Source organism: Rhizobium croatiense, from assembly GCF_019793465.1.
GTDB classification, from domain to species: Bacteria; Pseudomonadota; Alphaproteobacteria; order Rhizobiales; family Rhizobiaceae; genus Rhizobium; species Rhizobium croatiense.
This window is the reverse complement of the sequence record NZ_JAILYJ010000023.1, coordinates 1-56145: the sequence shown is the minus strand read 5'-3', so window position 1 is coordinate 56145 and position 56145 is coordinate 1. Positions and strand designations below refer to the sequence as shown.

The window sequence follows — 56145 nt, the reverse complement described above, 5'->3', positions numbered from 1 at the left end:
CAGGAAGCGCAAGAAGCAGCGAGGCTTTCGCAGGCCCGCGAAGATGCCGAAGCCGGCTATATCGCCGCCTACAAGGGGGGGAAGTCGGTCATCGAGGTCAGCAATCTGGCGCCGGTGCTGAAAGCCAAGGGCCTGGTAGTCGATATTTGAGACGCCGCACGGATCGGCTCTTGATAAGCCTGGGCCGGCTTTCCAGCTGCGCGAACGCCCGCGACTGGAGTATCTCAGATATTCTCAGGCGTCACGATTTCAAAGGTAATGGTCCGCTGAATCGTGGCACCCGACGCACCCTGCGTGATCGTCTCGATCATCGTCTCGACCAGAGCCGCGGAAGTCTGCTCCAGCGGATGACAGAGGGCGGCGGTAATCATCCCCTCTGACAGGCCTTTTCGCGTCTCCGGGCCAATGTCCCGGCAGACGAGGCGGATGCTTCGGCGCCGCTCCTGCGGCACTTCCCTCAGCGCCCGCAAGACCCCGGAAATGCCGCCGCCGACAATCAGAATGCCGGTGAGGTCATCCGTCGTCGCCAAGAGTTCCTTGACCATCCGATAGGCCTCGTTCGGTTCCTCATGCGTGGGGCGGCTGTCCTCGATGGTCAGATGCGGCGCGTGTTCGCGCATATAGGAGCGGAAGCTTGCATCGGAGACGTCCTGACATTGGTAACGATGGTTGCCGATGAAGACGGCAATGCGCCCCGGCCCATGGCTCATGTTCGAGATCAGCCATGCCGCCGTTCGCCCCATTTTCCAATTGTCGGCCCCGACATAAGCGGCCCGCTCGCGGGCGGATTGGTCGGTAATATAGGCGATGACCGGCTTGCCCTTCTCGTGCAGCTCGCGGATGGCCTGGGCGATCACCGGATGATCGGCGGCGACGACGGCAACGGCGTCGCAATTTGCACCGAGCGCCTTGAGTCGGCCGGCAATATTTTCCGGCGTCAGCAGATCCACAAAGTCGACCAGGGGATCGATGACCTCATCGCGCCTGGCGCGGCATGCCTCGACGATCTTCTTGCCGAAGAGCTGGTAGAGCTCACGGCTGGATTGCTGCAGCAGAAAGCCAAGCCGGTATTTCGGCACCGTCTTGCGCAGCCGGTCCTCGATTGCGCCGGCGCCGTAAAAGCCGATCCGCTCCGCGGCCGCCTGGACGCGCTGCACGGTCGTGCCTTTGACGGAGGCAGTACCGGCCAGAATCCGATTGACGGTCGCAATTGAGACATCGGCCTCCTTGGCAAGGTCGGAGATGGTCGGCCGCCGCATGATTATTCCTCTCCCTCGCCAGAACGATCGTATCATTATGAGTGATACGCCGTGATACTTTATGCATGTTTAGTATGATTTCATATTTCGAGAATTTCAAGCGGTGATATGTTTCTCTTCACGGTCCGCCAGGGAGGCGGGCCAAGGAGGAGATTGAGATGACTAAATTTCGCCGCCTTGCGGCAACCGTGTCGGCTGTCGCGATCATGACCTGCACTGCCACGGCCGTTATGGCCGCCAACATCTTCGTCGTCGGCGGCAAACCGGACGATCCGTTCTGGTCGATCGTCAAGCGCGGCGCCGAGGATGCCGGCAAGGTCGTTGAGGCACAGGGCGGCAAGGTCGTCTGGCTCGGGCCTCAGAATTACGACAATCTCGGCGTCGATGCGGCCGAACTGATCCGTCAGGCCATCGACCAGGGCGCCGATGCGATCGTCGGTCCGGACTGGGTGCCGGAAGCCATGGATCCAGCCTTCAAAGCGGTCGTCGACAAGAAAATTCCGCTGGTCATCTATAATGCCGGCGGCATCGAAGCCGCCGATCGCCTCGGTGCCATGAACTATGTCGGCTCCAACGACTATCTCTCCGGCAAGGCCGCGGGCAGCTACTTCGCCAAGCACGACCTGAAGAACGCCGTCTGCCTCAACACGCTGCCGGGTGCGGCAAACATCGAAGCCTTCTGCAAAGGCATGACCGATGGCGTGACGGAAGGTGGCGGCGTCGGTTCGGCGCTGCCGCTGCCGGCGACGTCATTCGGTTCGGCCACCGCCGTGGCGCAGGCGCTCAAGGCGCATCTGCTGCAGCATCCGGAGATCAAGGCCGTCTTCGCGATCGGCAACGTCGATACGAACTCCGCAGTCAACGGCGTGACACAGGCCGGCAAAGCGGGACAGGTGAAGGTCTGCGGCATGAACATGGATGAAACGGTTCTGAACAACATCAAGAGCGGCAGCCAGCTTTGCGCGATCGACCAGCAGGGTTACCTGCAGGGCTATCTGGCCGTCTCGATCCTGAACGGCAACGTTAATTACGGGCTCACCGTCCCAACCCGGGAGATCCTGACCGGCCCCGGCGTCATCGACGCTTCGAACGTCGACGCCACCTTGGCAGGCGTGAAGGCCGGCGCCCGCTAGGGGGATCGGCCGGACGTGGTGAAGCTGCCTGCCCCTCACGCGGGCGGCTTCCATTCTTTCAGAAGCGCCGGCCGTTATCGGTCATGCGGCTTTATTGGTGGTGTCAAATGAACGCGAGAAACGATGTCCTCGCCCCGTCGGTTCCTTCGGGCGGCCATGCCAAAGCGACCATCGGTCAGCTTTCCCGGCGCCCTGAAGCGGGGTCGCTGCTGGGCTTGATTGCGGTGTTCGTCTTCTTCGCCCTGCTGGGCGGCAAGGTCTTCCTGTCCGCTGCGGGCTATGCGAGCTGGCTCAACGTCGCCGCCGAGATCGGCATCGTCGCGCTGCCGATCGGGCTCCTGATGATCGCAGGCGAAATGGACCTGTCGATCGGCGCGGTGATCCCGGCATCATCACTGACGGTGGCGATCATATCAGGCCATTACGGCCTTCCCGAAATCGTCGGGATTTCCGCCGGCCTCAGCGTCGGGCTCCTCGTCGGCTTTTTCAACGGTTACCTCGTCAACCGCACCCGTATCCCGTCCTTGATCGTCACCATCGGTTCGATGTTCGCCGTCATGGGGCTGACGCTGGGCTTCACCGTGCTGATCGCCGGCAGCACCGGCGTATCGCTGGTGCCAAGCCCGGCCGTCAAAGCGATCCTCGGCGATTTCATCGGCGGCATGTTCCAGGTGACGATCTTCTGGTGGATCCTGTTTGCGGCGGCGTTCTTCTGCCTGCTGCATATCTCGCCCGTGGGCAACTGGATCTTCGCTCTCGGCGGCGACAAGGTCTCGGCGCGCAACGCCGGCATTCCGACGGAAAAGCTCACCATCGCCCTCTATATGCTGTCGGGCTTTTCCGCCGCCTTCGTCGGCGTCAGCCAGGTGCTTGTCTACCAAAGCGCGCAGGTGCTCGGCGGGCAATCCTTCATCTTCAATTCGATCATGTGCGTGGTCATCGGCGGCGTGCTTCTGACCGGAGGCGCCGGATCGGTGGTGGGCATCGTCTTCGGCACGCTCACCTTCGCGATCGTCAATCAGGGCATCTATTTCACCGGCATAGACCCGAACCTCGGCAGCGTCATCATCGGCGCGCTCCTGCTGCTCGCCGTGATGATGAACGACAAGTTCCGGCTGATGGCGATGTCCTATGCGGCGAAAAAGAAGAAGTGAGGGCGAAGAGATGACCGGCTTTTCCATTGGACAGTTTGTACGCCGCCCGGAATTCGGCGCCGTGTTGAGCTTCGTGGCAGTAATCGCTTTCTATGTCGCCTTCGGCGGCGTCAGCCTCGGCGCGCTCTTCGGCGCGGCAAGCTGGGTCAATTTCGCCGCCAATCTCGGCATCGTCGCCCTGCCTGTCGGCCTTCTGATGATTGCTGGCGAGCTCGATATCTCGATCGGCGCGATGATCCCGGCGGGCTCGATGACGATCGCCATCCTCTCGGGCTATTACGAGCTGCCGATCGTCGTCGGCATGCTCGGCGTGCTCGCCATCGGCCTTGTCGTCGGGCTGGTCAACGGTTTGCTGGCGGTGCGCACCAGCGTGCCTTCGCTGATCATCACCCTCGGCACGCTGGTTGCCGTGCAGGGGCTTGTACTTGCGGGATCCGTCATCCTGACCGGGGCCGCTTCGGTTCCGCTCAATGCGCCGGGCTGGGCCAAGGCGGTGTTCGGCGATCTCATCCAAGGCAAATTCCAGGTGATCATCCTGTGGTGGCTGGCGCTGACTTTGGTCTTTGGTTTCGTGCTGCACGCGACGCGTTACGGCAACTGGATCGTCGCCATGGGCGGAGACGAGGTCAGCGCGCGCAATGCCGGCATTCCGACCGACCGGCTGCGGATCGTTCTCTTCGTTCTCTCGAGCACGGCCGCCTCTTTCGTCGGAATGTGCGGCGCCATCCTGTTCAATTCCGCGCAGGTCTCGGGCGGCATGAACTACATCTTCAATACGATCGTCTCGATCGTGGTGGGCGGCGTGCTGCTCACGGGCGGCTTCGGTTCGGTCGCCGGGATCTTTCTCGGCGCGCTGACCTTCGCCGTCGTCAGCCAGGGCATCTACTTCACCTATATCGACCGCAATTGGTCCAACCTGATTATCGGGGTGATGCTGATGGCCGCCGTTCTAATGAACAACACGTTCCGGCAGATGGCGTTAAGCTTCGTGCCGAAGAAAAAGAAGTGAGCGTCAACCATGTCCGACAATATTCCGATCCTTGAACTCCAGAATGTCGACAAGAGCTTCGGCCCGATCGACGTGCTGCACGACATCTCGCTCAAGGTCCGTGCGGGCGAGGTGCTCTGCCTGCTCGGTGATAACGGCGCCGGCAAATCGACACTGATCAAGACGCTTGCGGGTGTCCACAAGCCGACGCGCGGCGCCATTCTGATGGATGGCCATCCGGTCGAATTCAGCGGACCGCGATGCGCAGGAAAAAGGCATCTCGGCAGTACATCAATTCGGCGGCACATTTCCGCTGATGTCGATCGGCCGCTCCTTCTTCGTCGGCGTCGAGCCGACCAAGGGCGGGGTCCTTTCAAGGTCTATGACCGCAGGAAGGCCAATGAGATTGCCGTGAAAGCCGTGCAGGATTTCGGCATCACCCGGATTGATGATGGCGACCGCCTTGTCGGCGGGCTTTCGGGCGGCGAACGTCAGTCGCTCGCCATTGCCCGGGCCGTGCATTTCGGCGCGCGCGTGCTGATCCTTGACGAACCGACGGCCGCTCTCGGCGTGAAGCAGGCAGCGCATGTGCTGCGGATCGTCAACGAAGCCAAGCGGCGGGGTCTGGCGGTGATCTTCATCACCCACCAGGTCATGCATGCGATGGCGGTGGGTGACCACTTCGCCGTTCTCATCCGCGGCGCGATCGCCGCCGATTTCCGTCGGGGCGAGAAGACCCGCGAGGAGATTACCGACCTGATGGCCGGCGGGGAAACCATGGCGGATCTCGAAGCCCAGATCGATACTTACATTGCAAGCCATGAGAGCCATTCACCGCCGGCTGAGTAACCGCTGACGGCACCCAAACGACACGCCCCAAACACACAGTGTCCGGCAGCGACAAACAGGTCGCCGCCGGGGAAGGAAAATCATGCCTGGAATCCGGAGGTCAAAATGAAGATCGCAATCGACCCGTTCATGCATCGGCATCTCTCACTCGAGGCGTTGCCGGGGAAGGTCAAGGAACTCGGCTACGACTGGATCGAGCTCTCGCCACGCGGAGATTTCCTCGAATGGTTCAAGGCGCCGCGCGTCTTTCCCGAGCGGATCAAATCATTGAAGCGCTCGCTGAAGGAGGCGGATGTCGGGATCGCCTCGCTGCTGCCGATGTACCGCTGGGCGTCCAATGATGAGACCGAACGCAAGGCCGCCGTCAAGCACTGGAAACGCGCCATCGAGATCGCGGTCGAGCTGGAAGTCGACACGATGAATTCCGAGTTCGGCCGCGGCCCGCATCCCGACAAGGGGTCCTGCTATTGCTGCCACACCGGCTCGATGATCGAGGCCTGCGAAGATGCCTGGTGGCGCTCGATGGAGGAACTGGTGCCGATCTTCGAGCGCGAGGGCATCCAGCTCAATGTCGAACCGCATCCGGAAGACTGGTGCGAAACGCTGCAGCCGGCGCTCGACATCATCCGCACGGTCAATTCGAAGAGCGTCAAGTTCCTCTATTGCGCCCCGCACACCTTCTATTTCGGCGACGACACCAAGGCGATGCTGCGTGAGGCCAAGGACGTGCTGGCACATGTCCATGTCGGCGACACCTTCAACCACAAGGCCTCATCCGGCCTTCGTTATATCCTCAACCCGCCCGGCACCAATGCCCGGGTGCACCAGCACCTCAATATCGGTCAGGGCGAGGTTCCGTGGGACGAGTTCTTCGGCACGCTCGCCGAGATCGGCTTCGACGGCATCATGACCGCCTGCGTCTTCGCCTGGGAGGACAAGGCAGATCAGAGCGGCACCTTCATGCGCGCGGAAATGCAGCGTTACATCGATAAGCACTGGGGGGCGAAATGACCCTTCAGGTTGGTGTCATCGGCACGGGGATGATCGGTCAGGATCATATCCGCCGCCTGACGAACGTCGTTTCCGGTGTCGAAATCGTCGGCGTCACCGACATCGACCAGGCCCGTGCCGCCGCTGCCGCCCCTGCGGGGGCGGAGGTGTTCGCCACCCCTTCGGCACTTATCTCTTCGGAAAAAGTCCAGGCCGTGATCATCTCTTCCTGGGGGCCGGCGCATGAGGAGCAGCTGCTCGCCTGCATTGCCGCCGGCAAGCCGGTGTTCTGCGAAAAGCCGCTGGTGACCTCCGAGGCAGCCGCGCTCCGCGTGATGGAGGCGGAAGTGGCCTTCGGCAGGCGGCTCGTCCAGGTGGGTTTCATGCGCCGTTTCGATGCCGATTATCGCCGCCTGAAAGCGGTCATCGACGGCGGCAAACTGGGCGCACCGCTGATGTTTCATTCCGTACATCGCAATGCCTCGGTTCCCGAAGGGCTCTACACCTCCGAGATGCCGCTGAACGACACGCTGGTCCATGACGCCGATATCTCCCGCTGGCTCCTGTCGGATGAAGTCACCGGCGTGGAGGTGCGTGTGCCGCGCCGCTCCTCGCGCGGCGAGGAATTGCGCGACCCGGTTTTCGTCCTCCTGCACATGGCCTCGGGTGCGCTTGTCGACGTCGAGATTTCGGTAAACATCGCCTATGGCTATGACATCCGCGGCGAGATCAGCTGCGAGGCGGGCGTCGCCGCGCTGCCGAACCGCCCGGCGACCGTGATCTCGGATTCGAGCGGCATTCGCCAGGCGATCCCCGAGGATTGGCGCGAGCGCTTCATCGAAGCTTACGACCAGGAATTCCGCGAATGGATCGTCGATGCCTCCAAGGGAACGGCCGGCGGTCCTTCCACCTGGGATGGTTACGCGGCCACGCTGGTGGCCGATGCCGCTCTCAGAGCAGTGACCAGCGGCGGCCTCGAACCCGTCAACATGACACCGAAACCCAAGCTTTACGCACCACCGACCGCCATGGCGGCGGAATGACGCAGCAGGCCACTTCAGGAGCAATGATCAGATGATCAACGGAGAAAGATCCATCGAGCGCCCCTTGCGCTGGGGCATGGTCGGCGGCGGCCGCACCGGGCAGGTGGGCTACAAGCACAGAACCGGCGCCCAGCGGGACGGCACCTACCGGCTCGTCTGCGGCGCCTTCGACCTCGAGGCCGAGCGCGGACGCGACTTCGGCACGAAGATCGGCGTCGCCGCCGACAGATGCTACGGCGACTACAAGCAACTGATCGCCGGGGAGGCCGCGCGCGAGGACGGCGTTGAAGTCGTCTCGATCGCCACGCCTAATTTCACTCATTACGAGATCACCAAGGCGTGCCTGGAAGCCGGGCTGCACGTGATCTGCGAAAAGCCGCTGTTCTTCACCGTCGCCGAATGCGACGAGATCGCCAAGCTCGCCGAAGAGAAGGGCCTGATCGTCGGCGTCACCTATGGTTTCACCGGCCATCCGCTGGTCCATCAGATGGCGGCAATGATCAAAAAGGGCATGCTCGGCGAGATCCGCATCGTCGACATGCAATATACCCACGGCTTCAATTCGGGCGACGATGTCGGCGCCGGCGAGGCGGTGAAATGGCGCACCAATCCGAAGACAGCGGGCCCGACCTTCGTTCTCGGCGATATCGGCACCCACCTCTATTATCTCTCCGAAGTGGTGCTGCCGCATCTGAAAATCGAAAAACTGCTCTGCGACCGCAAGGCCTTCATACCGACCCGCGCGCCGCTCGAAGACCATGCGACCGTTCTCATGCATTACGACAACGGCGCCCGCGGCCGTCTCTGGGTGTCGTCGGTCAATGCCGGAAACATGGGTTCGCAGCGCTACCGTTTCGTCGGCTCCAAGGCTTCCATCGAATGGTCGGATGCCCAGCCTGACCAGCTGATTTACGAAGTCCAGGGCGAGCCGAACCGAACCCTGCACCACGGCATGCCCTACCTCGAAGAGGAAAGCCTCGCGGCCGACCGCATGGGCGCGCTGCACACCGAGGGTCTCGGCGACAGCTGGGCGAACATCTACCTCTGGATCGCCCAGGCGATCGACGCAAAGAGCCGCGGCGATGAAGCTTTCCTCAGGAGCCACCATTATCCCGGCATCGAGGCCGGCACCGAAGGCGTGCGCTGGCTGGAAAACTGCGTCCGCTCGGCGGATGCGGGCGCCGCCTGGATCGACTTCAAATAGCTCCCTCCGGGGGCGCGCCGGGATCTCCTCCACCCCTCTCACAGTGCGCGCCCTCATTTTTCATAAGGAAGATCGAGACGATGAAACTCTCCATTTGCACCGACGTGATGGGCAACCTGTCATTTACCGACATGCTCGACAAATGCGTCAAACTCGGCGTCGAGGGCATCGAAATGACCGGCGGCGGCTGGTCGCGCGCGCCGCATTTCCGCGCTGATGAACTGCTTGAAGACAAGGGGCTTCTGAAAACCAAGCTTAGGGAAATCGAAGCGCGTGGCCTTGAAATCGCGGCGCTGAACTGCTCGGCAAACCCGCTTGATCCCGGCGACATGGGCAAGCGCCACCGCAAGGAAATGGAACAGACGATCCGTCTTGCCGGCGAAATCGGCGTCAAGACCATCGTCACCATGTCCGGCCTTCCGGAAGCCGCCCCCGGCGACAGCGTGCCGAACTGGCTCGTCTACACCAAGAGCTGGCCCGACGAGATGCCGGAACGTGACCGTTACCAGTGGGAAGACCGCGCCTTCCCGCTCTGGCACGATCTGGTCAAGCTCGCGAGAGAAGTCGGCGTCGAGAAATACGCGCTCGAAAACTTCTCGGCGATGCTCGTCTGGAACCCGGAAACCCTGTTCCGTCTGCGCAACGAGGTCGGGCCGTCCGTCGGCATGAACCTCGATCCGAGCCATCTCTTCTGGAAGGGCGCCGATCCGATTGCTTCGGCCCGGGCGCTCGGTAACGCCATCCATCATTGCCACGGCAAGGACACCCGCATCGAGCGTGGTCTCGCCGACGTCAATGGCCTGCTGGAACTCAAGGACGTCACCGACGTCGCCAACCGCACCTGGAACTATGTCGCCGTCGGCGCAGGGCATGATCTGCAATGGTGGAAGGAGTTCTTCTCGGTCGTGCGGATGGTCGGCTATAACGGCTGGGTCAGCCTCGAGATGGAAGACTTCACCATGTCGACCGACGCCGGCATCCAGTCCTCCATCGACGCGCTACAGGCGACGATCAGCCGATGAGCCGCCGTACAAGTTCATCATTGCGATTGAACTTCACCCCGGGACGCGGAGCGAGATTCTCGCCCGCGCCCCTGAGGTGCAGGCCGCGACGCGTGCAGGGCCCGGTTGCCTCTCCTACAATTTCTTCACGTGCACGGACGACCCGGACCGACTGGTCGTTGTGGAGACTTGGAAGGACGAGGCAGCCCACGCCTCCCACATGGAACAGGATCACACGAAGCGCTTCATCGCCTTCCATGAACAATTTCACCGGTCTTTGACCTTTGAGACCATCAACACCGGGACCTGAATGGCCAATCCGATCACCATAACCACCGCACCGTGCTGCTGGGGCGTCGACGACGTTAAAAACCCACATCTTCCCGGATGGCAAAAGGTGCTGGATGAAGCGCAGGCCGCAGGCTTTGGCGGACTGGAGCTCGGGCCATACGGCTACCTGCCGCTCGATCTCGATGTCGTCGCGGATGCGCTGAACAAGCGGGATCTCAGGATCGTCGCCGGCACGATTTTTGACGATCTCGTTTCGCCCGGCAACAGAGACAATCTCCTGCGCCAGACCGATGAGATCTGCGCATTGGTCGTGCAGCTTCCGAAGCCCAAGACCCATCCGGGGCAGCGCTTCGCGGCTCCCTACTTGACCGTCATGGACTGGGGACACGACGAGCGCGACTACGCGGCCGGACATTCCGACGGCGCGCCTCGCCTCGATGACGTGGCTTGGGGTGGGATGATCGACAATATCCGTGCGATCGCTGCTCTTGCCCGCGACAAGTATGGCATCCGGGCAACCATCCATCCGCACGCCGGCGGTTATATCGAGTTCGCCGATGAACTTGAGAGGATCGTCAACGATATCCCTGCCGAGCTGGCCGGTCTTTGCCTCGACACAGGTCACATGGCCTATTCCGGCATGGATCCGGTCGAGACCCTGCGCCGCTACTGGGATCGTGTCGATTACATCCACTTCAAGGACATCGATGCCAAGTTCTTTCAGGAGGTCATGGGCGAACGCATCCGCTTCTTCGATGCCTGCGCAAAAGGCGTGATGTGTCCGATCGGACGTGGATCCATCGACTATGCCGCGGTTCGCAGCCTTCTGACCGAGCTCGGCTACGCCGGCTACATCACCGTCGAACAGGAACGCGATCCCCGCAACACCGGCAGCATTCTCGATGATCTGGCGGCCAGCCGAGACTTCCTGCACCGCATGGGCTTCAGGGGAGGGAAGGCCAGCGCAGCGTGACGAGTCAACGCTCACGCCCACCGCATCTTTCCCTATGACCGCCCAACGCGCTTCACCGATGCGGTTCCCGGAACCGACGCAGGCGGCCATTGGTGGGACGTTGCCGTTCCTGCGGTCGGAGGCCCGGAGCGGCTCGAACGGGCGCGCGCACGCTACAACGAGAATGCCGCCCATCAACGCGTGTTCGATTGAAAAAGGCTGGCCCTCGAAGATCGGCCTGGACACTATTATGGACAGATGTTCTATGAAGTGGACAGATTTGACCGGAGCGGGCCATGCAACTTTCCATGTGGACTTACCCCTGGGATATCCAGGACCAAGGGCTCGATAGGATTGCCGCCGAGTTTCGCAACCGGGCAGGCCTCAACACGATCAGCATGGCGACCTCCTATCATGCAGGCCGCTTCCTCCAGCCGCGCAGCCCGCGGCAAAAGGCCTATTTTCCCGAGGACGGCACGGTCTACTTCCGGCCGGACGAAAGCCTGTGGCAGGACAAGGCGATCCGGCCGCTGATGGCGGGGAATGTGACCGAGCGCGGCGACATGCTGGAGGCGCTGACCCAGGACCGTGACGTGACGGGTCTCAAGGTCTCCTGCTGGACGGTCTGCCTCCACAATAGCCGTCTCGGCATGCTGCATCCCGATCATGTGACGCGCAACGCCTTCGGCAATGCCAACTATTACAATCTCTGCCCTTCCAGCCCGGCGGCGCGCGCCTATGCCGTCACCCTCGTGCGCGATATCACCATGAACTACCGGCCGGATATGGTCGAACTCGAAAGCCCGAACTTCATGGGCTTCGCGCATGAATACCATCATGAGAAGGACGGCGTCGGCCTGAATGCAGAAGACGATTTCCTGCTGTCGCTCTGCTTCTGCGACCATTGCATGACGCGCGCGGCAAGGGCCGGCGTGCCGGTCGAAGGCGCGCGCCGAACGGTTGCGCGTTTCATCGCCGAACTCTGCGAACGTGATGTGCCGGAACGGCAGTTCCCGAAATTTCCGGCGGCCGGCATCGATGCCTTCGGCGACCACCCCGATCTTCATGCCTATCTCGCTTGGCGCAGCGAACCGGTGACCAGCCTGATCGGCGAGATCAAGGCGGCGGCCGATCCGGCGAGCCGGATCGTGCTGATCGACCTGAAGGACGGCTGGCTTGGCGGCGTCGATCCCTCAGCCGTCGGCAAGCTCTGCGACGGGGCGATCCTCTGCTGCTACGACATGGAGCCGAATGCGATCGGCGATGTCATCCGCACCGGTCGGGCGGCACTTGGATCGGAAAAATTCCTCGGCGTCGGCCTGCGCGTCTTCTATCCCGAGGTCGGTGAAGCCGCGATCCTGGCGGCCCGCGCCAAGGCCGCCGTCGATGCCGGCGCCGACGGCGTGAACTTCTACAATTACGGCCTCATCCCGGCAAAGCGTCTCGACTGGGTCAAGGCGGCGGTCGCCGCGATCAGCTAAGCGGCAATCGGTTCGGCGACCTGGATCAGACAATCGCCGGCCTGGCTGTCGCAATGCAGCCGGTGGGAAATGACGATGCCGTCCTCGGCAAAGCGCAGCTCTTCCTCCAACTGCCCCAGGCGTTCCAGATCGTGATACCATCCGGCCAGATCGCCGGCCGAAACGGTGGCGCCAAGGACTGCGGCGGGCTCGAACCAGCCTCTACGGTCGGCATAGATGCCCTGGCTGTGCCGGGAGAGCGACAGCAGCTGCAGCGACCCCGGCTCGGCGAGCGGCGTGCGAGAAAGGACCGGACGCCCGACGATGCCGAGCGCCACGAGCAGCCGGTCGATCGCCGCCGCCGTGAAGGCCATCGTCGCGGGCGTCACGGTTCCGCCGCCGCCGAACTCGCCGGAAAGACCGATGATGCCGGCCCTTGCCGCAGCCCCCATCGATGTCGGCGCCGCCAGGCCATTGTCGGCGATGAAGGCATGCGATGCGCCGATCGCCCGCATCAGCGAGACCGACCGCTCGAAGCGCGTGGCGTCGGCCTGCCGCTCGATCAGCGTGCAGGGCAGGTGCGCCATCGACGTGCCGCCTGAATGCAGATCGAAGACGACGTCGTGGCGCGGGAAGAGTTCGTGTTCGAGGAAATGCGCCAGGCGCGCCGTCGGCGGCCCCATGGGATCGCCGGGAAAGGCCCGGTTGAGGTTGCCGCCGTCGAAGGGCGAGCAGCGTTTGGCTGCCATCACCGCCGGCAGGTTCGCCATCGGCAGGATGGTGATGGCGCCGCGGATTTCAGCGGCGTCGAGCAGGCGCATCAGCCGGGCGAGCTGCAGTTCGCCCTCATATTCATCGCCGTGGTTGCCGGCCATCAGCAGCAAAGACGGCCCCTCGCCACTTTTGAGGCGAAGGATCGGAATGCGGATCTGATAGTAGGGCGAACGGTCGATCGAATAGGGAATGGCGAGATGACCGGCCTGGCGGCCCTCGCGCGAAAAGTCGATCGGATTGACGAGACCGCTATGCATGATGTCTCCAGTTCGGGCGCTTGCCCTCGATCAGAGGGCGGCGACCGCGGTCATTTCGACGCGCAGGTCCGGGTCGGCAAGGCGGGCCTCGGTGCAGGCGCGGGCCGGTGGGTTTTCGATGTCGATCCAGCTGTCATAAACGCCGTTCATCGCCTCGAAATCGGTAATCGCCGGCAGGAAGACGTTGACAGCGAGGAGACGCGAGCGATCGGTCCCGGCTTCCTGCAAAAGGGCGTCGATCTTGCCGAGCACATCGCGGGTCTGCTCCTCGATATCAGCCTTGCGATTTTCCGCGACCTGGCCGGCAATATAGACGAGACCGCCATAGCTGACGGCTTGGCTCATACGCGAACCCTTCTGGTAACGCTGGATCATGCAGGTTTTCCTTTTCGTGGTTTTGCAGGGAGAATTCAGCCGAAGCTGGTCAGATAGGCTGCCGTCACCGAATGATCCGGATCGAGGCCATAAAGGATCGCATGCCGGTCAAGGCAGGTGCAGGGATGCGAGATGCCGAACTCGATGACGTCGCCGACCGAGACATCGCTGCCATCGGCAAGTGTTAGGAAGGCGTGCTGATCGTTGAGGCGGAGAACTCTCGCGCCTTCGAGACCGGTGAGGCGCACGCCATTGCGATATAGCGCCAGCGGCAGCGGCAAGTCCTGGTCCATCGCCACGTCGCGCATGCCCATGCCTGCGATCGCAAGCCCTGGCTCCGGCTGCGACAGCACCTCGGCCCAGACCCTGAGCGCCGGACGGAACCCGCCTGCCGCGGACACCGTCTTATTGCCGATGCGCAAGCCGCCGCGTGCATCGAGGCCGGCAAGACCGCGCTCATAGATGCCGTGATCGTGGAAGAAGATCGCGCCGCTGCGCAGCACGAGCCGGCAGGCTGGATCGGCGGCGATGGCGGCTGCAAGCCGCGCCACCACTATGTCGAAAAACACCGAACCGCCTGACGTGACGAGGAGCGGCCGTTTGCTGCCGATACGGGCGCGGACCTTCGGCAGGAAATCGGCCGTCATCGCCATCAGCGCGTCGATGCGAAGTCTGGTCTCCTCCGGATTGGCGGTCGCGGCCGCACCCTCATAGGCAGCGATGCCGCTCATCCGGAAGGCCGGCGTCTCCGCGGCCAGGATCGCGTCGAGAATTGCGGCGGCGGCTTCGACGCTGCGGAGACCGGCGCGGCCGGCGCCGAATTCCACCATCAGACCGAGAGGCGGCAGGTCCGTGCGTTCCAGCCAGGCGGAGGCAAGCGCCTCGACCAGCGCCGTCGAATCCACGAAGACATGGAGCTCCGCCTCGGGATAATGGCCGAGCAGGGCCGCAAGCCGGCGGGCGGCGGCGGCCCCGCCGATCTCGTTGGCGAGGATCAGCCGGCGCTGTCCGGCCTTGAGCAGCACGGCGGCCTGGCGGATGTCGGCAACCGTCGTGCCCCAGGCGCCTGCCGAAAGAAGGGTGTCCGCCAGCGCCGTCGACATTGGGGTCTTGGCGTGCGGCGCGATTTCGGCACTATTGCTCTTCACATAGGCCATCATCAGCTCGACATTGCCGGCGAAGGCCTGCCGGTCGAGCGAGATCAGCGGCAGAGCCATCCTGCCGTCATAGGGCTTCCATCCCTGTGCTCCGATGGCCGCAAGCGGCAACGGCGGATGGCCCGGCGGAAAGCCGCGTATCCGCTCGTCGATCAGGACGTTTTCGATCGTCGCATGTAGGTCAGACATGGGAATCTCTCCCGATCTCGGCCGGATCGGCCAAACCAAGGCGATAAGTATCGTTGGCGGTGGCAAAGAACAAAGCGCGCTGCTCGTCGTAAGAGAGCTCGGCGGCGACCGTGCGGAACACCTGATAAACCTCGTCGAAAGAAGCATGCAGGCCGGCGACCGGGAAGTCGCTCGCAAACATCGCACGTTCAGGGCCGAAACAAGCGAGGCAATGCTCGATCACCGGCCGGAGGCTTTCGAGCGTCCACGCATGGTCATAGGCGACGAGGTCGGAGATCTTCAGGCGCAGGTTCGGCTCTTTGCCGAGTGATCGCAGGCCGCGGCGCCAGAGCGCCATGCCGTCCTCCGTCCGGTCGACGGGGCTGCCGCCGTGGTTGAGCACGAAAAGCATTTCGGGAAAGGCCTGCACGAGATCGAGCGCCTCGGCCATCTGCCAGGGGTAGAGCATCAGGTCGAAGACCAGTCCGAGCCGCGTGGCATGAGCAAGCCCCGCGCGCCAGGCGGGATCGCTGATGCGATCCGGACGAGGCGCAAAACGCTTCGCCGCATCGGGATGCCAGCTCAGAATATCGCGGACGCCGACGACGTTGGGGTTTTGCGCCTCCGCTTCGAGCAGGCGCGCGGCGTCCGGGCCGTCGAGAGGAACGCGCGCGACATAACGGCGCGCCACGCCGGAGCTGCGGTCGAGGCCATCCAGCCAGCGGCTCTCTTCCAGCGGGTAGGCAACCGACCAGCCGGCCTCCACGTGCACCGTCGCAACGACGTTCTGTTGCGCGGCATCGGCGCGATAATCGTCGATGCCGTAATCGCGCAGGATCGGCCCGAGGTTTCCGACCGCCATCTCCTCGCCGGAAGCCCGCGCCTTCTCAAGCCAGGGATGGCGCAGCAGGCTGAGATCCCAGAGATGGTGGTGCGGGTCGATCACCGGCCCGTCATAGCGCTTCGTCATCGGCGCGCCTCGCGGCCGGAAACGAGCAGCAGGGCGAGGATCAGCGTGCCGAACATGATCGAGCGCCAACCGGGCGAGGCGTTGACGACGGTGATCAGCGCCGTCGTGGTGACGAGCAGGATCGCCCCCGGGATGGTGCCGGCATAGGTGCCGCGGCCGCCGAGGATGGAGGTGCCGCCGAGCACGACGGCGGCGATCGAGGTCAGCAGATAGGGATCGCCGATGCCGACATAACCTTGCCGGTTCATGCCCAGCACCAGAATGCCCGCAAGCCCGGCGAAGAAGCCGGACAGAGTATGGACGATCAGCGTATTGCGGGTGACGCTGACGCCGGAAAGCCGGGCGGCGAGCGGGTTTGCCCCGAGTGCGAGGAAACGCGCGCCGATCGGCATGCGGTGGACGAGCAGCAGGACGACGATCGCGACGAAAAGCCACAGAATGATGCCCGAGGGAATGGCGAGCGGCCGCGCCTGGCCGAGCAGGATGACGGCCGGATTGCTGACGGTGACGGCGCTGCCGCCGGCGACGATGACGAGCAGGCCCTGCAGGAAGGTCGCCATGGCAAGCGTCATGATGATCGGCGGCACGCGAAGATAGGCGGCACCGGCACCGTTCATCAGACCGATGCCGGTGGCGATGGCAAGGGCCGCCGCGATGCCGGCAAGGCCGGTCGGGTCCCAGGCGGGCGAGATCAGCGGCAGCAGGATCGCAGTGACTGTGATAACCGCGCCGACCGAAAGATCGATGCCGCCCATCAGGATGACGAGCGTCTGGCCGGCCGCGACGATGCCGATCACCGCGGCGAGTTCAAGGAGGTAGCGCAGATGGCCATAGGCGCCGAAACCGCGCAGCGTGAAGCTTGCGACGATCCAGACGAGCGCGACCAGAAGGAGGGTCAGCAGCGGCGGATTGCGAAACGCGGACCGGATGATGTTCATCGCTTTGCCCTCCATGCGCCGAGAATTTCCGGAACGGCGACCGCCCCGACGATGATCAACCCTTGCGCGACATATTGCGCAACCGGCGGGAAGCCGAGGAAGAACATCACGTTGATCATCACCGAGAGCAGCAGGCTGCCGCAGATCGCGCCGCGCATGGTGCCCTTACCGCCGAGGAAACCGACACCGCCGAGCACGGCCGCGGCGATCGAGTTCAGCGTGAAGGGCGTGCCGATGACGGGATCGCCCGAGCCGGTCTGCGCCGCGACGAAGAGGCCGGCCAGTGCCGACAGCAGACCGGAGAGCGCGAAGGCTGCAACCTTCACCCGTTCGACCGGGACGCCGGAGCGGAATGCGCCGACCGGGTTGTCGCCGGCCGCATAGATGCCGAGGCCGAGCGGCGTTGCGAGAAAGACCTTCCAGAGCATGAGGATCGCGACCAGCAGCAGGAAGGCGACGGGCGTGTGGCCGGCCAGCACCGTCGACAGCCAATCGGGAATGAATCCGCCCGGCCGCGGCAGCAGGATCAGCGCGACGCCGCCGATGATAAAGGAGCCGGCCAGCGTGACGATGATCGCCGGCAGCCTCAGATGCGTCACGATCGCGCCGATGGCGGCGCCGATCGAAAGGCCGGCGAGTGCGACAGCGACAATGCCGCCCGGCACGCCGAGCGCCCCTTGCATCGTCGTCGCCGCGATCACCGCGCCGAGGCTGACGAGCGGGCCGATCGCGAGTGTGATGCCGCCATTCAGCATCAGCAGCGCCTGCGCCATGGTGACGAGCGCGAGCGGGAACCAATTCTGCGTGAACTTGGAAAAGCCGCCGATGGTCAGGATGCCGGGAAAGAGCAGCGCATAGAGGATGAGAAAACCAGCGACGACGAGATAGAGGCCGGCGAGGCCGCGGTTGCGGCGCAGCTGGATCGAACCGTAAAGCCGGGATGACGAAATCGTGCTCATGCCGCCTCTCCCTGCGTCGTAGCCGCAATACCCATGGCCGCACCGACGATCGCGCCTTCACTGATCGCATCCTGCGACAGTGTTGCCGCGACGCGGCCCTCGCGCAGAACCACGACGCGGTCGCAGAGATGGACGAGCTCCGGCGTATCGGAACTGACCAGAATGACGAGCCGCCCCTCGGCGGCGAAGGCGCGCAGCATCAGGTAGATTTCCCGCTTGGTTTCGATGTCGACGCCGCGCGTCGGATCGTTGAGAAGCAGAACGGACGGATCGAGCGGCAGCCATTTGGCAAGCGCCACCTTCTGCTGGTTGCCGCCGGAAAGCGCCTGCACCGGGCGGGCCGTATCGCCCTTGATCGTCAGCCGGCGCGCGAGAGCGGCGACCAGGCCGCTTTCCGCCGGCCGGTCGCGCAGCCCCTTGCGGGCGAGCCGTCCGAGCGAGGGCAGGATGAGATTGGCAGCAATGGAATGCGGCAACACCAGTCCCTCATGTTTGCGGTCGGCAGGCACATAGACGATGCCGGCTGCATTCGCCGCACCGACATCGGCGGGCAGGCCGGGTTTGCCTGATACTTCCGCCCGGCTGGCAGACGCGGGAATCGCGCCGTAGAGGCCGAGCAGCAGGTCTTCCTGCCCTTGTCCCACCAGCCCGCCAATGCCGACGATCTCGCCGGCGCGGGCGGAGAAAGCGACATCCCGCACCATGCCGGCCGAAAAACCTTCGACGCTGATGCACATCGCACCGGGTGCCGCGGCCGGGCGCGGCGGGAACAGGTCGCCGGTCTCGCGGCCGACCATCAGGCGCACCAGACCCTCGCCGTCGATGCCGGACAGCGATTGATCCGCCGTGACGACGCCATCCTTCAGCACGGTGACATGCGAGCAGAGCGCCTGCACCTCGTTGAGGCGATGGGAGATATAAAGAAGCGCCGTGCCGCGCCCTCTCAGAGTCTCGATCAGCCGGGCCAGGATGCCGGCTTCGTGCGCCGAGAGCGACGAGGTCGGCTCGTCCAGGATCAGCACGCGCGGCTTGCGGAACAGCGCCTTGGCGATCTCCACCATCTGACGCCGGCCAAGTGCCAGATCGGCGACCGGCATGTCGAGCGGCTCGGTCAGTCCGACCATGTCGCAGACCTCTCGGACGCCGCGATGCAGCGCTCGATAGTCGATGAGACCGAACCGGCGCGGGAAGGCGCCGGTCCCGATGTTTTCGGCAATCGACAGGCTGGCCGTGAGGCTCAGCTCCTGCTGAACCACGGCGATGCCGGCCGCGCGCGCCGCCGCAGGGCTGAAGCGCCCGACAGACTTGCCGTCAATGAGGATGGACCCGTTGTCCGGCTGGAGGGCGCCGGACAGGAGATTGATCAACGTCGACTTGCCGGCGCCGTTTTCGCCGAGCAGGGCATGAACCCTGCCCGGCAGAAGGGCGATGTCGACGCCCTTCAGAACGGGATTGCCGAAAAATCCCTTGAACACCTGCCGGGCTTCCAGCAGGGGCCTTTCTTCCGTCATGACGGCGTCCCTCAATCCGGATTACTTGGTGGCAAGCAGCTTGTCGAAGAGCGCCTTGTCGTAATCCGAGTAGATATAGCCGTCAGCCGGGAACTTGTCGGCCCGCGCGAGGTAGCTGCCGATCGTGCTGTCGTCGATGACGGGCAGCGGCACCTTGACGAAGGCCGGCACGTCCTTGCCTTGCAGCGCCTGGACGGCGGTATAGACCGAAAGCGCGCCGAGCCAGTTCGGCTGCATCGTCGCCCAGCCCTTCAGGCCCTTCTCCTTCCACAGTTCCAGGAACTGCCGGGCATTTTCGCCTGTCGTCGGCACCTGGTCGCGGCCCTGGCGCTCGAAGGCGAGGACGGAGCCGGCCGACAGCGCGCCGCCGAGCGACAGCACGCCATCGATCTCGGGATTGGCAAAAAGCAGGCTGGTCATCGCTTCCTGTGCCGGCGCGACGTTATATTCGGTGTTGGTCTCGGTGATCACCTGCAGACCCGGATTGGCGTCCAACACCGGCTGGGCGCCCTTGCGACGGTCGTCGCTGACCGAAATGCCGGCCGGGCCGTTCATGATGATGATCTTGCCCTTGCCGCCGAGCTGGCTGACCATCCACTTGGCGGCGGTCGCGCCCCATTCGTCGGAATCGGTGTTGATCTTTGCCGTCACCTTGTCGGTGTTCACAAGGCTGTCGAAATTGACGACGGCGATGCCCTTGTCGCAGGCATCCGATATGACGCGGTCGAGGGCGTTGGAGGAGCCGGCGATCACGACGATGGCGTCGATATTGGCGTCGATCATCGACTGGATATGCTGAATCTGCGTCTGGGCGTTGCCCTGCGCGTCGGTAATCATCAGGTCCTTGACGAGGCCCGCCTTCTTCAGCTCCTCCACTTCGGCGGTGATGGTGCCTTCGGTCTGCTTCATCCAGGTCGGCACCGAATAGATGTTCGCCCAGCCGATCGTATAGGGCGCCTTCCTGTCTCCCTTGATGCAATTGGCGGCGGCCGAGGCCGTGCCGGCCGAAAAGGCAAGCAGGGTGGCTGCGGCCGCAGCGCCGGCGAGAAGACGGCGGCGCAGTGAAACGGAAATGCTTTCTTCAAAATTCTTCATGTCGATCCCCTTTTTGCGGCAGCGCTGGCGGCTTGCCATTTGTTTTTGTCCGCTATATTGTACATATGATCTTTATACCGGACGAGCTGATCTTATGCCGATTTTTTTACCCCGCAAGAGGGGGTGGGAAGATTTCATTCGCGAGGCATGACGGGATCGATTGACAGATGCGGCGGACGGCTTGAAAAGCTTCGCCGGACAGAACAGAGCCCGACAACAACAGGGCCCAACAAGAACGGGATTGACAGCGATGGATGCAGTTCAGGACGAAGCAGCCGGCAAGCGCGCCCGAGGGCTCGACCGCGCCTTCGAGATCCTCGACTTCCTGCGCCAGAAACGGCAGGCCTTGAAGCCGAATGAAATCGCCGCGCAGATCGGCGCGCCGCGCTCATCGGTGTACGAACTCGTCAACCTGCTGCTGAGCAATGGCATCCTCGAATTCACCGGCGGGGAGGGCCGCGTCTATCTCGGCCGCAAGCTTTATTTCCTCGGCGCCGCCTATGAGAACCATTTCGATTTCACCCGCGAATGCGAGGCAGCACTAGAACAGCTTGCCGACGAGACGCGGGAGACGGCGCAGTTCTGCATGCTGGACGGGAACAAATATACGGTCGTGCGCATGCGTGAGGGCGCGAGGCCCTTCCGCATCTCGACCGATATTGGACAATCCGTGCCGATCCCGTGGACCGCGTCGGGCCGCCTGCTCGTCGCGCATCTGTCGGATCAGGACATCCTCAACTTCATTCCGCCGCAGGATTTCCGCCTGCCGGGCGGCGAATGGCTCGAGCCGCAAACCTTCATCGCCGAGGTCCGCCAGGCCGAGCGTGAAGGTCTCTTCACCTTCAACAGCATCGTCGACAGCTTCACCCATTGTTTTGCCGTGCCGGTGCGCGTCGAGGAAGGCCATGCCGCCGCAACGCTCTGCCTCGTCACGCCGCGCGACGACGGCATCGCCAACCGGGGCCGCTACCTCGACTGCCTGAAGAAGGCCGCCGCCGGCCTGGAGCACGCCCCGGCCCGGCCAAGACGCGGCTGACGCCTGGACAAGCCAGGCATTGCCATCCGCCAGCGCGGACGTTGGTGCATAAACCGGTGCCCGGCGTCCGACATGGAAATCGGCTGCCGCTCCGATCGTCGATTTCCAGATTCACGCCGATCCCGCAAAACTATTCACTCCTCCCCCGAAATTACGAAATGAAGTTTCTCTATAAAATTTATGGAGAACGTAGGCTAGCGTCCTGACAGCCAAACTGACCTCGGCCTTGAGCAGACCGGGCCATTGGCGGCAAACCGAGAGGACGCGAAATGACACGAAAAATCAGGCTTGGGGCATTTCTTCCTGGTGGCGGACAGCATGTTGCATCCTGGCGGCACCCCGACCAGCCGGTCGACGGCGCCACCAGTTTCGAGTTTCATAAACAACTTGCGCTGACGGCCGAACGCGGGCTCTTCGACGCCTATTTTCTCGCCGACAACCTGGCTGTCGGTTTCGGCGGTGCACGAGAAGGCGGCAACGCCCGCGTCGCCGGCTTCGAGCCCGTCACATTGTTCTCCGCGCTCGCGCCCCTGACCACCCATCTCGGCTTCATCGCGACGTCCTCAACCACCTACGAGGAGCCTTATACCACCGCCCGGAAATTCGCTTCGCTCGACCTGATTTCGGACGGCCGCGCCGGCTGGAACGTCGTCACCACGACAGGCGACCCGACGGCGCAGAATTTCAACCGCGATACCCAGCTTCCGCATGCCGAGCGCTATCGCCGCGCCGCCGAGCACGTCGACGTCGTCCGCAAACTCTGGGAAAGCTTCGAGGACGACGCGTTCATCCGCGACAAGGAGACCGGCGTATTCTTCGACCCGGCGAAGCTGCACGACACCGACCACCGTGGCGAACATTTCAGCGTGCGCGGCCCGCTCAACGTGTCGCGCTCGCCGCAGGGCCATCCTGTTATCGTGCAGGCCGGGCAGTCCGAAGACGGCCGCGGGCTTGCCGCAGCAACGGCCGAGGTGATCTTCACCGCCCATCAGCACATCGAAACCGCCCAGGAATTCTACCGGGATATTAAGGCACGCGCCCGCGGTCTCGGCCGCAACCCCGATCACATCCTGGTCATGCCCGGCGTTTCCGCCTTCGTCGGCAGAACCGAAGCGGAGGCGCGGGAGAAATACGACCGTCTGACGTCACTGATCGTCGAAGAGGACGGGATCGGCCTCCTCAACGGCCTGACCGGCGGCACGCTCGACCTGCACGGCTACGACCTCGACGGGCCACTGCCGCCGGCGCCGCCGACCGAAGGCATGAAGAGCCGCCAGGCCCTCATCCGCCAGATCGCCGACGAAAACAATTTCACCATCCGCCAGCTCTACCAGTGGATCGCATCCGCGCGCGGCCACTACACCATCGTCGGAACGCCGGAAAAAATCGCCGATACGCTGCAGACATGGTTCGAGAACGAAGCCGCTGACGGCTTCAACATTCTGCCGCCCTGGCTGCCGACGGCGCTCGACGACTTCGTCGACCTGGTCATCCCGGAACTGCAGCGCCGCGGCCTGTTCCGCACGGCCTATGAGGGCAGGACGCTCCGGGAAAATCTCGGCCTGCCGTTCCCGAGCAACCGCCGAGCTGCCGGACGTGCAGCTCTCCAGGCAGCAGAGTGAGGAGCGATCCATGGCTTATGAAATCAATCAGGTCCTCCCAAGAAGCTTCAGCCGCCTGAAGAGCGGCGAAAGCAATACGCCCACTTTCGCGTCGCATGTGCGCGGTGTGCTCGCATCGCTTTTACCGCGCTACGGCCTGCTGATCGGCTTCCTCGCACTCTGGCAGGTGTCGAGCACCAGGGGCTGGATCAATCCCGCCATCTTCCCGCCCTTGAACGTAATCCTGTCGGCTCTCTGGACCAACCTCGCCAACGGCGCGCTGCTCGATGATATCGTCATCAGCCTGCAGCGATCCGGCACCGCTTTCGCCTTTGCCGTCGTGGTCGGCATTCCGCTCGGCCTGTTCATGGGGCAGTTTCGAGCCGTCGAGCAGGCGCTCGATCCGATCCTGCAGCTCTTCCGCCAGACCTCGGCGCTGGCGCTCTATCCGGTCTTCATCCTGCTGCTCGGCCTCGGCGAAACGTCCAAGATCTTCGTGATCTTCTGGGCGACGCTGTTTCCGGTGCTGCTCGCCACGATCGGCGGCGTCAAGGAGGTGGACAGGAAGCTTATCGAGATGGCCCGGACCTATGGCGCCGGACCGCTGACCATCTTCCGCCGCGTCATCCTGCCGGCCTCGGTGCCTGCGATCTTCGTCGGCCTGCGCCTCTCGGCGACGACGGCGCTTCTGCTGCTGATCGCCGCCGAGATGATCGGCGCCAACAAGGGCATCGGCTTCCAGGTCATGAACGCCCAGTACAATTTCCAGATCCCGCTGATGTTTGCGGCGATCCTGCTGCTCGCCTTCCTCGGCCTTGCCGCCAATGCCCTGCTCGTTCTCCTGCAACGCCGCCTCTGCCGCTGGTCGCAGCCGAACGCCTGATTTCTTCCTCCGATTTTTTCTTTTCCGAAAGGACATCCCATGACGTTCCATCCCCGCAATTTTCTCCTGCCGGCCGTGATCGCTCTCGGTCTCGCCACGCCGGCCGCTGCCGCCGACGCAGTGAAACTGCGCTATCTCGCGAGCCAGGGCGGTCTTGCCGCCCATGAACTCGCCGACGCGCTCGGCTATTTCAAAGACACCGGCATCACGTTTGAGAATGTCGGCTACGCCCAGGGCGGGCCGGCCTCTCTCATCGCTCTGGCATCCGGGGACGTGGAGATCGGCAGCGCCGCCACCTCCGCCGTCTTGAATTCGATCATCGGCGGCAATGATTTCGTCGCCGCCTACCCGTCGAACGGCATCAATGACGAGGTGCAGTCGACCTTCTACGTGCTGGAAGACAGCCCGATCAAAAGCATCAAGGATATTGCCGGCAAGAGCATCGCGGTCAACACGCTCGGCGCCCATCTCGATTACACCATCCGCGAAGCCCTGCATTCCGTCGGCCTGCCGAGCGATTCCGCCAATCAGGTCGTCGTTCCCGGGCCGCAGCTCGAGCAGGTGCTGCGCTCCAAGCAGGTCGATATTGCCGCCTTCGGCTACTGGCAGACGACCTTCGAGGGTGCGGCGCTGAAAAACGGCGGCCTGCGCGCGGTCTTCGACGATACCGACGTGCTCGGCGACATCGCCGGCGGCTTCGTGGTCCTGCGCCGCGATTTCATTCAGCAGCATCCCGAGGCCGCGAAGATTTTCGTCGAACAGTCGGCCCGCGCCCTCGACTATGCCCGCGAACATCCCGAGGAAACCAAGAAGATCCTGGCCAAGGCGCTCAGCGAGCGTGGTGAGAACCCTGACATCGCGCAGTATTTCCGCGGCTACGGCGTTCGCGCCGGCGGTCTGCCGGTCGAGCGCGACATCCAGTTCTGGATCGACGTCCTGGTTCGCGAAGGCAAGCTGAAGCAGGGCCAGTTGGCGGCCAAGGACATCATCTTCACCGCCGACGCCAAGCCGGCAAGCAACTGAGGAACTGCAATGAGCCTCGCCCAGGACATTCGCCGCGGAGAGGTGACGATCCGTCACCTCTCCAAATCCTACAAGCTGAACGGCAGCCATCTGCAGGTTCTGAAAGATATCAACCTCCACATCCGCTCCGGTGAAAGCCTCGCCATCGTCGGCGCCAGCGGATCGGGCAAGACGACCCTGCTCCGGGTTCTGGCCGGTCTCGAAGAGTCCGATACCGGTGAGGTGCTCGTCGACGGCAAGGCAATCCGCGGCGTCGGCGCGGAACGCGCCGTCATCTTCCAGGAGCCGCGCCTTCTTCCCTGGCTTGACGTCCTCGGCAACGTCGCCTTCGGGCTGGAGACGAGAGGTCTCGCCCGCGAGCAGGCGAGGGCGCGTGCGCGCCACTACGTCAAGCTCGTCGGCCTGCAGCAATTCGAGTCGGCCTATCCAAGGCAACTCTCCGGCGGCATGGCACAGCGCGTCGGCATCGCCCGGGCGCTTGCCGTTCAGCCGGAAATCCTGCTGCTCGACGAACCGCTCGGCGCGCTCGATGCGATGACCAAGATCGGTATGCAGCAGGAGCTCGCCCGGATCTGGCGCGACGAGGATGTAACGACCATTCTCGTCACGCACGATCTCGAGGAGGCGATTTATCTCGCCGACCGGATCCTGATCCTGCCGCGGGAAAAGGGAGGCGAGCCGCGCCTGATCGACATCGATCTGCCGCGTCCGCGCGACCGCAGCGCGCCGGAATTCGTCCGGCATCGCGAGGAGCTGCTGAACCTGTTCGGGCTGCATTGAAAGCTGTCGGCAGCCTTCTAGGACTACACGGACCATGGGTCGACGAGATCGATCCCGAACCCCTCGAAATCTCTGGTGTTACGCGTGGCGAGAGTGAGATCGTGAGCAACCGCGGTTGCAGCGATCAGTCCGTCCATCGACGACAGGCCGCGGCCGCTCCGCTTCGCGCGGCCCATAAGGTCACCCGAAGCCTAGGCAACCGGCTCATCCACCGGAATAATTCGGCGCTCGGGCAAGCCATTCGCGGCCGCCCGACGTTTCACGGCAAAAGCACCTTGCCGAGACGATGGATATGGGCGGCGCCGATGCCGCAGCAGCCGCCGATGATCGTCGCGCCGGCCTCGGCCCAGGAGCAGGCAAAACGCGAATAGGCGTCGTCGTTCAGATCGTCGCGGGTGTCGTGCAGACCTTCATTGGCGGCCGATGCGCCCTGTTCCCCTTCGAAGGCGTTGGCATAGACGCCGATTTCGATCTGGGCGTCCACCATCCGGAACGTCTCGGCGGCCGTCTCGACCGCTGCTCGCATGACCTCAGGCTTGCTGCAATTGAACAGGAAGGCCGCCGCACCCGATGACACTGCCCAGGACGCCGCCGCCTCGACGCTTTCACAGGAGCGGAGCTTCGGCTCACCGCTTTCGATGTCCGCCTCGTCATCCGCCAATGTGAACGAGATCCAGAACGGTTTGCCCGATGCCGCCACCGCTTTGCGGACAGCCTCGCCCTCGGCGATCAGGCTCAGGGTCTCGCCGAGCCATATATCGACGAAGGGGTCGAGGTTTTCGACCAGCACCTTGAGATAATCCTGCACCCGTTCAGGCCGAAAATTCTGCGGCTCGTAGGAGCCGAAGATCGGCGGCAGCGAACCGGCGACCAGCACCTTGCGACCGGTGACGGAATCGGCCGCCTCGCGTGCTAGGCGACCGGCAAGACGGATCAGCGCCGCACCCTCCTTCTGGAACCGGTCTTCGCCGATATGAAAGGGCACCAGCGCATAGCTGTTCGTCGTAATGATCTCAGAGCCGGCGGCGATGAATTCCTTATGCACCTCGCGGACGATATCCGGCGAATTGATCAGCGCCAGCGCCGACCATTCCGGCTGCTTCAATTCGGCGCCAAGCCGCAGCAACTCGCGGCTCATACCGCCATCGAGAATTCGTGTAGTGCTCATGAAGAGATCTCCATTCAGGCTGTCGCGCCGTTACCGGCGGCGGGCTTTAAAAACAAAGTGAGAAACGTCCGTCCGCCTAACGCCGGACCGGCACTTGCGCTTCGAGACCTCGAAAGACGCAGGCGATGACGGCGGTCAGGGCGAGATAGAAAAGGGTGACGACAAGCAGCGGCTCATAGACCAGCAGCGTGTCCTGGCGAACCTTGTTGGCCACCGCATAGAGATCCATCACCGTCACCGTGAAGGCAAGCGGCGTCGCCTTCAGCTGCATGACGATCTCTCCGGCAATCGTCGGCAGGGCGATGCGGATGGCGCGCGGCAGCCAGATACGGCGGGTCAGCTTCCAGGGCGACAGGCCGAAGGCCCGGCCGGCTTCGAGCTCGCCCTTGGGAACGGCAAGCAGCGCGCCGCGCAAAACCTCCGCCTCGTAAGCCGCATAGTTCAGCGTGAAGCTGACGGCAGCGAAGAAGAAGCCTTCGCGCAGGATCGGCCAGAACAGGCTCTGGCGGATGCCGGGAACCATCGGCAGCAGCGAGCCGACGCCGTAATAGAGAAGCCACAGCTGGATCAGCAGCGGCGTGCCGCGAAAGAAGGTGCAGTAGCCGCGGGCAAGCAGCCGCGTCAGCCTGCCGCCGCTGACCTGCGCGAAGGCGAGACCGATAGCGATGATAAAACCGAATACCACCGAGATGACCAGCAGCGACACCGTCTGCCAGGCGCCGGTCAGAAGAAGCGGCCAGTAGGAAGAGATCCAGGTGAAACTCATGGGGCGCGGCTTTCTTCAGGCAAGGCGCGGCTGTCCCCGCCGCACCCGCCCCTCGATCAGCTTGAAAGCGAGGTTGGAAACGAGCGTGATGGCGAGATAGAGAAGGGCCGAAGCCAGGAAAAACACGAAGTAGTGTTTGGTGCTCGCCCCGGCGAGGCGGGTGGCGAGCGCCAGTTCCTGGTAGCCGACGACTGCGACCAGCGCGCTGTCCTTGGTGACCGACATCCACAGATTGGCCAGCCCCGGCAGCGCGTTCGGCAAAAGCGCCGGCAGCAGGACGCGGCGGAACCGCAGCATCGGTCCCATGCCGAAGGCCTTGGCCGCTTCGATCTGGCCGACCGGAATGGCGAGAATCGCGCCGCGCAGCACCTCCGTCATATAGGCGCCCTGCACGAAGCCGAGCACGGCGACGGCGGCGACGAAGCCGTTGACATTGACCGGCGGCAGTTCGAATACCGCCAGCAGCCGGTTGAGGCCGTCGGTGCCTGCATAATAGAGCCCGACGATCAGGATCAGCTCGGGAACCGCGCGGATGACGGTGGTGTAGAGATCGAGCAGCAGGCGGAGCAGGCGATTGCCGGATAGCTTTCCAAGCGCGCCGCCGGTGCCGAGCAACAGGCCGACCGCAAAGGCGCAGGCCGAGATGGCGACCGTGGAGACTGCACCTGTCAAGAGAACGCGGCCCCATCCCGGAGGATAGGGAGACAGCAGGTCCAGAATGCCTTGTTGCGCGGTCGCCATCTCTTGGACTGCTTACTTCGCGCCGTAGATGTCGAAGTCGAAGTATTTCTTGGTGATCGCGTCATACTGGCCGTTGGCGCGAACCACAGCGATCGCCGCATTCAGCTTGGCTTTCAGCTCCGTATCTTCCTTGCGCAGACCGCCCGAAACGCCGGCTCCGAGAATTTCCTTGTCGTCGGCGACATCTCCCATCTTGGCGCAGCAATCCTTGCCGCCGTCGCTTTTCAGGAACGCGTCGAGCGCGAGCGAATCGCCGAAAACGTAGTCGATACGGCCGGAAGCGAGATCCTGGAAAGCCTCGTCGAGCGTCTGGTAGGTCTTCTCCTCAGCAGCGCCGGCAAAATACTTCTTGTAATACTCAGACTGGATCGTCGACACCTGGATGCCGATGGTCTTGCCCTTCACGTCTTCAGCGGTCGCACCCGGCTTCTGGTCCTTGGGACCGATCAGGGTGCTCGGCGTGTTATAATATTTGTCGGTGAAGTCGATCACCTTCGAGCGTTCCGCCGTGTTCGACATCGACGACCAGATCACGTCGAACTTCTTGCTCTCAAGAGCCGGAATGAGACCATCCCAGGAGATGTCGACGATCGAGCATTTCTCCTTCATCTCTGCGCAGACGGCGTTCATCAGGTCGATTTCCCATCCGTGCCACTCCCCCGAGGCGTCCTTGGCGAAGAACGGCGGATAGGATTCGTTCATGACGCCGAAGCGGACTTCGGCCTGCGCGGCGACGGCAGAAAGCGCAAGTGCCGCGCCGGCAAAAAGCGTGGGGAGCAGTTTCATTCGCAGGATTCTCCTGGTTCGTGTGTTGTCGATGATGACTGGTGTGGATCAATGGGCGCTGAGACGGGTGAACTCCCGGCAGCGGGCGCTGACCGGCGCCCCGAAAACCTGTTCCGGCGGCCCTTCCTCCTCGATCCGTCCCTGATGCAGGAAGAGAACGCGGCTCGAGACATCCCGGGCGAAACGCATTTCATGCGTGACGATCAGCATGGTCCGGCCTTCTTCGGCGAGATCGCGGATGACCTTCAACACCTCGCCGACCAGCTCCGGATCGAGCGCCGAGGTCGGCTCGTCGAACAGCATGACGGCGGGATCGACGCAGAGCGCCCGCGCAATCGCCGCGCGTTGCTGCTGACCGCCGGAGAGAAAGGCGGGATAGACGTCGCGCTTGTCGAACAGCCCGACCTTGTGGAGCAGGGCTTCTGCCTTTTCGATCGCCTCGCGCTTTGAAATGCCCATGACATGCACCGGCGCCTCGATGACGTTTTCCAATACGGTGCGATGAGCCCAGAGATTGAAGCTCTGAAAGACCATGCCGAGCCCGGTCCGCAGCCGCTCGATCTGCCGCCAGCTCTGCGGCTGCAGCCGCCCGCCGCGGCCGACTTTCAGCGCGACGTCCTCGCCGTTGACGGCAATGCGGCCGCGATCCGGCGTTTCCAGGAAATTGATGCATCGAAGGAAGGTGCTCTTGCCGGAGCCCGACGAGCCGATGATCGAAATCACGTCGGACTTGTGGGCCTCGGTCGAGATACCCTTGAGAACCTGTTGCGAGCCGAAGCTTTTATGGAGATCTTCGACGCGAAGAGCAGGAAAGGACTGATCCGACATGCATGGGTCCGGCTGAACTGAGTTTGCAAAGGATAATGATAAAAGAACGCGGTTTTTTCGCGCAATTATCACCTCTTTTGCATATTTTGTGCAAAATAATCTTCCTCACGCATCGAATGCGGCAGAAACTATGAAATGCCATAACTGAATTGGACTGGACAATGGAACAGCTGGATCGTTTTGACCGTGACATTCTCGATATCGTTCAGCGCGACTGCCAGCTGAAGGCCGAAACGATCGCCGAACGGATCGGGCTGTCGGTCTCGGCCGTGCAGCGGCGATTGAAACGGCTGCGCGAAGAGGGGATCATCAAGGCGGAGGTCGCCGTCGTCGATCGGAAGGCGACAGGAACATCGATGGTGTTCATCGTCGGCATGGAAATCGAGCGGGACAATTACGACGCGCTGGCGAAGTTCCGCGTCTGGGCGGAGAAGCAGGATCATATCCAGCAGGTCTATTACGTCACCGGAGCAGTCGATCTGATCGCCATCGTCACCGCCCGAGACGTCGAGCATTATGACGACATCGCCGCCCTGATCATGGCTGACAATCCGCAAATCCGCCGCATGCACACCAATGTCGTGCTGCGCGACGTCAAGCTCGGCCTGTTCGTGCCGCTCGAATAGCTCCGGGACAAGCCGCTGGACTCGCCTTCGGCAAAGGGCATAATTCCGGGCGCAAATTTCGGGAGGAACGATCCTTGACGTTACGACACCAGATCATCGCATTGGCGATCGTCCCGCTCGTCATCTCGATCCTTGCGATCACCGCCTTCATCACCTGGCAATCGGCAAACCTCGCCAAGAACAGCATCGATACGTTCGAGCAGAACATGCTGAAGACCAAGGAAGCCGAGATCCTCAATCTGACCAATCTTGCCCTCTCCGCCATCCAGACGATCTACGACAAGGCGGGGGCCGACGACGAAGCCGCCAAGCAGCAGGTGGCGGCAATCCTGACTTCGCTCGACTACGGCAAGGACGGCTATTTCTTCGTCTATGATTACGACGGCAACAATATCGTCCATCCGCGCCAGAGCTTTCGGCATGGGCAAAATTGGCTCGACCTGACCGATCCCGATGGCGACAAGGTGATTGCCGAGCTGATCGCCACGGCAAAGGCGGGCGGCGGCCTGCACCAGTACAAATGGCAGAAACCTTCGACCGGACAGATCGCCGACAAGCTCTCCTTCGTCGTCAGCCTCGACAAATGGCACTGGGTCGTCGGCACCGGCGTCTACCTGGACGATGTCTTCGCCCAGAGTGCCGCCGCCAACAAGGTGATGCGCGCCAATATCAAGCGAACCTTCGTGATCGTCGCGCTGATCGCCGTGCCGTCGGTGCTCGTTGTTTTCACGACCTGCATGCTGCTGACCTTTCATGAGCGCCGCATGGCCGACAGCCGGCTCAAGGAGCTGACGCAGCGGGTGATCGACACCCAGGAAGAGGAGCGGACACGGCTGGCGCGCGAGCTGCATGACGGCATCTCCCAGACCCTTCTCGGGGTGCGTTATGCGATGGATCTCGCCGGCCGCAAGGTCAGGACCAATGTCGACGAGGCGGCGCTGACCATCGATCGCGGCGTCGACGCGCTGAACGGCGCCATCAAGGAGATCCGGCTGCTCTCGCATGATCTGCGGCCCCGCGTGCTCGACGATCTCGGCCTGACGGCTGCGCTGGAGGCGCTGTGTCATCACTTTGCCGAACGGACGGGAATCGAGACGAAGATCGACGCCTCGGGCTTCGCCGGCACGCTGAAGGCGGAAGCCAGCACCGCCCTTTATCGCGTCGCCCAGGAGGCCTTCAACAATGTCGAGCGGCATTCGGGCGCCTCGAAGCTCTCGGTCAAGCTCTGGAGCGACGGCGGCCGCGCCCGCATGACCATCTCCGACAACGGCACCGGCTTCGATGGCGCCGGCGGCTCGGGCCTCGGCCTGCGCAACATGCAGGAGCGGATGGCGCACTTCCGTGGCCTACTCCTCATCAACAGCAGCGAGGCCGGCACGACACTGACGGCAATGATGCCGAGATCGGCCAATCTGCCCGCCGGCAAGCAGGCGGAAGCCGCATGACGGAACGCCCGAAAATAAGGGTGCTCCTGATCGACAACCATCCGCTGGTGTTGGACGGGCTGAAAGCGGTGCTCGAAACATTCGATCATATCGAGGTCGCCGGCACCGCCGGCCTCGCGCAGACCGGGCTCGATATCGCCCGGCAGATCCAGCCGCAGGTGGTGCTGATGGACATCAACATGCCGAAACTCAGCGGCATCGATGCGATCGAACTGTTCAGAAGCGAACTTCCGCAGACTCGCGTGGTGATGCTCTCCATGCATGACAGTCGCGAGTATATCTCCTCTTCGGTCATGCGCGGTGCCGCCGGTTATGTTCTGAAAGACGTCTCCACAGAGGAGATCGTCGCGGCCATCGAAACCGTCGCGGATGGCGGCACCTATTTCTCCTCCGGCGTCTTCGACGCGCTGATGGGGGAACGGCCGGAGGAAGGGAGCGATCGCTTGACGCCGCGCGAACGCGATACCCTCGGGCTGATCGTTGCCGGCCGGAGCAACCGCGAGATCGCCGAAGTGCTCGGGATAAGCTCTGCCACGGCGGAAACCCATCGCAAGAACCTCAAGAAGAAACTTGGCATCGCCACCACCGCAGGCCTCATACGCTATGCGCTCGACCATGGCATCGTCTCGAAAATCGACGCGAATTCGCGCCTACCCACTTCTGGGTAGAGCCCGGTATTTCGGCTCTGCGCCCATCTTGTGGGGATAAAACCGACGCCCTAGGACTCCATTCGCGGCTTGCCAAGTGCCAAGCCGTTGGGAGGAATTCACATGCGTTACATCAGCTTCCGATTGGCCGGAAAAGCTCGAGCGACCCGAACCGGGTCTGCTGCCGCCGCCGGCTGACAGACCTGCCTTCCACGCCGACAACTGGAACATGGCGACCGCGATTGCGGCGCCTGAAAGGTACTCCGACATGGAAAAACCACGTAGCAAGGCAGCGCTCTGGCTGCTGATCATTCCGTATATCGGTCTGCTCTGGCCGCCATTTTACAATCTCCGCGAGCCGTCGCTTTTCGGCTTTCCCTTCTTCTACTGGTATCAGCTTCTCTGGGTGCCGATCACCGCGACGCTGACCTGGATCGCCTATCGGAGCGTTCGCCATGACGACTGACATCAACGGCACGGCGCTTGCCGTCTTCATCTTCTTTTTCGCCCTCGTCACCGTCATGGGCTTCGTCGCCAGCCGCTGGCGCAAGCCCGAGACGCTCGCCCATATCGATGAATGGGGTCTCGGCGGGCGCAACTTCGGCACCTGGATCACCTGGTTCCTCGTCGGCGGCGATTTCTACACCGCCTATACCGTCATCGCCGTCCCGGCGCTGGTCTATACGGTCGGCGCCTACGGCTTCTTCGCGCTGCCCTATACCATCGTCGTTTATCCCTTCGTCTTCATGGTCATGCCGATCCTGTGGAAACGCGCCAAGGATTTCGGCTATGTGACGGCCGCCGACGTCGTCCACGGCCAATATGGATCGCGCGGTCTCGAACTCGCCGTCGCGGCGACGGGCGTCATCGCCACCATGCCTTACATCGCCCTCCAGCTCGTCGGCATGACAGCGGTCTTGAAGGCGCTCGGACTGCATGGCGAACTGCCGCTGGCGATCGCCTTCATCGTGCTGGCGCTCTACACCTATTCGGCGGGCCTGCGCGCCCCGGCGTTGATCGCCTTCGTCAAGGACATCATGATCTATATCGTGGTGATCGCGGCGGTCGCACTCATCCCATCGAAGCTCGGCGGCTATGCCAATGTCTTCGCCTCGGCCGATGCGGCCTTCCAGGCCAAGGGCTCCGGCAACCTGCTGCTCGGCGGCAATCAGTATGTCGCCTATGCCACGCTCGCTCTCGGTTCGGCGCTCGCGGCCTTCATGTATCCGCATACGCTGACCGGCATCTTTGCCTCCAACAGCGGCAAGACGATCCGCAAGAATGCGATCATGCTGCCCGCCTATACGCTGCTGCTCGGCCTTCTGGCGCTGCTCGGCTATATGGGCCATGCTGCCAACCTGAAGCTCGACAGTGCCAATGACGTCGTTCCGACCCTGTTCAAGACGTTGTTTTCGGGCTGGTTCTCCGGTTTCGCCTTTGCGGCGATCGCCATCGGCGCACTGGTGCCGGCGGCGGTGATGAGCATCGGCGCCGCCAACCTCTTCACCCGCAATTTCTGGAAGGCCTATGTCGACCCCAAGGTCAGCGATGCGGGCGAAGCCAAGGTCGCGAAGGTGACGTCGCTGGTGGTGAAGGTCGGTGCGTTGCTCGTCATCATCTTCCTGCCGACGCAGTTCGCCCTCGACCTGCAGCTGCTCGGCGGCATCTGGATCCTGCAGACGCTTCCAGCCCTGGTCTTCGGCCTCTACACCAACTGGTTCCGTGCGCCCGGGCTGCTTGCCGGCTGGTTCGTCGGCTTCTGCGGCGGCACCTATCTCGTCTGGGATGCCGGCTGGAAGCCGCTGCATCTGATCAGCCTCGGCGGTGAACCCTTCACCGTCTATACCGGGCTGCTGGCGCTTGCGGCAAACATCGCTGTTGCCGTCGTGGTCAACGCCCTCCTTCCGGCCAAGGTCCCGGCCCGGGCGTAAGATAAAAATACGAAGGGCAGCAAACGCTGCCCTTCGCTACCTTATTTTTCAGCAGAACCCTCTGCGGTTTAAAACTCTTCCCAATTGCCAGCCAATGCTGCGTTCCCCTGAGTCGCATTCCCCTGGAACGACTTGGTCACTCTGGCAACCATCTGGCGGGCCGGCGAAGCCACGGGTTGAGCATGCTGCGCCGCGGGAGCCGGCTGCGATATGCGCCTCGATGCCACCGCTCCGCCAATGTTGAACTGGCCCAGGAGCTGGAACAGCGCATCGGCTTCCTTGGCGAGTTTGTGAGCGGCGGCTGTGGCTTCCTCGACCATGGCGGCGTTCTGCTGCGTGCCCTGGTCCATCCTGTTGACGGCGGTATTGATTTCTTTCAGCCCGGTCGCCTGCTCCTGCGAGGCGCCGACGATGGCGCCGACATTGCCGTCGACCTGCTGCACCTGTACCGCAATCTCCTGCAGGGCCTTTCCGGTTTCGCCAACCAGGGCGACGCCGCTTTTCACATGGCCGTTCGAAGCGTTGATCAGTTCCTTGATTTCCTTTGCCGCCTTGGCGGAACGCTGCGCCAATTCGCGCACTTCCTGGGCGACGACGGCAAAGCCCTTGCCGGCTTCACCGGCGCGGGCCGCTTCGACACCGGCGTTCAGCGCCAGTAGGTTGGTCTGGAAGGCGATCTCGTCGATGACGCCGATGATGCTGCCGATCTCGGTGGCCGAGGATTCGATCTTGCCCATGGCATCGACCGCGTCACGGACGACGCTGCCCGAGCGCTCCGCATTGTCCTTGGTCTTGCGAACGAGCTGGCCCGCCTCCTGAGCCCTGTTGCTGGAGTCGGCGACGGTGGTGGTGATCTCTTCCAGGGCAGCGGCGGTCTCCTCGACGGAGGCGGCCTGCTGCTCGGTCCGCTTGGCGAGATCGTCCGAAGCCGAGCGGATCTCCTGTGCGCCGGCAGCAATGGCGCTGGCGTTCTCGGCCACCTTCTGCATGGCGGCGCGGAGCTTTTCGACGGCGGAATTGAAGTCGGCCCTCAGTTTTTCCAGGGTCGGGATGAACGGCGTGCCGATCTGCTGCGTGAGGTCGCCATCGGCCAACGCCTGCAATGCACTGCCAAGCTGGCCAACGGCCCGGTCCGTCTGCTCGGCAAGGGTGCGGCGTTCGTCGGCATCCTGTTCGAGGCGATGCCGTTCCGCAACGGCCCGTCTGGCTTCCGCATCGGCTTCCCGCTCCGCCTTTGCCGAAATGGCGTCGCGCAATCCCGCCACGGCGCGGGCAAGCTTGCCGATCTCGTCGCCGCGCGCTTCGAGGCGACGATCGCCATCGAGATTGCCCTCCGCCATCGCCTTCAGCGAAAGCTGCAGTTTTGCCAGCGGGCCGAAGATCGTGCGTGCGGTAATGACCGCGGCGAGGACGGAAAGAAGCGCCGCGATGCCCAGCGCCCTCAGAACGATCGGCTTGAAGCCGCTCGCCGTGCTGCGGACGTCGCCGCCGATCGATTTGTTCAGTGCTTCCTGGTAGTCGATGAATTTGTTGATGGCCCCGAGCCAGGCATCGAAGGACGGCCGCGCCTGTTCGAGCAGGATCTTGCGGGCAGCCTCGCCATCGCCCTTCTCCTGCAACGCGATGATCTGGGCGACCAGGGGATTGGTTTTCGCATGGATGTCGGCGATCTCTTTCAGGATGGACTTCTCCTGGTCCGTCGCGCCGGCCGGCGATGCGACCATATCGGCCATGCGCTTTTCGTTCTCGGCATAGGAAGCCGCGAGCTTTTCGATCAGTGCCTCGGCCGCCTTACGCTCATCGGCGGAGGTCACCAGGGTCACGTCGCGAATGGCAATTGCCCGGTCGTGCACGCTGCCGCGATAGTTGATGGCGAACCGCTGCTTGACGCTGTTGACGTCGTTGATCGTTTCGAGATTGCTGTTGATCTCCTCGACCTTAACCTCCGCATAAATGCTCAGGCCGGCCATCAGCAAGATCAGGAAGCTGAAGCCAAGGGCGAGACGCACCGCGATCCCGAAATTCTGAATGCTCTTCATTACTACTCTCCGTCGTATGGGAGGTTTTGTTACAGGTGTCTGGACTGCCAGGATCGTTCGTCGCATCTCGTTCAAATGTGGGACCCGGTTGTCCCGAGCACCCCATAGGCGCCCCGCACGCGGAAGCGACGCTATTCGCATACCGCCGCACGTGTCCCCTGAGCGCAGCCAGCGCATCAAAGGTGCGAGGCGCCTGCGTCGCGGTAACAATGTCGATTTCATACGAGATTCGGATGCCCGGCCCGCCGTCATGGCGTAGGTGACGATCCCTGGGAACGTCACTCCGATAGCTTAAAACTAAAGTTATATATTTTAGAGAATGTAAACGACGCCGAGAGGGCGTCGTTCTGTTGCGTTTTTTGTATATTTCATCGGTAGTTCTGCGCAAATTGTCTAATTTTCTCCACAGGGAAGAATATGTGAAGTTGCTGTAAGGAAACGGAGCATATCACCTGTTGCAAAAAAGACCGCTGAATGTTCGCGGGAGCGGTGCCCGAATAATGATCTGCGGAAGCGCGAGGCGATGTTCGTCGCTTGTTAAGCGAAACTCTTTGAGAATTTTTAGAAGTTCTGGTGGACGATACGCTCGGAAAAAATGGGGCAGAGGTGGCACCACAGGCATCTTCCAAGTCACGGCAGAATGAGAACCTGACGGCGCGCTGGCAGGTGCTGCTCGAGAGTGCCGTGCGTCTGGATTGGGAATGCCGCACCGGCGAAGCGCTCGAGGTCGGCGAGGCCGCCTATGAAGCCGCGCTCGAGGCAGGCGATGTTGCCGGAGCCTTGCACGCCTCACATCGGCTGGCGCTCATCCATTTCAACAAGGAGAGCTTGGCTGAGGGCCTGAAAATATGCATTCGCGCCGAAACCTGGCTCCGCTATTGCCAGGACCAGGCTGCCATCATTTCCCTGCAGTCGATCCATGGCGGCCTTCTGGTGGCCCTCGGCGATCTGGAAACCGGCTTCGCCCTTCTGACCGATTGCCAGAAGCGCACCAAGTCCTGCACGGATCCGCTTGCCAACTGGCGGGCACGCACGGCCTATGCGGTGGCATTGTTCGATACGAAAGACTTCGATCGCGCGGCCGAGGCTGCCGCCGAAAGTCTGGATTATGCGGAGACGAGCGGTCTGGCAAAAGGCTCCGTGCTGATCGCCCGCTCGATTGCCGGCCGCATGGCGGCACGCGCACTCGGCGAGCATCGCCTGGCAAGGCGGGAGATCGACAACACCCTGCTTGCCCGCACGGAAGATCAGTTGCGGTCGATTCTGACCGAGGCTCAGGCGGAAAACCTGCCCTATGAGATTGCCGAGTGCCATTGCTATCTCGGGCTCCTGGCATGGACGCGTAGCGAAGATGCCGCGGCGGCTGCCCATTATATCGCAGCCATCGCCGCCTCCCGGGTCGCAGAGGACGAGGTGCTGCTGGCAGAAACCTCCTACTGGTACGCCTATCTTCTGGCGGGGCAGCGCGCTTTCGGCGAAGCCGTGTCGCTGCTTGCAGCCATTGAGGCGATGGAAGGCGTTCTGGCCACGCCCGGCATGAAGCTGCGTCATTTCGACATGCGCTTCCGGATCGCCGAAATGGCCAGCGACTGGAGGGCGGCTTTCGACTATCACAAGGCCTACCACGAGATGGTGGTCGAGGATTATCGCCGGCTTGCCTCGGCGCGTGCCTATACGATGAAGCTGGCGCTCGACCTGGAGACGATGCGCCGCAAGGAAGACAGCGCCCGTCTGGAGCGCGAACGCCTGCTGGAGGAAAATCTGCGGCTTGCCTCCGAACAGCGCGAGGCGGTGCTGGCATCGCGCACTGATCCGCTGACCGGTCTCGGCAATCGCCGCGAATTGCAGCGCAGGTGCAGAGATTGGGCCGAATCCGGCGTGACCCATGCGGCGTTGCTGCTGTTCGACATCGACCACTTCAAACGCATCAACGACATGTTTTCCCATGCGACGGGCGACATGGTTCTGCGTCAGATTGCCGGATTGCTGGCCGGCATCGGACCGGAAGGCAGTCTGGCGATCCGCATGGGCGGCGAGGAATTCCTGATTCTGCTTCCCGGCACGACAGCCGGCGACGCCTTTGCCGATGCCGAGCGGCTGCGCCTGCGGGTGCAGGACCATGAATGGTCGGCGGTGACCCCGAAGCTTGAGGTCACCTGCTCCATCGGTCTGGCGGACTGGTCTTTGACCGACAGGCTGGAGGCTGCGCTGCATGTCGCGGACGCCAACCTCTACGCCGCCAAGAATGCCGGCCGCAACCGCTGCGTGGCGACGGCGGCGTAACGCTTGGTGCTTACCGGTTGCTCCGCCTGATGTCAGGCGACACGCGGTGGATATTCGTTGGCGGCGAAGACGTGATGATGCACCTTGCCGGTGAAAAGCTTCAAAAGCTCGCCGGTGACCTCGCGGCTCTGAAACCGCACGTCGGAGAGAAGTGCTGCGTTCACCGCCTCCATGTGAGGATACCGAATGGCCAGGGCCATGGCATAGACCGGCGCGCCTTCGTCGCGTTCGACCCCGTCCAGCACCCGGATTTCTTCGGCTCCGGGAAATTTCGTCCACAAAGGGACAAGGCGCTGTCTCACAAAGTCGCGAAATTCCTCTTCCCGGCCGGGATGGATTTCGCCTTCAAACAAAGCGTAGCGAATGATCATAGGTTCTCTTTTCCAAAACTCGAGGGAGCTGGATCGATGTCGGGTGACTGAGGGGAGGGCGTATCGTCGATACGCCCTGGGAAGGCTTATTTGCCCCAGATTTTCTTATATTGATCGCGGTAGCCGTTATCGGGATCGAAGCTGTTCTTCGGTCCGCCGTCGAATTCGACATTCTCGCTGGTCACCACGTGCAGCGGCGACACATAGCCCGACCACGGCGCGCCGGCGAAAGCGCGGTTCAGTTCGTCGACGAGCTGCCAGCCCTGCAGGTTGAGCGGCTCGGCGACGGTGACGGCCTGGAACTGCTTGGCGCGGATACGCTGATAGGCGCTCTCCGAACCGTCGCCGGCCGCGACATTCACCGGCTTGCCGTCACCGGCAATGCCGGCCGAGGCGAGCGAAGGTCCCATGAAGTCGTAATAGAGGTCGTTGATCGCCAGGGAATGCGTCCACTTGGCGCCGTATTTCTGCAGCAGCGACGTCGTCAGCTGCGGCATGCGCTGGGAGGTTTCGGCGATCGGCGTGTCGACATATTCCAGCACGGTGCCGCCGAGATCCTCGATCTCCTTCTTCATGCGGTCGGCCTTGGCGATCGCGATCGCATAGGTCGAGTCGGTGAAGATGATGACTCCAGGCTTGCCGCCAGCATCGGCGAAGGCCCAATCGGCCGCGGACTTCGAGACTTCCATCGCATCGGTGGTCACATTGGCGAAAACGCCGACCTCCGGAACCGGGCCGACCGCCGAGGCGGCGTGCCAGGAAACCATCGGAATGCCGGCCGCCTTGGCCGCCTCCATCGCCGGCTTCTGCTCGACGGCGTCGAAGCCGTTGATGATGATGCCGTCTGGCTTCAGCGCCATGGCCTGGCCGAAAGCCGCCGTCCGTCCGCCGATCGAGCCGGCGCCGTCAAGCGCCTTCACCGTCCAGCCCAAGGCGCCCGCCGCCTCCTCAACACCGTTGACCACGCCGAGGATGCCCCCATTTTTCATATCGGCGGCAAGAATGACGATGTTCTTGCCGCTCGCACCCTTCGGGCCGCTCGTCGGGCCATCCCAAGCGCTCACCTTGGACGCATACTTGTCGACCACGGCCTTGGCGTCGGCCATGGAATCGGCCATTGCTGGCACGCTGAGCAGAAGGGCGACGGTTGCGACCGTTGCCTGCATTAAAGTCCTGCGCTTCATGTTCACTCCTCCATTTTATTTGTTCTGGAACACCGGCTGAGCCGACATCCTCATTTGGATGCGGGTGTGATCCTCCTCACAGCTCCGCGCTTGCGCTGGGCGTAACCTGCTATGCCGATGGCAATCAGCAGGGTTACGCCGTTGAACAGCGGTTCGACGAAGAACGACCCGCCGAATTGCTGAATTCCCGATATCCCGACCGCCAGGATGATGACGCCGATCAGGGTGCCCCAGACATTCACCCGCCCCGGCTTGATCGTCGTCGATCCGAGGAATGCGCCGACAAGCGCCGGCAGCAGATATTCGAGGCCGACGCTCGCCTGGCCGATGCGCAGCTTCGAGGCGAGAAGGACACCGGTCAGAGCCGCCAGCAGACCCGAGGTGATGAAGGCCCCCATCACGAATTTGCGGACCGGAATGCCGTTGAGCGCCGCAGCCTTGGGATTGGCGCCGATGGCGTAGAGATAGCGGCCGATCGGCAGATATTCGAGCACGATCCACATGCAGATCGCGATCAGGAGCACGTAGAAGCCGGTGATCGGCAGGCCGAACAGCATGGTGCCGTTCAGCGCATAGAAACCTTCAGGCAACACGCCGACCACCTGCCGCCCGCCGGTGTGCCAGAGGGCAAGCGCGTAGAGAACCGTTCCGGTGCCGAGCGTTGCGATGAAACTGTCGATCTTGGCGACTTCGACCAGCAGGCCGTTGATGAAGCCGGTGAGAACGCCGAGCGCCAGAACGATGATTACCGCGACCGGCCAGGGCAGGCCGTAGGCCGTCTGCAGGCTGATGGCGAGGATGTGCCAGAGCACGATGCCGTAGCCGACCGTCAGATCGATACGCCCGGATGCCATCGGGATCATCGCGGCGAGCGACAGCAGCGCGATAATCGCCTTGTCGGAGACGATCGAGCGGACATTCAGCACGGTCGGGAACGTGTCGGGCAAGAGGATCGAGAAGAGTACGATCAGGCCGACGGTCAGGATCACCAGCCCGTAGACCGGGATCAGGCGGCCGATCTTCTGGCCGGTGGACAGGCCGGCCATTTCGCTTTTGGTCGGCTCCAGCGCGGTGGATTCAATGGATTGCATTGCTGTTCTCCCGATGGCTCAAGCCGCTTCCGAGGCGGAGGCGGCGGTGATGACCGCCTCCGTCGTCAGAGCGCTTCCACTCAGTTCGCTAACGATTTTGCCGCGCGAGAAAACCAGCGCGCGGTGGCAGATATGGGCGATTTCCTCGAAATCCGTCGAGACCACGACGACCGCCAGACCGGCTTCCAGCGCCTGGGTGATCAGGCGGTAGATCTCGGCGCGCGCGCCGATGTCGACGCCGGCGGTCGGGTCTTCGGCAACCAGCAGCTTGCGGCCGGTCGCCAGCCAGCGGCCGACGACCACTTTCTGTTGGTTGCCGCCCGATAGCGCTTCCGCCGGCAGATCCGGATCGTTCGGCCTGAGGCCGACGGAATGGCCGATCGCATGGGCGAGATCGGCTTCGCCGCGCGGCGACAGGAAGGAAAAAAGCCCGCGGCCGACGGCGCCAGGATTGAGATAGGTGTTTTCCCGAATGGAAAGCGACAGCGCGACGGATTCCTCGGTCCGGTCACGGGCGATCAGACCGATGCCCGACGCCATGGCCTGCCGCGGGCTGGAAAGATCCGGCGCCTGGTCATGCAGCAGAACCGAGCCGCTGAAGGGCTCGCAGCCGAACAGCGCCCGGCCGACCCGTTCCTGGCCGGCGCCGCGCAGCCCGGCCAGGCCCAGCAGCTCGCCCTCACGGATATCGAAGGAGATCGGGCTCGTGCCGGCGCAGACGAGGTCGCGGACCTTGACGATCGCCTTGCCGGGCTTGATCTCGGTCTTCGAAAAGAGACTGTCGCCGCTGCGGCCGATGATCATCGTCACCAGTTCGTCGGGGGTGGTCTCGCTGACGGGCTTCTGCCCGACCATGCATCCGTCGCGCAGCACGGCGACGCGATCGGCGATGCGGAAAATCTCGTCCAGCCTGTGGGAGACGTAGATCATGCCGACACCGCGCTCCTTCAGCGGGCGGATCGCATTGAACAGCCGATCGACTTCGTCGGCGGGAAGGCTCGCCGTCGGCTCGTCGAGCACCAGGACATCGGCTTCGACGGCAAGCGCGCGGGCAATGGCGACGAGCGATTTTTCGGTGCGCGACAGGGCCGAGACCCGCGTCGTCGGATCGAAGTCGCAGCCGACCAGCTTCAGAGCTTCCTTGGCCCGCGCCTGCGTCCTTCCCCAGTCGATCAGGCCACCGCGCATCGAGAAGCCCTGCGACAGACCCATATTCTCGCCGACCGTCATCCACTCGATCAGACCGAGATCCTGGTGGATGAAGGCGACCGGCTGCCGCTCGTTCGGTTTCGGCGGGCGATGATGGTAGCTCTGGCCGCGAAAGAGGATCTCGCCGTTATCCGGCTTGTAGATGCCGGCAAGCGTCTTGATCAGCGTCGATTTCCCGGCGCCGTTTTCCCCCAGCAGCGCCAGGATCTCGCCCTCGCGCAGATCGATCGATACGTCACGCAGCGCCTGCGTGCCGCCGAAGCTCTTGGTGATCGATTGGAACTCCAGCAGTCTCTTGGCTTCCACTGTGGCTCCTCCCAAAGCTGCAGCTGTCGTCATAAAGTTATGTTATCGATAACATTCGTCGGTAGTCAAGCGGAAAGTGACAATCCCCAACTCCGCGAGATGACGTCAGCCGGCGCGAAATCCGTCGAGGAGATGCATCATCTCGGCAGAGTCCTTCGGGCCAAGGCCGGCGGCGCAAAGCAGGCGGTGAATCTCCACCACCGCACCCGTCATCGGCAGCGGAGTCTTGGTCTTCAGCGCAAAGGCCTGGAGCGAATCGAGATCCTTCAGCATATTGTCGATCCTGCCCGTCGGCGAGAAATCCCGGGCGGCGAATTTCGCCATGAACTCCTGCAATATCCGGCTGTCTGCCCGCCCACCGGCAAGCGCTGCCGGAATTGCGGCCGGGTCGACGCCGCCGGCTTCCGCGAGCTTGACGGCTTCCGCGACCGCCTGGAACAGCACGGCACAGAACAGCTGATTGATCAGCTTGGTGGTCTGCCCGGCGCCGGGGCCGCCCATCAGCGTATAATTTGCGGCAAGATGCTGCATCACCACGCGCGCCCGCTCGAAATCCTCAGGGCTGCCGCCGGCCATGATCGTCAGCTTTCCGCCGAGCGCGCCGGGTACGCCGCCCGACAGCGGACAATCCACCCATGCCATGCCGGTTTCCGCACGCAGCCGTTTCGCCATGTCGGCCGTTTCGCCGGGGTCGATGGAGGACATGTCGATCAGCAGCTTGTCGGCGATTGCCGCCGCCGCAACCCCCTTCTCGCCGAAGACGACGGCGCGCACGATACTGGCGTGATTGAGGCTGAGAATGCAGAATTCCGACGCCGAGACGGCGCTCGCCACGGAGCTCGCCGCGTGGGCGCCCTTTGCCGTCAATGCTGCGACCTTTTCGGCATCGAGATCGAAGACCGATACTTTGTGGCCGGTCTCGATCAGCCGCGTGACGATCGCCGTTCCCATGATGCCGGCACCGATAACGGCGACATCTGCCCTATAATCATCCTGCATGAAAACCTCCCTTGACGGCCACGCCCAGCCCCTCACAAGCCAGCGCCACCATATCATCCAAAGCCCTATCGATCGCCACAGTAACCACACCGGCTTCACCGGTCGGCGGTTCCAGCGTCTGCAGTTGGCTGTCGAGCAACGACGCCGGCATGAAGTGGCCCTGACGGGCCTGCATCCGCGACAGCAGCAGATCGCGCGAGCCCTCCAGGAAAACAAAGGCCAGGCGCCCGCCCGCCGCCTGCCTCAACCGGTCTCGATAGCTGCGCTTTAGCGCCGAGCACGAAATCACCAGTCCTTGCGGCCTCTTTTGAGCGGTCTTTATTTCGTCGCCGATCCGGTCGAGCCAGGGCAGGCGGTCGGCGTCGGTGAGCGGTATGCCCTGAGCCATCTTCTCGACATTTGCCGCGGGGTGGAGTTGGTCGCCCTCCACAAATCGCACGCCGTTTCGAGCGGCGATGCCCGCCCCAACCGAGGATTTGCCACAACCGCTCACGCCCATGACCACGACGGCCAGAGGCAGCACTTCTTTCTCGCTCTCCATCGTCGCGTCTCTGTCAGAGGCAGGTCGTGATGCCGCCATCGACATAAAGCGTGTGGCCGTTGATGAAAGACGAGCCGCGGCCCGAGAGGAAAACGGCGGCACCCACCAATTCCTCGACATTGCCCCAGCGTCCGGCCGGCGTCCGCTTCTCCAGCCAGGACGAGAATTCGGGATTGTCGACGAGCGCCTGGTTGAGCGGCGTCTTGAAATAACCCGGCGCGATCGCATTGATCTGCAGGCCGTGCTTGGCCCAGTCGGCGCACATGCCGCGCGTCAGGTTGCGCACGGCCCCCTTGGTCGCCGTATAGGGGGCGATGCCGGGACGGGCGAGTTCGCTCTGAACCGAGGCGATGTTGATGATCTTGCCTTGACCGCGGGCGATCATGGCCTTGGCGGCTGCCTGGCCGACGTAAAACACGCTCGAAATATTGGTGGTCAGCAGCAGCTCCCATTTGTCGGCCGGAAAGTCTTCCAGCGGCGTGCGAAACTGCATGCCGGCATTGTTGATCAGGATGTCGAGCGGGCCGATATCGGCCTCGATCGCATCGATGCCCGCTTTGGCGGCGTCCTTGCTGGTCACATCGAAGATGGCCGCATGGGCCGACAGGCCTTGAGCCTTGAGGCTCTCGACGGCCCGTTTGACGCTTTCGGGCGTGCGGCCGTTGATGACGACCTCGGCGCCATGCTGCGCCAGGCCCTCGGCCAGCGCATAACCGATCCCCTGGCTCGAGCCGGTAATCAGGGCGAGCCGTCCGGTCAGATCAAACAGGTTCTTCATGCAAGTAACTCCTCCGGTGTCGCTGCGAATGACGGCTTATACCGCCACTTCAGGTGAAACTCACTTGACATCGCTTTTCGGGATTATATGTTATCGATAACATAATCAACTGTCAAAATGCGGCACGGAGACGGAATGCCTGAGGTAGAGATCTTGATGACCGGAGCCTACCCGGAATGGGATATGGTCGATCTGGAGGCGAAGTATCGCGTTCACCGCTTGTGGGAAGCGGCAGACCGGCAGGAACTGATCGCAAGGGTTGGCAAGGATATTCGCGCCATCGCGACGCGCGGTGAACTCGGCGCGTCCGCCGAGCTAATGAAGCAATTGCCGAAGCTGGAGATCGTCTCCTGCTACGGCGTCGGCACCGATGCCATCGACCTCTCCTATGCCCGCGCCAACCGCATTCGCGTCACCAACACCCCTGACGTGCTCACCGAGGACGTCGCCGATATCGCCATCGGGCTGCTGCTTGCCACGGCGCGGCAGATTCCGCAGGCCGATGTCTTCGTCCGCGCCGGCCAGTGGGGCAATGTCGCCATGCCGCTGGTGACCCGCGTCGCCGGCAAGAAGGTCGGACTGGCCGGCATGGGGCGGATCGGCAAGGCGATCGCCAAGCGAGCAGCAGCTTTTGGCTGCGACATCGCCTATTTCGCCCGCAATGAGCACATGGATGTCGCGTATGCCTACCAGCAGGACCTGGTGGCACTTGCCGATTGGGCCGATTTCCTGATCGTCATCGTCCCCGGCGGGCAGGCGACCATGAAGATCATCAATGCCGAAGTGCTGAAAGCCCTCGGTCCCAACGGCATGTTGATCAATGTTTCGCGCGGGACGACGGTCGACGAAGAGGCGCTGATCGCAGCCCTTCAAAACGGCACCATCCAGGCCGCCGGCCTCGACGTCTTCCTCAACGAGCCGAAGATCGATGCGCGTTTCCTGACGCTTCAAAACGTGGTGTTGCAGCCCCATCATGGCTCCGGTACCGTCGAAACCCGCAAGGCCATGGGCCTGCTGGTCAGAGACAATCTCGCCGCGCATTTTGCCGGCAACCCGCTTCCAACTCCCGTCGTGTGAGGGTTTCGCTATGAAAGCCATCGTCATTCATGCCGCCAAGGATCTCAGGATCGAGGAGCGCGAGCCAGAGGTTGCGGGCGAGGGGCAGGTGGAAATCGCTATCGAAGCCGGCGGCATTTGCGGCTCCGACCTGCATTATTACAATCATGGCGGCTTCGGCACCGTTCGCTTGCGCGAGCCGATGATCCTCGGCCACGAAATCGCCGGCACGGTCAAGGCGCTGGGTGCCGGTGTGAGCGATCTTGCCGTCGGCGACCGTGTTGCCGTGTCCCCGAGCCGGCCGTGCAATCATTGCCAATATTGCCTGAAGGGACAGCAGAACCACTGTCTCAACATGCGGTTTTACGGCAGCGCCATGCCGATGCCGCATATTCAGGGCGGCTTTCGCCAGAGGCTGGTGGCGGAGCGCTGGCAATGCCACAAGGTCACTGAGGGCATTTCCATTCACGAGGCCGCCTTCGCCGAACCCTTTGCCGTGACGCTGCATGCGGCCAGCCGCGCCGGATCGCTGCTGGGCAAACGCGTGCTCGTCACCGGTTGCGGCCCTATCGGGATGCTGGCGATTGTTGCGGCGCGCGTTCTCGGCGCCCGCGAAATCGTCGCGACCGATGTGACTGACAGCGTGCTGGCGATCGCCCGCACCAGCGGCGCGGATCGGACGATCAATGTCGCCACGCATGCCGCCGACCTCGCCGCTTACGGCGCCGACAAGGGATATTTCGACGTCATGTTCGAAGCGTCGGGCAATGAGCGCGCCGTGCGCGCCGGCCTGGAGGCGCTGAAGCCCCGCGCCGTTCTCGTGCAGCTCGGCCTCGGCGGCGATGTCTCCATCCCGCAGAACATGATCGTCGCCAAGGAAATCGAGATGCGCGGGACGTTCCGGTTCCATGAAGAGTTTGCGCTTGCCGTCGAACTGATCAACGCGCGCCGCGTCGACCTGAAGCCACTGCTGACAGAGGTTTTTGCCATCGACCAGGCCGTCGCCGCCTTTGAATTGGCCAGCGACCGCAGCAAGTCGATGAAAGTCCAGATCGCCTTCTGACAAGGCGCCGATTATCGGGCGCCGCGATCCGTGCTTTCGCGCAGGACGACCCTGTAGCCGGTCAATGTGATCTCGTCGCCGGTCGCCTCGCCGCCCGCCTGCAGGGCATCGAGCAGGCGGACGGCAGCCTGGCGGCCGATGCCGTAACAGTCGACATTGATCGTGGTGATGCTGGGATGACAGATCGACGAGATCTCGTAATCGCCGAAACCGGCAATGGCGATATCCCGCGGCACGCGCATTCCCCTGCGCTTGCATTCCATGATCGCACCGAAGGCGGACAGGTCGGAGACGCAGAGAACGACTTCCGTGTCCGGCCAGCGCTCCAGGAGGCTCATCACCGCTTGGCCGCCCTGTTCCATCGTGATCGGCGGCACGCCGAAGGAAATCGCCCGGCCCGGTCCCAATCCCAGTTCCTCGACAGTCTTCAGGAAACCGCTTCGCCGCTGGCTGCCGCGCGTATCGCGCGCCGTCGTTCCGCCGATGTAGCCGAACCGCCGATAGCCCTGGCTTGCAAGCGTCCGTACCAGCAGCGACATCGCCTCGCTGTTGGAAAAGCCGACGACGTGATTGATCGGCTCTTCTGGAATTTCCCAGGTTTCAACCACCGGAATGCCGGCCTTATCAAGCATGCGCCGCGCCCGGTCGGTATGCGAACCGCCTGTCAGGATGATGCCCTCGGGGCGTCGGCGCAGCATCGCCTCGATCAGCTTTTCCTCTTTTTCGGCGGAATAATCGGTATAGCCGAGAAGAAGCTGTAGGCCGGTATTTTCCAAGGCATCGGTGATGCCGCGTGCGGTATCGGAAAAATTCGAATTGTTGATGGAGGGCACCAGCGCCGCGATGAAGCCGCTGCGCCGCGATGAAAGGCTGCCGGCGGAAAGATCGAGCACATAACCGAGCGCATCGACGGCTTCCATGATGCGCTTCCGGGTCTCTTCGGAAACGCTCGCATCCTGGCGAAAGGCGCGCGAAACGGTCATGGCCGACACGCCGACATATTTGGCGACTTCGGCCATCGTCAGCTTTTGGGCGTCTCCTCCCTTGAGACGCCTGCCTTTTGACTCATCCTCGTCTTTCACCGGCTCCGCTTTCAAACAGCTTCCGCGTTGGGCATGTCAGAAGACGATAAAGTTATCGCTATCATCGCACAATCAATATTATTACAGGACTGCCGCGTTCCACAGTTCGTCGATCTCTGTACGAAGGGCGAAAAACGGGGCAGGATGATATCGATAACAATTTGAAGTGAGGGAGATCATGTTCGGAGAAATCGAGGGTACGGGGTTCGAAGTGCTCGACCCACGTTTTGAAAGCTGTTTCGTCGGCCATGCCCGCGTCGAGCGGCTTTGGACGGGCGGCCGCTGGCTGGAAGGACCAGCCTGGTTTGCCGCCGGGCGTTATCTGGTCTTCTCGGATATCCCCAACAATCGCATGATGCGCTACGACGATAGCAGCGGGCAGACGTCGGTCTTCCGCGCGCCCAGCAACAATTCCAACGGCAACACGGTCGACAATCAGGGACGACTGATCACCTGCGAACATCTGGCGCGCCGTGTCACGCGAACGGATTTCGACGGCGGGATTACCGTGCTGGCCGATCGCATTGCCGGAAAACGGCTCAACTCGCCCAACGACGTCACCGTCAAATCCGACGGAACCATCTGGTTCACCGACCCGAGCTACGGCATCCTTCACGATTATGAGGGCGACTACGGCGAAGAGGAAATCGGCGGATGCCATGTCTACCGGCATGATCCGGCAACAGGCACGACCGATCGGATGACGTCCGATTTCATCAAGCCGAACGGGCTGGCCTTTTCTCCCGACGAAACAGTGCTTTATGTCGCCGACACCGGCGGGACCCATCTGCCCGACGGCCCGCGTCATATAAGAAAACTCGCTGTATCGGGTGATGGACAGCTCACCGATCTCGGCATTTTCGCCGAATGCACCGCAGGCTTTTTCGACGGCTTTCGCGTCGACCGGAAGGGGAGGATCTGGACGAGCGCCGGCGACGGTGTGCACGCTTACGATCCGGACGGCACGCTGATCGGCAAGATCCATATTCCTGAGATCGTCTCCAATGTCGCTTTCGGCGGCGAGAAACGAAACCGCCTCTTCATCACCGCAACCACGTCGCTCTACGCTGTCTATCTCACGGCCAATGGGTCGAGGCTGGGATTAGAGCGGGCTGTCGTTCCGTTCTCCGTTGAGGCGTAATGTGTGGTCGACTCGGGGAGCATTTCGGTAATAAACCTGTAGGCCCGCGACAAAATCAGTCCACAACCTGTATCAATGCGCACAGAATTCAGTTTAAAGGATGATTTTATTAGTTGCTTATCGTCCTATAGACTGATATTTTAGTTATCTTAGACCAGCCTGTGATGTGATTTTGTAGTAGGGCCAAAAGGTTTCAGTGATGAAAAGCGAAGTGCGAAAACGAGCGCGGAAACGGCTTGATGAACGCCTTCATGCACTGCAGCCTACGGAGAACTTCAGAGCTCCCCCTAAAGGATGGGTTCGCGCATTGCGAGACGCACTCGGCATGACCGGAGCGCAACTCGGTTCCCGGATGGGGATCCGGCCGCAGACAGTGGAAACGATCGAGAAGTCGGAGGCATCAGGAACGATCCAGCTTAGCACTTTGCGCCGCGCAGCCGAAGCGCTCGACTGCACGCTTGTCTACGCACTGGTCCCGAATACGTCGCTCGAGGCCGCACTCAACGGCCGGGCAAGAAAGATCGCGTTGCGCGAACTTCAGCGGGTCGCGCATACGATGCGCCTGGAGGCACAGGGCACCGATGACGCCGATCTTGAATCCCGTATCCAAGCCTACATCCGTGACCAGCTTTCCGAGCGCGATCTCTGGTCAGAGAAATGACCGACCTCTTCCAGGAACCCGAGGACGCAACACCGCTTGAACCGCAGGAACGCGAGGGCCTGCTTCAAAGCTGGATCACGCATCGAAACGACCTCAACGAGGCCGAACAGGAGAACATCGTCAAGGGCGCAGCCTGGGGCCGCGGACGACGGCGTATGCCGGTCGACAAGGTGCTGACGGAAGACTTTATGCGCACATTGCACCGACGCATGCTCGGCGAGGTCTGGCAATGGGCAGGTCGCTTCCGGGCGACGGAGCGGAACATTGGTATTCAGGCCTATCGCATCCCGGTCGAGCTCGCGGCGTTGCTTGCCGACGTGCGATACTGGATCGAGCATGAGACCTTCGCCGCGGACGAGATTGCAATCCGATTCCACCATCGTCTGGTCGCCATCCATCCGTTCCCAAACGGCAACGGGCGCCATGCGCGACTGGCGGCCGATCTTCTCGTGGAAAAGCTGAACAAAGAGCCCTTCAGTTGGGGGAGCGGGAGCCTCAGCGACATGGGCGATCTACGCATGCGCTATGTCGCAGCACTTCAGGCCGCCGACAACCACGACATCGGTCCCCTTCTCGAGTTTGCCCGCAGCTGAACGCGGAGCTCCTCGCTCCACTGAAAATCCAGCTCAATCTTCAAACGCCAGCAACAGAGGCCGCCCTCCCAGGCGGCATCTGCTTCGCAATGCTTTCGTCATTGACTGAGCCCGTCAGCCAATCGGATGAGCCCGAGGAAATCGGACCTGTAGCCGAAGGGGTCTGCCCCCCGCGATGCCGCGGCGAGATCGCCAATCGCCTGATAGGAATAGGCATCGAGGGCACCGGTGCGGCTTAGTTTCTGGCCGAAGGCGGCGACGGCCACCGAGAAACGGACATCCTGAGGAGCGGCGTCAACAGTGGCGACCATATTGCGGTCGTCGACAGGCGTGGTGATGAGGGCGCTCTTGTCCTCGCCCGGCCGCTTGTAGCGCATCTTGACGAAGGCAAGCTCGCCCTGATGCGCGCTGCCCGATGTCTCGGCCGATGCCTTATCGGCGGCGCCATAACGCAGATCGTCATTCATGACCGCGGGACTTCCCTTGGGCGTAATCTCATAGATCGCCGTGACGCTGTGGCCGGAGCCGATATCGCCGGCATCGACGCGGTCATTGTTGAAGTCCTCACGCTTGAGAGCGCGTGTCTCGTAGCCGATCAGCCGGTATTCGGCGATCCGTTCCGGGTTGAATTCGACCTGGAACTTGACGTCCTTCGCGATCGGAAACAGCGTCGATCCGGCCTCTTCCACGAGCGTCTTCTGCGCCTCCGCCAGCGTGTCGATATAGGCGGCGCTGCCATTGCCGTTCTGCGCCAGCGTCTGCATCAGGGAATCGTTGAGATTGCCGCGGCCGAAGCCGAGAACAGTGAGGAAGATGCCCTCCTTGCGTTTGTCCTCGATGATGCGCTTCAGATCCTCGTCGCTCGACGGGCCGACATTGAAGTCGCCGTCCGTCGCCAGCATTACCCGGTTGACGCCGTCCTTGACGAAGGCCTTTTTGGCAAGATCGTAGGCCGCCTCGATGCCCTCGGCGCCGCCGGTCGAGCCTCCAGCCTCCAGCCTGTCGATTGCCGAGAGGATCTTCGATTTCTCCGACACCCGCGTCGGCTCTAGCACCGTGCCTGCATTGCCGGCATAGGTGACGATCGAGACGGTATCGTCTGGCTTCAGCCGTTTGACCAATAGACGGAAGGCGCTCTTCAGCAGCGGCAGCTTGTCCGGCTCGTCCATCGAGCCCGACACGTCGATCAGGAAGACGAGATTGGCGTGCGGCGCGGTCGCCGGCGCGATGTCATAACCCTTGATCGCCACATGCATCAGTTCCGTGTCGTGGTTCCACGGCGTCGGCATCACGGTCACGGTCGCCTTGAAGGGCTGGTCGGCCTTGTCGGGACGCGGCCAGTCATAGGGGAAGTAATTGATCATCTCCTCGACGCGCACCGATTGCGGATCGGGCATCGCCCCGCCGGTCAGGGACCGGCGGACGAAGGAATAGGAGGCGCTGTCGACATCGGCGGAGAAGGTCGAGACCGGATCGGTCGCGACATTCTTGATCGGATTTGCGGCGGCATTGGCAAAGCGCTCGCGGCTGGGATCGACTTGAACCTGCATACGGCTTTCCGTCGGCGGAGCAGGCGAGGGGGCGACGGCCATCGGCTTCGCCAGCTGCTGCTGGGGAACAGCGGCACCTGATGCAACAGAGCGTTTGGCCCCTTCGGACATTGTACCCCCCGACTTATTCAAGAGGGCGGAGACGTCGTCGGAATTGAGATCAGATTTCCGCGCGGCGATCGCCTGCTCCTTGTCCTGCAAGACTTGAGCGCTCTCAGCCGCCGACAATTGAGCCGACCGATTCTCTTCAGTCACCGCTTCGGAAAGCGCGGGCGAGGCCGGCCGGCCAGTCGGTATGGGCACTTCCTTTTTCGAAACAGTGCCCTCGATCCTTTCCTGGTCGACGATCGGTCGGTTGCGGGTCAGCTCGAAGGTGAGATAACCGGCGGCGGGAATGACGAGCAGCGTCGCAAGGGCTGAACCGGCGAGGAATTTCTTATTCACAGCAGGGCTCCATATCCAGTTGATGATGGAGCTTGGACGCCAGCCTTTCGCATTTCCTTGGGCTGCCGCTGCATTATTTTCTGCGCTGTCGAAGGCCTGCATCGCCGCGGCAAGGGCGCGTGCCCGCGCCTCTGGATCGGCTGCCGGCGGTGCGAGGCGGGAGAGCTTTTCGAGTTCCTTGTCCATCATACCTCTTCCTTGCCGAGCATGGCTTTCAGCCTCTTGCGCGCCTCGTGGACCTGCCAGGACACGGTCGCCTCCGAGCAGCCCATGACATCGGCGGCCGCCGAATGGCTGAGGCCTTCGCCATAGACGAGCAGCACGGCGTCGCATTGCCGTTCCGGCAAAGCGCGCACGGCCGCCCATAATTCGCTCGACTGCTCATCGTCGTTTCCGCCCGGCGCATCCGGCTGCGGTTCGGCCGCGTAAGCGCGGAATGTCTGCCCTTCCCGCGCAAGCTTGCGTCTATGGTCGCGTGCCGCGTTGAGCGTCAGCGTGTAGAGCCATGTCCTGAAGCGGCTGGCGCCGCGAAAGCCGCGGATGGCCGCGCCGAGCTTGACGCAGACCTCCTGGGCGATATCGTCGGCGTCGGTGGAACTGCCTGACCATCGCCATGCCGTCGCGTGGACGAAATCATAATGGCGCGAGACCAGTTGCCCGAAGGCCTCCCGGTCACCCCCCTGCGCTCGTTCTATGAGCTCCGCATCCAATGCGCACCTACCCCCAAGCTATCAAGCAAGATGCTATTTCGGGATTGAGACGTTTCTCCGATGGCTTTCCTTGGGTCGACGCCCAAAAAAATTTGGCGAATTTTGAATTGGGCTCAAAATAATCGAGCGCCGCGACATAAACGGGTCGCTGCCGGACAGATCGGTTCCATCGCAAAGGCGCAAGATGACGGCAGAGTCGGCCAGGGACATGGATCTGCATGTTCCAAATCGAAAGGACCCCCAATGTCCGCTCCAACGCCTGTCCCCACCGAAAAGGGCATCCTGCAATTTCTCGCAATTTGCGATGCTTTTTATCCGCCGGATGCGATTGAGGCATCGGTCGAACAGCAGCGGCATTGGTACGATGCCCTCTGCGCGCGCTTCGACCGTCCGCTGCCCCCGGATATGATCTTTGCGGACGGCATGGTCCAGCGCGTACCGATCCGGCGCTACCGTCCGCGCAAAATCGTTACCCGCACCATTCTGCTCTATCTTCATGGCGGCGGTTTCGTCGTCGGTTCGCTTGAGAGCCATCATGCCATCTGCGCCGAGATCGCCGATTTCGCCGGTGCGGAACTCGTATCGGTCGATTATCGGCTCGCGCCCGAATATCGCTGGCCGGCGCAGACGGATGACGGTTTTGCCGTGCTGAAACATCTGCTTTCCGCCGGGAGCAAGGTCGTGCTGATCGGCGACAGCGCCGGCGGCAATCTCGCGGCCGGCCTTGCCTTGCGCGCACGCAATGAGGAGCTATCAGGCGTCGTTGGCCAGGTGCTGATCTACCCGGCGCTCGGCGGCGACCTTGCCGCAGGTTCCTATGTCGAAATGGCTGCAGCGCCCGGCCTGACAACGGCAGATGTCACCTATTATCGCACGATCCTGCAGGCGCCTGACAACAATGAGATCGCCGAGCCGCTGCAGGCGCCGTCGCTTGCCGGGCTGCCGCCGGCCTTCATCACGGTCGCGCATTTCGATCCGCTCCGCGACGACGGCCGGCAATATGCCGCCCGGCTGGCTGCGGAGGGCCTCGAGGTCTCGTTCCGGGAGGAGCCGCAGATGGTGCATGCCTGGCTGCGCGCCCGCCACATGAGCGATGGCGCCAAGGACGGCTTCCGCGCGGTCTGCGAGGCCGTCCGGCATTTTGCGACCGCCTGACGATCACATCAGGTCGCGGGCGATCTTTTTTTCCGCGAAGACCTTTTCGAAGATCTGCACGTCATCCTCGAAAGCCGTGACGATGGCGCTGATGATCCAATCGGTCGCCGTGCAGGCAATCCGCGCAGTTGCGACGGTGCGGACGAACCAGCCGGAACGGCGCATGTCGCAGGTCCAGGTCGAAATCCCCGTCATCGACAGCGGATCATCGGGCGAGATCGACCAGACTTCCTCCCGCAACTGCCGGGTCGACAGGCCGGTCTCAGGATGTTCGTAGAGCCCGGTATCCTCATGAATGCGATATTTCGTGCGGTTCGACGAAAGGTCACGAACGACCTGTCGCTTGGTCGCGGCGGCGGCATGCTCGATATATTTCGGCAAAGGATCGGGATTGGCCGGCTCATCGATTTCAATGCTCCTGTGTTCACCAAGCATCGGCAGCCCAAGACCAAGCGAGGCGATATCGATCTCGATCCCCCCATCTTCCGACGGCTGCAGGATCATCGGCCAATAGGCGGTGGAAAGCGAAAGGCGGATACGATGTCCCTTGCGGAAGCGATAGCCGCAGGCATCGAGCACGAGCCGGATCGACACTGTCTCGCCCGCGGTCAGTGGTTTCGGATCGGCATTGCCATCGCGATGGGTGAGGTTGACGACGCCGAAGGTGACCCGCGTCGCCGTGCCATCGGGATGAACATCGACGAGCCGGGCGCAAAGATTTCCGCCCGACGCCCGGGAGCGCAGCGCAAGCGTCAGCACCGGCCGGCCGAGATAATCGTGATCCCGCGCCAGCGGCATCGTATCGAAGACCAGCGAGCCGGCATCGTCAAAGCGTTGATCGATCGCCATTTCGGCGTCGGGCTTCAGGGTGAAATATTCACCCGATGCCGTGCCGGTATCGAGGGGAGAACTCAGATAGACGGGATGCTCCGGCGCATGCGGGATCGGCATGCCCTCCGTCAGCCTGCCGAACTGCTCGACATAGAAGCATTGCATCTTCGGCGGCGACCAGCTGTCCTTCGCCACCCAGAAACCCGGATCGCTGTCGCGGCGGAGAGCCGGGCGGATAGCATCGAGAATATAGGCGCGGGCCTGCGGCA

General features: G+C 62.7%; 55 protein-coding genes and 1 pseudogene (1 of these 56 only partly in view). 29 read left to right on the top strand and 27 right to left on the bottom strand.

Annotated features, from left to right (window positions below):
- Positions 1 to 150, top strand: partial view of a 4-carboxy-4-hydroxy-2-oxoadipate aldolase/oxaloacetate decarboxylase gene (locus K6M89_RS27870; protein WP_222141704.1) — the 3' portion only. It extends 525 nt beyond the left edge of the window; 150 of the gene's 675 nt are visible here — the last part of the coding sequence; its start codon lies beyond the left edge, outside the window; the stop codon is at positions 148 to 150.
- 74 nt (positions 151 to 224) lie between these two features.
- On the opposite strand, the gene K6M89_RS27865 is transcribed toward K6M89_RS27870, so the two are convergent.
- Positions 225 to 1259: a LacI family DNA-binding transcriptional regulator gene (locus K6M89_RS27865; RefSeq protein ID WP_222141703.1), complete on the bottom strand. Its 1035-nt coding sequence runs from the start codon at positions 1257 to 1259 to the stop codon at positions 225 to 227.
- A 158-nt stretch (positions 1260 to 1417) separates the two neighbouring features.
- On the opposite strand from K6M89_RS27865, the gene K6M89_RS27860 reads away from it, so the two are divergent.
- The 11 genes from K6M89_RS27860 (at position 1418) to K6M89_RS27815 (ending at position 12345) form a co-directional block, all read left to right on the top strand.
- Positions 1418 to 2392, top strand: coding sequence for a sugar ABC transporter substrate-binding protein (locus tag K6M89_RS27860; protein ID WP_222141702.1), 975 nt, complete (start codon positions 1418 to 1420; stop codon positions 2390 to 2392).
- 107 nt (positions 2393 to 2499) lie between these two features.
- Positions 2500 to 3546 (top strand): ABC transporter permease, encoded by a 1047-nt coding sequence (locus K6M89_RS27855; protein ID WP_222141701.1) that lies wholly within the window; start codon positions 2500 to 2502, stop codon positions 3544 to 3546.
- 10 nt (positions 3547 to 3556) lie between these two features.
- Complete coding sequence (locus K6M89_RS27850; RefSeq protein WP_222141700.1) at positions 3557 to 4555, top strand: ABC transporter permease; 999 nt, start codon at positions 3557 to 3559, stop codon at positions 4553 to 4555.
- A 9-nt stretch (positions 4556 to 4564) separates the two neighbouring features.
- The gene (locus K6M89_RS27845) at positions 4565 to 5383 is read left to right on the top strand and encodes an ATP-binding cassette domain-containing protein (protein ID WP_222141699.1); all 819 of its coding nucleotides are present in this window, start codon (positions 4565 to 4567) and stop codon (positions 5381 to 5383) included.
- Between the two features lie 105 nt (positions 5384 to 5488).
- Positions 5489 to 6394, top strand: coding sequence for a sugar phosphate isomerase/epimerase family protein (locus K6M89_RS27840; protein WP_222141698.1), 906 nt, complete (start codon positions 5489 to 5491; stop codon positions 6392 to 6394).
- Positions 6391 to 7416 (top strand): Gfo/Idh/MocA family oxidoreductase, encoded by a 1026-nt coding sequence (locus tag K6M89_RS27835; protein WP_222141697.1) that lies wholly within the window; start codon positions 6391 to 6393, stop codon positions 7414 to 7416. Before K6M89_RS27840 ends, K6M89_RS27835 begins: the two co-directional genes overlap by 4 nt.
- 31 nt (positions 7417 to 7447) lie before the next feature.
- Entirely contained in the window at positions 7448 to 8620 is a 1173-nt protein-coding gene (locus K6M89_RS27830; RefSeq protein ID WP_222141696.1) for a Gfo/Idh/MocA family protein, read from the top strand.
- An 80-nt stretch (positions 8621 to 8700) separates the two neighbouring features.
- Positions 8701 to 9642 (top strand): sugar phosphate isomerase/epimerase family protein, encoded by a 942-nt coding sequence (locus tag K6M89_RS27825; RefSeq protein WP_097580845.1) that lies wholly within the window; start codon positions 8701 to 8703, stop codon positions 9640 to 9642.
- A complete protein-coding gene (locus K6M89_RS31790; protein WP_369010569.1) occupies positions 9542 to 9931 on the top strand; it encodes a putative quinol monooxygenase in 390 nt (129 codons plus the stop codon). The genes K6M89_RS27825 and K6M89_RS31790 overlap by 101 nt, the downstream gene beginning before the upstream one ends.
- Complete coding sequence (locus K6M89_RS27820) at positions 9932 to 10885, top strand: TIM barrel protein (RefSeq protein WP_222141695.1); 954 nt, start codon at positions 9932 to 9934, stop codon at positions 10883 to 10885. It begins immediately after the preceding gene.
- Between the two features lie 275 nt (positions 10886 to 11160).
- Entirely contained in the window at positions 11161 to 12345 is a 1185-nt protein-coding gene (locus K6M89_RS27815) for a hypothetical protein (RefSeq protein WP_222141694.1), read from the top strand.
- On the opposite strand, the gene K6M89_RS27810 is transcribed toward K6M89_RS27815, so the two are convergent.
- Genes K6M89_RS27810 through K6M89_RS27775 form a run of 8 tightly spaced genes read right to left on the bottom strand, consistent with a single transcriptional unit; the run spans position 12342 to position 20528 of the window.
- Positions 12342 to 13355, bottom strand: a complete 1014-nt coding sequence (locus K6M89_RS27810) for a succinylglutamate desuccinylase/aspartoacylase family protein (protein ID WP_097580851.1) — start codon at positions 13353 to 13355, stop codon at positions 12342 to 12344. The two genes, K6M89_RS27815 and K6M89_RS27810, sit on opposite strands and share 4 nt — an antisense overlap.
- 30 nt (positions 13356 to 13385) lie before the next feature.
- A complete protein-coding gene (locus K6M89_RS27805; protein ID WP_064841708.1) occupies positions 13386 to 13730 on the bottom strand; it encodes a RidA family protein in 345 nt (114 codons plus the stop codon).
- Positions 13731 to 13765: 35 nt separating this feature from the next.
- Positions 13766 to 15076, bottom strand: coding sequence for an alanine racemase (locus tag K6M89_RS27800; RefSeq protein ID WP_222141693.1), 1311 nt, complete (start codon positions 15074 to 15076; stop codon positions 13766 to 13768).
- Positions 15069 to 16025, bottom strand: a complete 957-nt coding sequence (locus tag K6M89_RS27795; protein ID WP_222141692.1) for an amidohydrolase family protein — start codon at positions 16023 to 16025, stop codon at positions 15069 to 15071. Before K6M89_RS27795 ends, K6M89_RS27800 begins: the two co-directional genes overlap by 8 nt.
- Positions 16022 to 16963: an ABC transporter permease gene (locus K6M89_RS27790; protein WP_222141691.1), complete on the bottom strand. Its 942-nt coding sequence runs from the start codon at positions 16961 to 16963 to the stop codon at positions 16022 to 16024. The genes K6M89_RS27795 and K6M89_RS27790 overlap by 4 nt, the downstream gene beginning before the upstream one ends.
- Positions 16960 to 17922, bottom strand: coding sequence for an ABC transporter permease (locus K6M89_RS27785; protein WP_222141690.1), 963 nt, complete (start codon positions 17920 to 17922; stop codon positions 16960 to 16962). Before K6M89_RS27785 ends, K6M89_RS27790 begins: the two co-directional genes overlap by 4 nt.
- Entirely contained in the window at positions 17919 to 19433 is a 1515-nt protein-coding gene (locus K6M89_RS27780; RefSeq protein WP_222141689.1) for a sugar ABC transporter ATP-binding protein, read from the bottom strand. Before K6M89_RS27780 ends, K6M89_RS27785 begins: the two co-directional genes overlap by 4 nt.
- A gap of 21 nt (positions 19434 to 19454) precedes the next feature.
- Positions 19455 to 20528 carry an ABC transporter substrate-binding protein gene (locus K6M89_RS27775; protein ID WP_222141688.1) on the bottom strand — a complete coding sequence of 358 codons (1074 nt, stop codon included), beginning with the start codon at positions 20526 to 20528 and terminating at the stop codon, positions 19455 to 19457.
- A gap of 250 nt (positions 20529 to 20778) precedes the next feature.
- Between K6M89_RS27775 and K6M89_RS27770 the strand changes: the two genes are divergently transcribed.
- The 5 genes from K6M89_RS27770 (at position 20779) to K6M89_RS27750 (ending at position 25851) form a co-directional block, all read left to right on the top strand.
- Entirely contained in the window at positions 20779 to 21564 is a 786-nt protein-coding gene (locus K6M89_RS27770; protein ID WP_222141687.1) for an IclR family transcriptional regulator, read from the top strand.
- A 269-nt stretch (positions 21565 to 21833) separates the two neighbouring features.
- Positions 21834 to 23186 carry an LLM class flavin-dependent oxidoreductase gene (locus K6M89_RS27765; RefSeq protein ID WP_222141686.1) on the top strand — a complete coding sequence of 451 codons (1353 nt, stop codon included), beginning with the start codon at positions 21834 to 21836 and terminating at the stop codon, positions 23184 to 23186.
- 10 nt (positions 23187 to 23196) lie between these two features.
- The gene (locus tag K6M89_RS27760) at positions 23197 to 24048 is read left to right on the top strand and encodes an ABC transporter permease (RefSeq protein WP_097580859.1); all 852 of its coding nucleotides are present in this window, start codon (positions 23197 to 23199) and stop codon (positions 24046 to 24048) included.
- 39 nt (positions 24049 to 24087) lie between these two features.
- Positions 24088 to 25071, top strand: coding sequence for an ABC transporter substrate-binding protein (locus K6M89_RS27755; protein ID WP_222141685.1), 984 nt, complete (start codon positions 24088 to 24090; stop codon positions 25069 to 25071).
- 9 nt (positions 25072 to 25080) lie between these two features.
- Positions 25081 to 25851 (top strand): ABC transporter ATP-binding protein, encoded by a 771-nt coding sequence (locus tag K6M89_RS27750; RefSeq protein ID WP_222141684.1) that lies wholly within the window; start codon positions 25081 to 25083, stop codon positions 25849 to 25851.
- Positions 25852 to 25874: 23 nt separating this feature from the next.
- Here K6M89_RS27750 and K6M89_RS31260 read toward each other — a convergent pair.
- The 6 genes and pseudogenes from K6M89_RS31260 to K6M89_RS27725 form a co-directional block, all read right to left on the bottom strand.
- A pseudogene (locus tag K6M89_RS31260) lies at positions 25875 to 26096 on the bottom strand (PIN domain-containing protein); the annotation flags it as partial.
- Positions 26097 to 26110: 14 nt separating this feature from the next.
- Positions 26111 to 27019, bottom strand: coding sequence for a homocysteine S-methyltransferase family protein (locus K6M89_RS27745; RefSeq protein ID WP_222141683.1), 909 nt, complete (start codon positions 27017 to 27019; stop codon positions 26111 to 26113).
- A 76-nt stretch (positions 27020 to 27095) separates the two neighbouring features.
- Positions 27096 to 27785 (bottom strand): ABC transporter permease, encoded by a 690-nt coding sequence (locus tag K6M89_RS27740; protein ID WP_222141682.1) that lies wholly within the window; start codon positions 27783 to 27785, stop codon positions 27096 to 27098.
- 15 nt (positions 27786 to 27800) lie between these two features.
- Positions 27801 to 28526: an ABC transporter permease gene (locus tag K6M89_RS27735; RefSeq protein ID WP_222141681.1), complete on the bottom strand. Its 726-nt coding sequence runs from the start codon at positions 28524 to 28526 to the stop codon at positions 27801 to 27803.
- 12 nt (positions 28527 to 28538) lie between these two features.
- Positions 28539 to 29312, bottom strand: a complete 774-nt coding sequence (locus K6M89_RS27730) for a transporter substrate-binding domain-containing protein (RefSeq protein WP_222141680.1) — start codon at positions 29310 to 29312, stop codon at positions 28539 to 28541.
- 48 nt (positions 29313 to 29360) lie between these two features.
- Positions 29361 to 30140 (bottom strand): ABC transporter ATP-binding protein, encoded by a 780-nt coding sequence (locus K6M89_RS27725; RefSeq protein ID WP_222141679.1) that lies wholly within the window; start codon positions 30138 to 30140, stop codon positions 29361 to 29363.
- Positions 30141 to 30301: 161 nt separating this feature from the next.
- Here K6M89_RS27725 and K6M89_RS27720 point away from each other — a divergent pair, with 161 nt between their 5' ends.
- The 5 genes from K6M89_RS27720 (at position 30302) to mctP (ending at position 34789) form a co-directional block, all read left to right on the top strand.
- Positions 30302 to 30766, top strand: a complete 465-nt coding sequence (locus tag K6M89_RS27720; protein ID WP_010029817.1) for an Lrp/AsnC family transcriptional regulator — start codon at positions 30302 to 30304, stop codon at positions 30764 to 30766.
- 74 nt (positions 30767 to 30840) lie between these two features.
- Complete coding sequence (mctS, locus tag K6M89_RS27715) at positions 30841 to 32211, top strand: two-component system sensor histidine kinase MctS (protein WP_222141678.1); 1371 nt, start codon at positions 30841 to 30843, stop codon at positions 32209 to 32211.
- Positions 32208 to 32879: a two-component system response regulator MctR gene (gene mctR / locus K6M89_RS27710; protein WP_222141677.1), complete on the top strand. Its 672-nt coding sequence runs from the start codon at positions 32208 to 32210 to the stop codon at positions 32877 to 32879. The genes mctS and mctR overlap by 4 nt, the downstream gene beginning before the upstream one ends.
- Positions 32880 to 33126: 247 nt before the next feature.
- Positions 33127 to 33324: a DUF3311 domain-containing protein gene (locus tag K6M89_RS27705; RefSeq protein WP_007539443.1), complete on the top strand. Its 198-nt coding sequence runs from the start codon at positions 33127 to 33129 to the stop codon at positions 33322 to 33324.
- Positions 33314 to 34789 carry a monocarboxylate uptake permease MctP gene (gene mctP / locus K6M89_RS27700; protein ID WP_097580872.1) on the top strand — a complete coding sequence of 492 codons (1476 nt, stop codon included), beginning with the start codon at positions 33314 to 33316 and terminating at the stop codon, positions 34787 to 34789. Before K6M89_RS27705 ends, mctP begins: the two co-directional genes overlap by 11 nt.
- 68 nt (positions 34790 to 34857) lie before the next feature.
- On the opposite strand, the gene K6M89_RS27695 is transcribed toward mctP, so the two are convergent.
- Positions 34858 to 36828 carry a HAMP domain-containing methyl-accepting chemotaxis protein gene (locus K6M89_RS27695; protein WP_222141676.1) on the bottom strand — a complete coding sequence of 657 codons (1971 nt, stop codon included), beginning with the start codon at positions 36826 to 36828 and terminating at the stop codon, positions 34858 to 34860.
- 606 nt (positions 36829 to 37434) lie between these two features.
- On the opposite strand from K6M89_RS27695, the gene K6M89_RS27690 reads away from it, so the two are divergent.
- Positions 37435 to 39111, top strand: coding sequence for a GGDEF domain-containing protein (locus K6M89_RS27690; protein WP_222141675.1), 1677 nt, complete (start codon positions 37435 to 37437; stop codon positions 39109 to 39111).
- A 32-nt stretch (positions 39112 to 39143) separates the two neighbouring features.
- Here the strand turns inward: K6M89_RS27690 and K6M89_RS27685 are convergent, their stop codons facing one another.
- From K6M89_RS27685 to K6M89_RS27655, 7 genes are all read right to left on the bottom strand, one after another.
- Positions 39144 to 39482, bottom strand: a complete 339-nt coding sequence (locus tag K6M89_RS27685; RefSeq protein WP_097580874.1) for a hypothetical protein — start codon at positions 39480 to 39482, stop codon at positions 39144 to 39146.
- An 86-nt stretch (positions 39483 to 39568) separates the two neighbouring features.
- Positions 39569 to 40666, bottom strand: coding sequence for an ABC transporter substrate-binding protein (locus tag K6M89_RS27680; RefSeq protein ID WP_097580875.1), 1098 nt, complete (start codon positions 40664 to 40666; stop codon positions 39569 to 39571).
- Between the two features lie 50 nt (positions 40667 to 40716).
- Positions 40717 to 41757 carry an ABC transporter permease gene (locus K6M89_RS27675; protein ID WP_097580876.1) on the bottom strand — a complete coding sequence of 347 codons (1041 nt, stop codon included), beginning with the start codon at positions 41755 to 41757 and terminating at the stop codon, positions 40717 to 40719.
- 18 nt (positions 41758 to 41775) lie between these two features.
- Positions 41776 to 43272, bottom strand: coding sequence for a sugar ABC transporter ATP-binding protein (locus K6M89_RS27670; protein ID WP_222141674.1), 1497 nt, complete (start codon positions 43270 to 43272; stop codon positions 41776 to 41778).
- Between the two features lie 105 nt (positions 43273 to 43377).
- Complete coding sequence (locus tag K6M89_RS27665; protein ID WP_222141673.1) at positions 43378 to 44271, bottom strand: NAD(P)-dependent oxidoreductase; 894 nt, start codon at positions 44269 to 44271, stop codon at positions 43378 to 43380.
- Positions 44261 to 44812 (bottom strand): gluconokinase, encoded by a 552-nt coding sequence (locus K6M89_RS27660; RefSeq protein WP_222141672.1) that lies wholly within the window; start codon positions 44810 to 44812, stop codon positions 44261 to 44263. Before K6M89_RS27660 ends, K6M89_RS27665 begins: the two co-directional genes overlap by 11 nt.
- A gap of 13 nt (positions 44813 to 44825) precedes the next feature.
- A complete protein-coding gene (locus K6M89_RS27655; RefSeq protein WP_097580880.1) occupies positions 44826 to 45590 on the bottom strand; it encodes an SDR family oxidoreductase in 765 nt (254 codons plus the stop codon).
- Positions 45591 to 45725: 135 nt separating this feature from the next.
- On the opposite strand from K6M89_RS27655, the gene K6M89_RS27650 reads away from it, so the two are divergent.
- On the top strand, positions 45726 to 46667 hold the full coding sequence (locus tag K6M89_RS27650; RefSeq protein ID WP_222141671.1) for a 2-hydroxyacid dehydrogenase: 942 nt from the start codon (positions 45726 to 45728) through the stop codon (positions 46665 to 46667).
- Positions 46668 to 46677: 10 nt separating this feature from the next.
- Complete coding sequence (locus tag K6M89_RS27645) at positions 46678 to 47709, top strand: L-idonate 5-dehydrogenase (protein WP_222141670.1); 1032 nt, start codon at positions 46678 to 46680, stop codon at positions 47707 to 47709.
- 11 nt (positions 47710 to 47720) lie between these two features.
- On the opposite strand, the gene K6M89_RS27640 is transcribed toward K6M89_RS27645, so the two are convergent.
- On the bottom strand, positions 47721 to 48791 hold the full coding sequence (locus tag K6M89_RS27640) for a LacI family DNA-binding transcriptional regulator (RefSeq protein ID WP_222141669.1): 1071 nt from the start codon (positions 48789 to 48791) through the stop codon (positions 47721 to 47723).
- Positions 48792 to 48969: 178 nt separating this feature from the next.
- Between K6M89_RS27640 and K6M89_RS27635 the strand changes: the two genes are divergently transcribed.
- From K6M89_RS27635 to K6M89_RS27625, 3 genes are all read left to right on the top strand, one after another.
- Positions 48970 to 49932, top strand: a complete 963-nt coding sequence (locus K6M89_RS27635) for an SMP-30/gluconolactonase/LRE family protein (RefSeq protein ID WP_222141668.1) — start codon at positions 48970 to 48972, stop codon at positions 49930 to 49932.
- Between the two features lie 199 nt (positions 49933 to 50131).
- Positions 50132 to 50593, top strand: coding sequence for a mobile mystery protein A (locus K6M89_RS27630; RefSeq protein WP_222141667.1), 462 nt, complete (start codon positions 50132 to 50134; stop codon positions 50591 to 50593).
- On the top strand, positions 50590 to 51186 hold the full coding sequence (locus K6M89_RS27625; RefSeq protein WP_222141666.1) for a mobile mystery protein B: 597 nt from the start codon (positions 50590 to 50592) through the stop codon (positions 51184 to 51186). Before K6M89_RS27630 ends, K6M89_RS27625 begins: the two co-directional genes overlap by 4 nt.
- A 98-nt stretch (positions 51187 to 51284) precedes the next feature.
- Here K6M89_RS27625 and K6M89_RS27620 read toward each other — a convergent pair whose 3' ends face one another.
- Both K6M89_RS27620 and K6M89_RS27615 read right to left on the bottom strand, forming a co-directional pair.
- Positions 51285 to 53369 carry a VWA domain-containing protein gene (locus K6M89_RS27620; RefSeq protein WP_222141665.1) on the bottom strand — a complete coding sequence of 695 codons (2085 nt, stop codon included), beginning with the start codon at positions 53367 to 53369 and terminating at the stop codon, positions 51285 to 51287.
- Complete coding sequence (locus K6M89_RS27615) at positions 53366 to 53890, bottom strand: RNA polymerase sigma factor (RefSeq protein ID WP_222141664.1); 525 nt, start codon at positions 53888 to 53890, stop codon at positions 53366 to 53368. The genes K6M89_RS27620 and K6M89_RS27615 overlap by 4 nt, the downstream gene beginning before the upstream one ends.
- 243 nt (positions 53891 to 54133) lie before the next feature.
- On the opposite strand from K6M89_RS27615, the gene K6M89_RS27610 reads away from it, so the two are divergent.
- Positions 54134 to 55045: an alpha/beta hydrolase gene (locus K6M89_RS27610; RefSeq protein WP_222141663.1), complete on the top strand. Its 912-nt coding sequence runs from the start codon at positions 54134 to 54136 to the stop codon at positions 55043 to 55045.
- A 3-nt stretch (positions 55046 to 55048) separates the two neighbouring features.
- Here the strand turns inward: K6M89_RS27610 and K6M89_RS27605 are convergent.
- Positions 55049 to 56145: CocE/NonD family hydrolase C-terminal non-catalytic domain-containing protein (locus K6M89_RS27605; RefSeq protein WP_281428490.1), on the bottom strand; the 1097-nt coding region annotated here is incomplete at its 5' end.

Excerpts from the sequence above, each read along its gene's own strand:
- K6M89_RS27865 (WP_222141703.1), bottom strand. The coding sequence starts at position 1,259 with ATGCGGCGGCCGACCATCTCCGACCTTGCCAAGGAGGCCGATGTCTCA.
- K6M89_RS27860 (WP_222141702.1), top strand. The coding sequence starts at position 1,418 with ATGACTAAATTTCGCCGCCTTGCGGCAACCGTGTCGGCTGTCGCGATC.
- K6M89_RS27855 (WP_222141701.1), top strand. The coding sequence starts at position 2,500 with ATGAACGCGAGAAACGATGTCCTCGCCCCGTCGGTTCCTTCGGGCGGC.
- K6M89_RS27850 (WP_222141700.1), top strand. The coding sequence starts at position 3,557 with ATGACCGGCTTTTCCATTGGACAGTTTGTACGCCGCCCGGAATTCGGC.
- K6M89_RS27845 (WP_222141699.1), top strand. The coding sequence starts at position 4,565 with ATGTCCGACAATATTCCGATCCTTGAACTCCAGAATGTCGACAAGAGC.
- K6M89_RS27840 (WP_222141698.1), top strand. The coding sequence starts at position 5,489 with ATGAAGATCGCAATCGACCCGTTCATGCATCGGCATCTCTCACTCGAG.
- K6M89_RS27835 (WP_222141697.1), top strand. The coding sequence starts at position 6,391 with ATGACCCTTCAGGTTGGTGTCATCGGCACGGGGATGATCGGTCAGGAT.
- K6M89_RS27830 (WP_222141696.1), top strand. The coding sequence starts at position 7,448 with ATGATCAACGGAGAAAGATCCATCGAGCGCCCCTTGCGCTGGGGCATG.
- K6M89_RS27825 (WP_097580845.1), top strand. The coding sequence starts at position 8,701 with ATGAAACTCTCCATTTGCACCGACGTGATGGGCAACCTGTCATTTACC.
- K6M89_RS27820 (WP_222141695.1), top strand. The coding sequence starts at position 9,932 with ATGGCCAATCCGATCACCATAACCACCGCACCGTGCTGCTGGGGCGTC.
- K6M89_RS27815 (WP_222141694.1), top strand. The coding sequence starts at position 11,161 with ATGCAACTTTCCATGTGGACTTACCCCTGGGATATCCAGGACCAAGGG.
- K6M89_RS27810 (WP_097580851.1), bottom strand. The coding sequence starts at position 13,355 with ATGCATAGCGGTCTCGTCAATCCGATCGACTTTTCGCGCGAGGGCCGC.
- K6M89_RS27805 (WP_064841708.1), bottom strand. The coding sequence starts at position 13,730 with ATGATCCAGCGTTACCAGAAGGGTTCGCGTATGAGCCAAGCCGTCAGC.
- K6M89_RS27800 (WP_222141693.1), bottom strand. The coding sequence starts at position 15,076 with ATGTCTGACCTACATGCGACGATCGAAAACGTCCTGATCGACGAGCGG.
- K6M89_RS27795 (WP_222141692.1), bottom strand. The coding sequence starts at position 16,025 with ATGACGAAGCGCTATGACGGGCCGGTGATCGACCCGCACCACCATCTC.
- K6M89_RS27790 (WP_222141691.1), bottom strand. The coding sequence starts at position 16,963 with ATGAACATCATCCGGTCCGCGTTTCGCAATCCGCCGCTGCTGACCCTC.
- K6M89_RS27785 (WP_222141690.1), bottom strand. The coding sequence starts at position 17,922 with ATGAGCACGATTTCGTCATCCCGGCTTTACGGTTCGATCCAGCTGCGC.
- K6M89_RS27780 (WP_222141689.1), bottom strand. The coding sequence starts at position 19,433 with ATGACGGAAGAAAGGCCCCTGCTGGAAGCCCGGCAGGTGTTCAAGGGA.
- K6M89_RS27775 (WP_222141688.1), bottom strand. The coding sequence starts at position 20,528 with ATGAAGAATTTTGAAGAAAGCATTTCCGTTTCACTGCGCCGCCGTCTT.
- K6M89_RS27770 (WP_222141687.1), top strand. The coding sequence starts at position 20,779 with ATGGATGCAGTTCAGGACGAAGCAGCCGGCAAGCGCGCCCGAGGGCTC.
- K6M89_RS27765 (WP_222141686.1), top strand. The coding sequence starts at position 21,834 with ATGACACGAAAAATCAGGCTTGGGGCATTTCTTCCTGGTGGCGGACAG.
- K6M89_RS27760 (WP_097580859.1), top strand. The coding sequence starts at position 23,197 with ATGGCTTATGAAATCAATCAGGTCCTCCCAAGAAGCTTCAGCCGCCTG.
- K6M89_RS27755 (WP_222141685.1), top strand. The coding sequence starts at position 24,088 with ATGACGTTCCATCCCCGCAATTTTCTCCTGCCGGCCGTGATCGCTCTC.
- K6M89_RS27750 (WP_222141684.1), top strand. The coding sequence starts at position 25,081 with ATGAGCCTCGCCCAGGACATTCGCCGCGGAGAGGTGACGATCCGTCAC.
- K6M89_RS27745 (WP_222141683.1), bottom strand. The coding sequence starts at position 27,019 with ATGAGCACTACACGAATTCTCGATGGCGGTATGAGCCGCGAGTTGCTG.
- K6M89_RS27740 (WP_222141682.1), bottom strand. The coding sequence starts at position 27,785 with ATGAGTTTCACCTGGATCTCTTCCTACTGGCCGCTTCTTCTGACCGGC.
- K6M89_RS27735 (WP_222141681.1), bottom strand. The coding sequence starts at position 28,526 with ATGGCGACCGCGCAACAAGGCATTCTGGACCTGCTGTCTCCCTATCCT.
- K6M89_RS27730 (WP_222141680.1), bottom strand. The coding sequence starts at position 29,312 with ATGAAACTGCTCCCCACGCTTTTTGCCGGCGCGGCACTTGCGCTTTCT.
- K6M89_RS27725 (WP_222141679.1), bottom strand. The coding sequence starts at position 30,140 with ATGTCGGATCAGTCCTTTCCTGCTCTTCGCGTCGAAGATCTCCATAAA.
- K6M89_RS27720 (WP_010029817.1), top strand. The coding sequence starts at position 30,302 with ATGGAACAGCTGGATCGTTTTGACCGTGACATTCTCGATATCGTTCAG.
- mctR (WP_222141677.1), top strand. The coding sequence starts at position 32,208 with ATGACGGAACGCCCGAAAATAAGGGTGCTCCTGATCGACAACCATCCG.
- K6M89_RS27705 (WP_007539443.1), top strand. The coding sequence starts at position 33,127 with ATGGAAAAACCACGTAGCAAGGCAGCGCTCTGGCTGCTGATCATTCCG.
- mctP (WP_097580872.1), top strand. The coding sequence starts at position 33,314 with ATGACGACTGACATCAACGGCACGGCGCTTGCCGTCTTCATCTTCTTT.
- K6M89_RS27695 (WP_222141676.1), bottom strand. The coding sequence starts at position 36,828 with ATGAAGAGCATTCAGAATTTCGGGATCGCGGTGCGTCTCGCCCTTGGC.
- K6M89_RS27685 (WP_097580874.1), bottom strand. The coding sequence starts at position 39,482 with ATGATCATTCGCTACGCTTTGTTTGAAGGCGAAATCCATCCCGGCCGG.
- K6M89_RS27680 (WP_097580875.1), bottom strand. The coding sequence starts at position 40,666 with ATGAAGCGCAGGACTTTAATGCAGGCAACGGTCGCAACCGTCGCCCTT.
- K6M89_RS27675 (WP_097580876.1), bottom strand. The coding sequence starts at position 41,757 with ATGCAATCCATTGAATCCACCGCGCTGGAGCCGACCAAAAGCGAAATG.
- K6M89_RS27665 (WP_222141673.1), bottom strand. The coding sequence starts at position 44,271 with ATGCAGGATGATTATAGGGCAGATGTCGCCGTTATCGGTGCCGGCATC.
- K6M89_RS27660 (WP_222141672.1), bottom strand. The coding sequence starts at position 44,812 with ATGGAGAGCGAGAAAGAAGTGCTGCCTCTGGCCGTCGTGGTCATGGGC.
- K6M89_RS27655 (WP_097580880.1), bottom strand. The coding sequence starts at position 45,590 with ATGAAGAACCTGTTTGATCTGACCGGACGGCTCGCCCTGATTACCGGC.
- K6M89_RS27650 (WP_222141671.1), top strand. The coding sequence starts at position 45,726 with ATGCCTGAGGTAGAGATCTTGATGACCGGAGCCTACCCGGAATGGGAT.
- K6M89_RS27645 (WP_222141670.1), top strand. The coding sequence starts at position 46,678 with ATGAAAGCCATCGTCATTCATGCCGCCAAGGATCTCAGGATCGAGGAG.
- K6M89_RS27635 (WP_222141668.1), top strand. The coding sequence starts at position 48,970 with ATGTTCGGAGAAATCGAGGGTACGGGGTTCGAAGTGCTCGACCCACGT.
- K6M89_RS27630 (WP_222141667.1), top strand. The coding sequence starts at position 50,132 with ATGAAAAGCGAAGTGCGAAAACGAGCGCGGAAACGGCTTGATGAACGC.
- K6M89_RS27625 (WP_222141666.1), top strand. The coding sequence starts at position 50,590 with ATGACCGACCTCTTCCAGGAACCCGAGGACGCAACACCGCTTGAACCG.
- K6M89_RS27620 (WP_222141665.1), bottom strand. The coding sequence starts at position 53,369 with ATGATGGACAAGGAACTCGAAAAGCTCTCCCGCCTCGCACCGCCGGCA.
- K6M89_RS27610 (WP_222141663.1), top strand. The coding sequence starts at position 54,134 with ATGTCCGCTCCAACGCCTGTCCCCACCGAAAAGGGCATCCTGCAATTT.